The 56,995-nt window shown below is 44.8% G+C and carries 54 protein-coding genes (2 of these 54 cut by a window edge); 38 read left to right on the top strand and 16 right to left on the bottom strand.

The window, feature by feature from the left end; genetic code table 11:
- Positions 1-130: the 3' end of a HopJ type III effector protein gene (locus tag AC6I7V_RS15870; RefSeq protein ID WP_255232497.1), read on the top strand. The gene continues 215 nt to the left of window position 1, outside the view; 130 of the gene's 345 nt are visible here — the last part of the coding sequence; the start codon falls outside the window, past its left edge; it ends in the stop codon at positions 128-130.
- A gap of 78 nt (positions 131-208) precedes the next feature.
- Here AC6I7V_RS15870 and AC6I7V_RS15865 read toward each other — a convergent pair whose 3' ends face one another.
- The gene (locus tag AC6I7V_RS15865; protein ID WP_255232498.1) at positions 209-517 is read right to left on the bottom strand and encodes a DUF1289 domain-containing protein; all 309 of its coding nucleotides are present in this window, start codon (positions 515-517) and stop codon (positions 209-211) included.
- Between the two features lie 136 nt (positions 518-653).
- On the opposite strand from AC6I7V_RS15865, the gene yegD reads away from it, so the two are divergent.
- The 4 genes from yegD to AC6I7V_RS15845 all read left to right on the top strand — a co-directional run bounded on the left by yegD (position 654) and on the right by AC6I7V_RS15845 (position 5,352).
- The gene (yegD, locus tag AC6I7V_RS15860; protein ID WP_498012235.1) at positions 654-2,006 is read left to right on the top strand and encodes a molecular chaperone; all 1,353 of its coding nucleotides are present in this window, start codon (positions 654-656) and stop codon (positions 2,004-2,006) included.
- 503 nt (positions 2,007-2,509) lie between these two features.
- Entirely contained in the window at positions 2,510-3,586 is a 1,077-nt protein-coding gene (locus AC6I7V_RS15855; RefSeq protein WP_498012234.1) for a porin, read from the top strand.
- 259 nt (positions 3,587-3,845) lie between these two features.
- A complete protein-coding gene (locus AC6I7V_RS15850; RefSeq protein WP_498012233.1) occupies positions 3,846-4,478 on the top strand; it encodes a fumarylacetoacetate hydrolase family protein in 633 nt (210 codons plus the stop codon).
- Between the two features lie 244 nt (positions 4,479-4,722).
- Complete coding sequence (locus tag AC6I7V_RS15845) at positions 4,723-5,352, top strand: LysE family translocator (RefSeq protein WP_255232502.1); 630 nt, start codon at positions 4,723-4,725, stop codon at positions 5,350-5,352.
- A gap of 108 nt (positions 5,353-5,460) precedes the next feature.
- On the opposite strand, the gene AC6I7V_RS15840 is transcribed toward AC6I7V_RS15845, so the two are convergent.
- Positions 5,461-7,167: a phospho-sugar mutase gene (locus AC6I7V_RS15840; protein WP_255232777.1), complete on the bottom strand. Its 1,707-nt coding sequence runs from the start codon at positions 7,165-7,167 to the stop codon at positions 5,461-5,463.
- A 436-nt stretch (positions 7,168-7,603) separates the two neighbouring features.
- On the opposite strand from AC6I7V_RS15840, the gene coxB reads away from it, so the two are divergent.
- Genes coxB through AC6I7V_RS15820 form a run of 4 tightly spaced genes read left to right on the top strand, consistent with a single transcriptional unit; the run spans position 7,604 to position 11,959 of the window.
- Positions 7,604-8,779: a cytochrome c oxidase subunit II gene (gene coxB / locus AC6I7V_RS15835; protein WP_476756274.1), complete on the top strand. Its 1,176-nt coding sequence runs from the start codon at positions 7,604-7,606 to the stop codon at positions 8,777-8,779.
- Positions 8,776-10,422 (top strand): cytochrome c oxidase subunit I, encoded by a 1,647-nt coding sequence (gene ctaD, locus AC6I7V_RS15830; protein WP_150868644.1) that lies wholly within the window; start codon positions 8,776-8,778, stop codon positions 10,420-10,422. The genes coxB and ctaD overlap by 4 nt, the downstream gene beginning before the upstream one ends.
- Before the next feature lie 7 nt (positions 10,423-10,429).
- Positions 10,430-11,035 (top strand): cytochrome c oxidase assembly protein, encoded by a 606-nt coding sequence (locus tag AC6I7V_RS15825; protein WP_261883932.1) that lies wholly within the window; start codon positions 10,430-10,432, stop codon positions 11,033-11,035.
- A gap of 39 nt (positions 11,036-11,074) precedes the next feature.
- The gene (locus tag AC6I7V_RS15820; protein WP_498012232.1) at positions 11,075-11,959 is read left to right on the top strand and encodes a cytochrome c oxidase subunit 3; all 885 of its coding nucleotides are present in this window, start codon (positions 11,075-11,077) and stop codon (positions 11,957-11,959) included.
- Positions 11,960-11,985: 26 nt separating this feature from the next.
- On the opposite strand, the gene AC6I7V_RS15815 is transcribed toward AC6I7V_RS15820, so the two are convergent.
- Complete coding sequence (locus AC6I7V_RS15815; RefSeq protein ID WP_498012231.1) at positions 11,986-12,216, bottom strand: DUF2909 domain-containing protein; 231 nt, start codon at positions 12,214-12,216, stop codon at positions 11,986-11,988.
- Between AC6I7V_RS15815 and AC6I7V_RS15810 the strand changes: the two genes are divergently transcribed.
- The 8 genes from AC6I7V_RS15810 to AC6I7V_RS15775 all read left to right on the top strand — a co-directional run bounded on the left by AC6I7V_RS15810 (position 12,215) and on the right by AC6I7V_RS15775 (position 17,797).
- The gene (locus AC6I7V_RS15810) at positions 12,215-13,078 is read left to right on the top strand and encodes an SURF1 family protein (RefSeq protein WP_498012230.1); all 864 of its coding nucleotides are present in this window, start codon (positions 12,215-12,217) and stop codon (positions 13,076-13,078) included. The two genes, AC6I7V_RS15815 and AC6I7V_RS15810, sit on opposite strands and share 2 nt — an antisense overlap.
- Positions 13,068-13,640, top strand: coding sequence for a redox-active disulfide-containing membrane protein (locus tag AC6I7V_RS15805; RefSeq protein WP_498012229.1), 573 nt, complete (start codon positions 13,068-13,070; stop codon positions 13,638-13,640). Before AC6I7V_RS15810 ends, AC6I7V_RS15805 begins: the two co-directional genes overlap by 11 nt.
- Before the next feature lie 52 nt (positions 13,641-13,692).
- A complete protein-coding gene (locus AC6I7V_RS15800; protein ID WP_498012228.1) occupies positions 13,693-14,742 on the top strand; it encodes a COX15/CtaA family protein in 1,050 nt (349 codons plus the stop codon).
- On the top strand, positions 14,735-15,658 hold the full coding sequence (gene cyoE / locus AC6I7V_RS15795; protein WP_255232510.1) for a heme o synthase: 924 nt from the start codon (positions 14,735-14,737) through the stop codon (positions 15,656-15,658). Before AC6I7V_RS15800 ends, cyoE begins: the two co-directional genes overlap by 8 nt.
- Before the next feature lie 249 nt (positions 15,659-15,907).
- Positions 15,908-16,258 carry a helix-turn-helix domain-containing protein gene (locus AC6I7V_RS15790; RefSeq protein WP_255232511.1) on the top strand — a complete coding sequence of 117 codons (351 nt, stop codon included), beginning with the start codon at positions 15,908-15,910 and terminating at the stop codon, positions 16,256-16,258.
- Between the two features lie 134 nt (positions 16,259-16,392).
- The gene (locus AC6I7V_RS15785) at positions 16,393-16,608 is read left to right on the top strand and encodes a DUF3820 family protein (protein ID WP_372064675.1); all 216 of its coding nucleotides are present in this window, start codon (positions 16,393-16,395) and stop codon (positions 16,606-16,608) included.
- Positions 16,609-16,649: 41 nt separating this feature from the next.
- A complete protein-coding gene (locus tag AC6I7V_RS15780; RefSeq protein ID WP_255232513.1) occupies positions 16,650-16,883 on the top strand; it encodes a hypothetical protein in 234 nt (77 codons plus the stop codon).
- Between the two features lie 176 nt (positions 16,884-17,059).
- Positions 17,060-17,797 (top strand): SDR family NAD(P)-dependent oxidoreductase, encoded by a 738-nt coding sequence (locus AC6I7V_RS15775; protein ID WP_498012227.1) that lies wholly within the window; start codon positions 17,060-17,062, stop codon positions 17,795-17,797.
- A gap of 774 nt (positions 17,798-18,571) precedes the next feature.
- On the opposite strand, the gene AC6I7V_RS15770 is transcribed toward AC6I7V_RS15775, so the two are convergent.
- Together AC6I7V_RS15770 and AC6I7V_RS15765 are read right to left on the bottom strand one after the other, a co-directional pair.
- Positions 18,572-19,072: a hypothetical protein gene (locus AC6I7V_RS15770; protein WP_498012226.1), complete on the bottom strand. Its 501-nt coding sequence runs from the start codon at positions 19,070-19,072 to the stop codon at positions 18,572-18,574.
- Positions 19,069-19,404 (bottom strand): DUF805 domain-containing protein, encoded by a 336-nt coding sequence (locus AC6I7V_RS15765; RefSeq protein WP_498012225.1) that lies wholly within the window; start codon positions 19,402-19,404, stop codon positions 19,069-19,071. The genes AC6I7V_RS15770 and AC6I7V_RS15765 overlap by 4 nt, the downstream gene beginning before the upstream one ends.
- 187 nt (positions 19,405-19,591) lie before the next feature.
- Between AC6I7V_RS15765 and AC6I7V_RS15760 the strand changes: the two genes are divergently transcribed.
- Both AC6I7V_RS15760 and aroG read left to right on the top strand, forming a co-directional pair.
- A complete protein-coding gene (locus tag AC6I7V_RS15760; protein WP_498012224.1) occupies positions 19,592-20,629 on the top strand; it encodes a helix-turn-helix domain-containing protein in 1,038 nt (345 codons plus the stop codon).
- 461 nt (positions 20,630-21,090) lie between these two features.
- Positions 21,091-22,143 carry a 3-deoxy-7-phosphoheptulonate synthase AroG gene (gene aroG / locus AC6I7V_RS15755; protein ID WP_255232518.1) on the top strand — a complete coding sequence of 351 codons (1,053 nt, stop codon included), beginning with the start codon at positions 21,091-21,093 and terminating at the stop codon, positions 22,141-22,143.
- Between the two features lie 190 nt (positions 22,144-22,333).
- Here aroG and AC6I7V_RS15750 read toward each other — a convergent pair whose 3' ends face one another.
- Entirely contained in the window at positions 22,334-23,449 is a 1,116-nt protein-coding gene (locus AC6I7V_RS15750; protein ID WP_255232519.1) for a mechanosensitive ion channel family protein, read from the bottom strand.
- Between the two features lie 267 nt (positions 23,450-23,716).
- Between AC6I7V_RS15750 and AC6I7V_RS15745 the strand changes: the two genes are divergently transcribed.
- Positions 23,717-24,376, top strand: a complete 660-nt coding sequence (locus AC6I7V_RS15745; protein WP_498012223.1) for a potassium channel family protein — start codon at positions 23,717-23,719, stop codon at positions 24,374-24,376.
- An 8-nt stretch (positions 24,377-24,384) separates the two neighbouring features.
- Entirely contained in the window at positions 24,385-25,752 is a 1,368-nt protein-coding gene (locus AC6I7V_RS15740) for a TrkH family potassium uptake protein (protein WP_261883918.1), read from the top strand.
- A 64-nt stretch (positions 25,753-25,816) separates the two neighbouring features.
- On the opposite strand, the gene msrB is transcribed toward AC6I7V_RS15740, so the two are convergent.
- A complete protein-coding gene (msrB, locus tag AC6I7V_RS15735) occupies positions 25,817-26,959 on the bottom strand; it encodes a peptide-methionine (R)-S-oxide reductase MsrB (RefSeq protein WP_255232522.1) in 1,143 nt (380 codons plus the stop codon).
- 219 nt (positions 26,960-27,178) lie between these two features.
- Between msrB and AC6I7V_RS15730 the strand changes: the two genes are divergently transcribed.
- The gene (locus AC6I7V_RS15730) at positions 27,179-27,577 is read left to right on the top strand and encodes an OsmC family protein (RefSeq protein ID WP_498012222.1); all 399 of its coding nucleotides are present in this window, start codon (positions 27,179-27,181) and stop codon (positions 27,575-27,577) included.
- Between the two features lie 89 nt (positions 27,578-27,666).
- Here the strand turns inward: AC6I7V_RS15730 and AC6I7V_RS15725 are convergent, their stop codons facing one another.
- The 4 genes from AC6I7V_RS15725 to phnW all read right to left on the bottom strand — a co-directional run bounded on the left by AC6I7V_RS15725 (position 27,667) and on the right by phnW (position 32,546).
- Positions 27,667-28,737, bottom strand: a complete 1,071-nt coding sequence (locus AC6I7V_RS15725) for an OmpA family protein (RefSeq protein WP_498012221.1) — start codon at positions 28,735-28,737, stop codon at positions 27,667-27,669.
- Positions 28,738-29,142: 405 nt separating this feature from the next.
- Positions 29,143-29,961, bottom strand: coding sequence for a phosphonoacetaldehyde hydrolase (gene phnX / locus AC6I7V_RS15720; protein ID WP_498012220.1), 819 nt, complete (start codon positions 29,959-29,961; stop codon positions 29,143-29,145).
- 75 nt (positions 29,962-30,036) lie between these two features.
- The gene (locus tag AC6I7V_RS15715; protein WP_498012219.1) at positions 30,037-31,443 is read right to left on the bottom strand and encodes an aspartate aminotransferase family protein; all 1,407 of its coding nucleotides are present in this window, start codon (positions 31,441-31,443) and stop codon (positions 30,037-30,039) included.
- A complete protein-coding gene (phnW, locus tag AC6I7V_RS15710) occupies positions 31,440-32,546 on the bottom strand; it encodes a 2-aminoethylphosphonate--pyruvate transaminase (protein WP_498012218.1) in 1,107 nt (368 codons plus the stop codon). Before phnW ends, AC6I7V_RS15715 begins: the two co-directional genes overlap by 4 nt.
- 299 nt (positions 32,547-32,845) lie before the next feature.
- Between phnW and AC6I7V_RS15705 the strand changes: the two genes are divergently transcribed.
- On the top strand, positions 32,846-33,856 hold the full coding sequence (locus AC6I7V_RS15705; protein ID WP_498012217.1) for a putative 2-aminoethylphosphonate ABC transporter substrate-binding protein: 1,011 nt from the start codon (positions 32,846-32,848) through the stop codon (positions 33,854-33,856).
- A gap of 141 nt (positions 33,857-33,997) precedes the next feature.
- Complete coding sequence (locus tag AC6I7V_RS15700; protein WP_498012216.1) at positions 33,998-35,419, top strand: FAD-dependent oxidoreductase; 1,422 nt, start codon at positions 33,998-34,000, stop codon at positions 35,417-35,419.
- 121 nt (positions 35,420-35,540) lie between these two features.
- Here the strand turns inward: AC6I7V_RS15700 and AC6I7V_RS15695 are convergent, their stop codons facing one another.
- Positions 35,541-37,724 carry a TonB-dependent receptor domain-containing protein gene (locus AC6I7V_RS15695; RefSeq protein ID WP_498012215.1) on the bottom strand — a complete coding sequence of 728 codons (2,184 nt, stop codon included), beginning with the start codon at positions 37,722-37,724 and terminating at the stop codon, positions 35,541-35,543.
- Positions 37,725-38,113: 389 nt separating this feature from the next.
- Here AC6I7V_RS15695 and AC6I7V_RS15690 point away from each other — a divergent pair, with 389 nt between their 5' ends.
- The 10 genes from AC6I7V_RS15690 (at position 38,114) to gntR (ending at position 49,181) form a co-directional block, all read left to right on the top strand.
- Complete coding sequence (locus AC6I7V_RS15690) at positions 38,114-39,223, top strand: putative 2-aminoethylphosphonate ABC transporter ATP-binding protein (protein WP_255232530.1); 1,110 nt, start codon at positions 38,114-38,116, stop codon at positions 39,221-39,223.
- A 20-nt stretch (positions 39,224-39,243) separates the two neighbouring features.
- On the top strand, positions 39,244-40,953 hold the full coding sequence (locus AC6I7V_RS15685; RefSeq protein ID WP_498012214.1) for a putative 2-aminoethylphosphonate ABC transporter permease subunit: 1,710 nt from the start codon (positions 39,244-39,246) through the stop codon (positions 40,951-40,953).
- Positions 40,954-41,031: 78 nt separating this feature from the next.
- A complete protein-coding gene (phnR, locus tag AC6I7V_RS15680) occupies positions 41,032-41,736 on the top strand; it encodes a phosphonate utilization transcriptional regulator PhnR (RefSeq protein ID WP_032550290.1) in 705 nt (234 codons plus the stop codon).
- A 104-nt stretch (positions 41,737-41,840) separates the two neighbouring features.
- Positions 41,841-42,743, top strand: coding sequence for an EamA family transporter (locus AC6I7V_RS15675; protein WP_498012213.1), 903 nt, complete (start codon positions 41,841-41,843; stop codon positions 42,741-42,743).
- A gap of 202 nt (positions 42,744-42,945) precedes the next feature.
- Entirely contained in the window at positions 42,946-43,962 is a 1,017-nt protein-coding gene (locus AC6I7V_RS15670) for a TRAP transporter substrate-binding protein (RefSeq protein WP_255232533.1), read from the top strand.
- 84 nt (positions 43,963-44,046) lie between these two features.
- Positions 44,047-44,604 carry a TRAP transporter small permease subunit gene (locus AC6I7V_RS15665; RefSeq protein ID WP_498012212.1) on the top strand — a complete coding sequence of 186 codons (558 nt, stop codon included), beginning with the start codon at positions 44,047-44,049 and terminating at the stop codon, positions 44,602-44,604.
- Entirely contained in the window at positions 44,597-45,919 is a 1,323-nt protein-coding gene (locus AC6I7V_RS15660) for a TRAP transporter large permease (RefSeq protein WP_498012211.1), read from the top strand. The genes AC6I7V_RS15665 and AC6I7V_RS15660 overlap by 8 nt, the downstream gene beginning before the upstream one ends.
- A gap of 85 nt (positions 45,920-46,004) precedes the next feature.
- Positions 46,005-46,511 carry a gluconokinase gene (locus AC6I7V_RS15655; RefSeq protein ID WP_498012210.1) on the top strand — a complete coding sequence of 169 codons (507 nt, stop codon included), beginning with the start codon at positions 46,005-46,007 and terminating at the stop codon, positions 46,509-46,511.
- Positions 46,511-48,034: an NADP-dependent phosphogluconate dehydrogenase gene (gene gnd, locus AC6I7V_RS15650; protein ID WP_498012209.1), complete on the top strand. Its 1,524-nt coding sequence runs from the start codon at positions 46,511-46,513 to the stop codon at positions 48,032-48,034. The genes AC6I7V_RS15655 and gnd overlap by 1 nt, the downstream gene beginning before the upstream one ends.
- A 145-nt stretch (positions 48,035-48,179) precedes the next feature.
- Complete coding sequence (gene gntR, locus AC6I7V_RS15645; RefSeq protein WP_255232538.1) at positions 48,180-49,181, top strand: gluconate operon transcriptional repressor GntR; 1,002 nt, start codon at positions 48,180-48,182, stop codon at positions 49,179-49,181.
- A 91-nt stretch (positions 49,182-49,272) separates the two neighbouring features.
- On the opposite strand, the gene AC6I7V_RS15640 is transcribed toward gntR, so the two are convergent.
- Both AC6I7V_RS15640 and AC6I7V_RS15635 read right to left on the bottom strand, forming a co-directional pair.
- Entirely contained in the window at positions 49,273-50,058 is a 786-nt protein-coding gene (locus tag AC6I7V_RS15640) for a siderophore-interacting protein (RefSeq protein ID WP_498012208.1), read from the bottom strand.
- Between the two features lie 241 nt (positions 50,059-50,299).
- Positions 50,300-51,670, bottom strand: coding sequence for an L-serine ammonia-lyase (locus tag AC6I7V_RS15635; protein ID WP_255232540.1), 1,371 nt, complete (start codon positions 51,668-51,670; stop codon positions 50,300-50,302).
- 307 nt (positions 51,671-51,977) lie between these two features.
- Here AC6I7V_RS15635 and AC6I7V_RS15630 point away from each other — a divergent pair, with 307 nt between their 5' ends.
- The gene (locus AC6I7V_RS15630) at positions 51,978-52,850 is read left to right on the top strand and encodes a YdcF family protein (protein ID WP_498012207.1); all 873 of its coding nucleotides are present in this window, start codon (positions 51,978-51,980) and stop codon (positions 52,848-52,850) included.
- A gap of 11 nt (positions 52,851-52,861) precedes the next feature.
- Here AC6I7V_RS15630 and AC6I7V_RS15625 read toward each other — a convergent pair whose 3' ends face one another.
- Positions 52,862-53,116: a putative hemolysin gene (locus tag AC6I7V_RS15625; protein ID WP_255232542.1), complete on the bottom strand. Its 255-nt coding sequence runs from the start codon at positions 53,114-53,116 to the stop codon at positions 52,862-52,864.
- A gap of 249 nt (positions 53,117-53,365) precedes the next feature.
- Here AC6I7V_RS15625 and AC6I7V_RS15620 point away from each other — a divergent pair, with 249 nt between their 5' ends.
- The 3 genes from AC6I7V_RS15620 to AC6I7V_RS15610 all read left to right on the top strand — a co-directional run bounded on the left by AC6I7V_RS15620 (position 53,366) and on the right by AC6I7V_RS15610 (position 56,501).
- Positions 53,366-53,884 carry an NUDIX hydrolase gene (locus tag AC6I7V_RS15620; protein ID WP_498012206.1) on the top strand — a complete coding sequence of 173 codons (519 nt, stop codon included), beginning with the start codon at positions 53,366-53,368 and terminating at the stop codon, positions 53,882-53,884.
- Between the two features lie 323 nt (positions 53,885-54,207).
- Positions 54,208-54,714, top strand: a complete 507-nt coding sequence (locus tag AC6I7V_RS15615) for a DUF2059 domain-containing protein (protein ID WP_498012205.1) — start codon at positions 54,208-54,210, stop codon at positions 54,712-54,714.
- Between the two features lie 413 nt (positions 54,715-55,127).
- Entirely contained in the window at positions 55,128-56,501 is a 1,374-nt protein-coding gene (locus AC6I7V_RS15610; RefSeq protein ID WP_498012204.1) for a carbohydrate porin, read from the top strand.
- A 102-nt stretch (positions 56,502-56,603) separates the two neighbouring features.
- On the opposite strand, the gene AC6I7V_RS15605 is transcribed toward AC6I7V_RS15610, so the two are convergent.
- A protein-coding gene (locus AC6I7V_RS15605) for a LacI family DNA-binding transcriptional regulator (RefSeq protein WP_261883898.1) crosses the window boundary here: on the bottom strand, positions 56,604-56,995 show its end. The gene runs 595 nt beyond the window's last position; the window shows 392 of its 987 coding nt (coding positions 596-987); its start codon lies off the right edge, out of view; the stop codon is at positions 56,604-56,606.

Below are 56,995 nucleotides of genomic sequence, written 5' to 3'. Positions count from 1 at the left end.
CTTTGGTCAGTACTACCGTCATGATGTTCTTGAGTTTCCAGAAAACGATGATCACCAAAACATTCGTAATTTTATTAAACATGGTTGGCAGGGTATTCGTTTTTCCGCACCAGCATTGGCTAAAAAATAGTAATTTACTATTCGATTGAGACAAAAAACAAGAGGGCGCATTGGGCCCTCTTGTCATATAGATAAGTCATGCTTGATGTCACTCGATAGGTAATGCAGAGAGACATTTGCGACACATACATAAGCCTTGCTTGGCCACACTGCTTGTATCTCTCTTCTCTAGTTCAAAACACCAACATGTCTCTTTACCCGCGCTGATATCGCATTGCGCTGTTTCGTTACACTGAGGACATTGGTGTGTTGCCCCTTCAGCCGAAAGGTTCTGCATCACTTGCTCTCTTTGTTCATCGGAAAGGTTTTTCCAGCCGATGATCTCATTTATGGTGCGATGGCAGCCGCCGCAAATACCGCCATTATTCTTACAAGCTGCGATACAAGGTGTTTTCATTTTTTAATTCCTGAGCCATTTGCGTGGCAATGTAACATACTGAGCATAGAAGTTAAGAATAGTTCTGTTTAACCTAGCGATCGAAAGGCATTTCAGGTAGCATCTCGCCCCTTTTCTAGCTTGGGGGATATGATTGATGTTCATCGGATTTGACTATGGAACGGCAAACTGCTCAGTTGCTGCAATGATCGAGGGGGCACCTCGCCTATTGCCTCTTGAAGGTGACAACCATTATATTCCCTCGACGGTTTTCGCCCCAACACGCGAGAGTGTCTCTGAACATTTGTTCCGTCACCTAAACATCAAACCAAGTGATGCGATTGGCGAGCAGGTACTGCGTCGTGCGATTGCGGCTAACCGCGAGGAGAGTATTGACTTGGTGCCGGAAGATGTGGCGTTTGGGCAGGCGGCGCTGGACTTGTATCTTGAAGACCCTCGAGATGTCTACTACGTAAAGTCCCCCAAGTCGTTTTTGGGCGCGAGCGGTTTACATGACGTTCAAGTAAGTTTCTTTGAGGATTTGGTGTGCGCCATGATGGCGAACATTAAACAACAAGCTGAACGCTCTACGCAGTGTGCGATTGAACAAGCGGTTATCGGCCGTCCAATCAACTTTCATGGCCGTGGTGGTGAAGAGGCGAACCAACAAGCTGAGCGCATTCTAACTCGAGCGGCTACGCGTGCGGGTTTCTCAGATATCGCCTTTCAGTTTGAACCCGTGGCGGCAGGGCTTGAATACGAAAGTACGCTCACTCAGAACCAAACCGTTCTTGTGGTCGATATTGGTGGCGGTACTACCGACTGTTCATTGCTTGAAATGGGGCCGACATGGGCTGGAAACGCGGATCGAAGTGGAAGTTTGTTGGCTCATAGCGGTCAACGAGTAGGGGGGAATGATTTAGATATCTATCTTGCCTTTAAACGTTTGATGCACCCTTTTGGGATGACGGGTAAAAGTATCTCAGGGATCGATATGCCATTAACGCAGTTCTGGAACCCAATTGCTATCAACAATGTTGAGGCTCAGAAGAACTTCTATTCTCGAGAAAATCTTTCTGCTTTGAAATTGTTGCGCAAAGAGGCGGCTGAGCCAGCAAAGCTTGATAGATTAATGCGCGTATATCACGACACCTTAGGCTACAGCATTGTAAGACGTGCCGAAGAAGCAAAGATTGCCCTTGCGGACAGTAGTGAGTATCGAACTGCAATTCAGGTCGCGTCTGAATTGGTTGAAGTGGATATCTCAGTTCAACAAATGGTTGAAGCAATTGATGCACCAAAAGCCAAGATGATTGAATTGGTTAAGGAAGCGATACAACAAGGACAGAAAAGGCCAGACGTTATCTACATGACAGGTGGTTCTGCACGCTCTCCGATTCTTCGTCAAGCCGTAGAACAAGCCGTGCCGAATGTACCCATTGTAAGTGGTAACTACTTTGGTTCTGTGACTGCAGGGTTAGCGCGTTGGGCAGAGACCTGCTTTAAATAATCGATAGACAGTAAGTTGGATTAAGAGCGAGAAAGCAACCTTTACCAGAGGTTGCTTTTTTTATCCACGTTGTATTGCTGCTGGTTGATATTCAAACATGGTAGTCACTTTTGATTGATATAGTGAGCCAATAAATTACGTGCCGCTAAAAAATTCGGCATGTTACATAATGTTACTAAGTATTTCTGGGTGGAAAGTGAGGTTGACAGTGAAAAATTCAATGTGACTTTCTATTTGCCTTTAGTGAATTTAAAGTCATACATGTATTTTTATAACTATATATATTTTCTAGCTTTCTGGGTGGTTATTCTTTCTTAATGTGTTGTTTTTAATGAATTTTTTGTTTTCTATAGTTCTCTTTTTTTTATTTTATATATTTTAATGCAACTTTTTTGTCATTCATCGCTTACGGTTGCCTCACTTGTTAAATGAAGGTAACAACTTCGGTTTTATCTAGAGGTTGTTAGTGAGTAAACACCCTTAAGTTACAAATGGACATGACAATGAATAAGAAACTTTTAGCGCTTGCTGTTTCTGGCGCTGTATTTGGTACACAGGCAGTTGCAGTAGAACTTTACAACGAAGATGGCACAACATTTGATATTGGTGGCCACGTTTCTGTAAACGTAAATGGTTCTGAGAAAGAAGATGCTTCTGTAGGTTCAAACTCTCCACGTATCAACTTTAACGCTACTCAAGATCTTGGCAATGGCTTCACAGTAGACGCTAAAGGTGAGTGGGCAATTAACATGCTTGAAGGCGCGGACGACACATTTACTACTCGTCTTGGTTATGTTGGTCTAACACATGACGAGTTCGGGCGCGTAGTTGTTGGTACACAATGGGCACCATACTACGACGTAGCTAACGTAACAGATATGCCAATCGCATACGCGAATGACTTCTTGTACGACAACCACGGTGCTTTAGGTACGGGTCGTGCGGACAAAATGGTGAGCTACCGTAACGCATTTCAATTTGGCGATGCTGGCGAGTTTAGCTTCGGTCTAGGTTGGCAAGGTGACAACACTGTAACTACAGACGTTTATGATGATACTGATCCATCAGACATCGTTCATTCTCGTGTAAAAGTTAATTACGGCGACCGTGTACAAGCAACTCTAGGTTACTCAATTGCAGGTGTTAAGCTAGGCTACGCATTCAACACTGGTGATTACACCGATTCTGGCAAATCAAACACAGCTGAATCTCACCTAGTTTCTGCTGCATACGGTACATACGGTACTGGTCTTTACCTTGCGGGTATCTACGCGTTGAACGAGAATATGAACGCTGGTCTAGCAAAAGGTACTATTTTAGAAGAGAGCACAGCATACGAGCTATTGGCTGCTTACGGTCTTTCAAACAGCCTAAACCTAAGTGTGAACTACGAAGTGGTTGAAGGTGAGTTGATGAAAGGCGCGGCGACTGAGACTGCTCGTGAAGAGCTAGCACTGCAAGCTGAATACAACTTCACTAGCAACGTTGTTGGTTACGTCGCTTATCAGTTCGACCTAAACAGCGAATCTGCACATACGTCTAACGATGCATGGACTATCGGTGCTCGTTACTACCTATAAGCCAAACCATAATTTAGCATAGTGTTTACTCCCAAGAGTATTTCCCCTCTTAGGATACTGTCCTAAACACTGGCTAGGCCCCTTTTAACCGAAAGGTTTGAAGGGGCTGCTTTATTTTGTATTCCAAAAACTTCTCTTCTATCCATCCTATCTAGACTGCGCTAAAGATCAGATATTTGAAACAAGGTGTTAGGTTGTCAAAGATTCTCAATCATTGATCAGTTAAACTCTTTGCTCGATTAATGGTCAAGGAAAGACAATGAGCAACACTCACGTAGAACCGCAGTGGCAGGACTCCAAAATTACCGCAGCACCAAGCAAAGTTCTTTGCGTAGGTCGTAACTATGTTGATCACATTGAAGAGTTGAACAACGCCATTCCCGAACATATGGTGGTCTTCAATAAGCCAAGTACCTGTGTGACCTCGACCTTAACCTCTTTCCATCAAGAAGCGCTTCACTATGAAGCGGAGATCTGTTTTATTGTCGAGCAAGGGCGATATATTGCTGTCGGTTTAGGTTTGGACTTGACTAAGCGAGAGTTGCAGAGCTACCTCAAAGGGAAGGGTTTGCCTTGGGAGCGAGCTAAAGCATTCGATGGTTCTGCTGTGCTCAGCCGTTTTGTCTCGACAGACGGACTGAATTTATCGGACCTTCACTTAGAACTCTTTATTAACTGCGTTCGAGTTCAGAAAGGGCACGTTTCACAGATGCTTTATCCACCGCAAACTATCCTTGAGGAGCTGAGTTCGTACACCACGCTGCTTGATGGTGATGTGGTTATGACCGGCACGCCAAAAGGTGTGGGTGAGGTTCATCAGGGTGACCTATTTTTGGGGCGCTTGAAATGTGGTGAGCAGACTTTGGTCGAGATAGAGTGGGTGGCTAAGTAACGAAAATGGTTCAGCAACAAAGCAGCTAAGTAAGATATCGAATGAATCAGTGACTCTGAATTTAGGGTTGCCGAAAACGAATGTCTTTCCAGTTACCGGAGCTAGACTAGAGGGTTAGGTTGATTAATTGCTTTGTAGTGGTTTTTTATTCGTCAAATTAGCAAGGTTTCAGTAAATTGCATCTAGTGTAAAGTGTCTGGTTGGTATAAAATTCGCCGTCTTTTTTATATCAACGCACAATTTAATGATCGATTTAGCCATACTTCCTGTTTACTTAACTGCCGTTGTTGCACTGCTTCTTCTTCCTGGTCCTGACATGTTACTGATCGCCAGCTCTAGTATGAGCTATGGGCGTAAAGTAGGCTTGTTTGCGAGTTTAGGTAACGCGACTTCAGGGATCATTCTTACTGTTTTAGCGGCGATGGGCGTATCGGCGTTGATAGCAATGAGCCCGCTTGCTCTAAAAGCATTGCATCTGTTAGGCGGAGCTTATCTGCTCAAAATGGGATGGGACTGTCTTCGCTCTGATCAAGGTGATGCTCCTGCGCTGAGTGATAATTCGGCAGCTAAAGCGTACTACCAAAGAGCGTTGATCAGTAATTTGCTCAATCCAAAAGCATTGGTGTTTTTTGTGATGTTTCTCCCTCAGTTCGTTTCAACTAACATTGAAGCGACATCGGGTGAACAAATGCTGGTGTTAGGCTTGCTGCTTAACTTATTAGGCTTAACCTTTAATTTCTTGCTGGTTGCGTTGGCAGGAACTTTGGGTAAACCATTGCTGGAAAATACGAAGTTTAGAACGTATCAGCAAAAAGTGATGGGTGGTGTGTTTGTGATCTTGTCACTGTGGATGCTGTCCTCATTTTTTGGTTAAGCGAAACCCAACTCAATGGAATAAAAATGGACGCTCAAGCGTCCATTTTTGTATCGAAATAGCAGTGACCGAGAGTCGCATTTCTCTTTAAACGCGGGCTTCAAAGCACTATTGGTTGAGTTCGCTCTGATGCTGTTCGATAAGCTGGCTCATATATGCCTCACCACGTTGAATCGCTTCAGAGTAGCTTTCACCCTGCTCATAAGCAGTGACCGTTTCATAGTACACCTTCACTTTAGGTTCTGTGCCTGAAGGTCGAACAATAATACGGGAACCATCTTCAAGGTGATAAATAAGGACATCACTTGCAGGGAGGTTGATCGCTTCCGTAGCGCCACCAACCGTAACACGTAAAGATGATTGAAGATCTTCAATAACTCTTATCGCAATCCCATTGATGGAGGTTGGCTGCTGGCTTCTCAATTTAGAGCCAATCGAAGGGGCGGTTGGGTCAAGCGCAATGCTGCGCTGAGCATTAGTATAAAGGCCGTGTTGCATGTAGATCTCAGCCAGCAGATCCCACACGGTTTTGCCTTGTGATTTGAGCTCCTCAACGAGTTGAGCAAATACTACCAGAGCGGACAAGCCATCCTTATCGCGGACTAAAGTCCCCATGGTGTAGCCAAGTGCCTCTTCATAGGCAAACAGAAATTCATTGTTTTCATCTTCTAACTGCATACCGACGTTAGTCAGCCATTTGAAGCCTGTTAAGGTTTGGAAGTATTTTGCTCCGTTCGAGTTTGCGACTTTTTCTAGCAGGGTTGAAGAGACGATACTGTTCCCAATCAGTTGCGTTTTCGTGTGTGCTTTGGCTGACAAATAGTGTGCGAAGAGTACACCAACTTGGTCGCCTGTCAGCATCTTGTAGCCACCGTCAGGAAGCTTAACCGCCACGGCAAATCTGTCTGCATCTGGGTCGTTAGCGCAAGCGATGTCTGCGTCGACACTTTCTGCTAATTGGACAACCAGATCCATAGCCCCTTTCTCTTCTGGGTTAGGGAAGTTAACTGTTGGGAAATGCCCATCCGGTTCACGTTGTTCAGCAACACTGAAGACCCTATGGAACCCATTGTCGTGGAGCAGGTCTTCTGCCATTTGTGCACCGACGCCGTGCATCGCGGTGTAGGCGATAACTGTTTCTAGATCGGAACCTTGTTTGTTGACGAAAGACGCTTGATTTACAGCTTGTCGATAAGCTTGGTAGTACTCTTCTGTTAGCCAAACCAGCCTCTCTTCTTTCTCTGCATCACTCAAGCTCATTAGCGGGATGGGTTTGGTTGCTGCGATATCGATCTCTGCAGCAATACCACTGTCGTGCGGTGGGATGATTTGTGCACCATTCTCCCAGTACACTTTGAAGCCATTGTACTCCGGTGGATTGTGACTTGCGGTAACAACGATACCCGCTGCCGCCCCAAAACGTTCAATACCAAAGGCGACGATAGGCGTTGCTGCTACTTTACTCGTCAGGTAAACCTTAAAGCCAAGCGCGCACAAAACAGATGCAGTATCGGCAGCAAACTGCTTTGAATCCAGTCGTCCATCATAACCAATAACAACGCCACGCTGCAGCGCTTGCGGGACATGGTCAGCTAAGTAGTGGCCTAAACCTGTTGCTGTTTCTTGAATCACCAAACGATTCATTCTGTTAGGGCCGCAACCCACTTTGCCGCGTAACCCCGCTGTACCAAACTCCAGTCTTTGACTGAATCGATCATCAATTTCATCGTGATTCTTCTCGTCAATCAGTTGTTGAAGTTCTTCGCGAGTTCTTGGCTCTGGGTCTCGCGCCAACCAGTTCATGGCATCTTGCATATTCATTAACCTTCTCGTTTTAAATCGGCGTTGCAATCAATCTAATTGATATTCATTCGCATTACCTTGAAGGCAATCGTAAAACTTGTGCAAACAGTGATAAAGGTTCGATTATTTGTTAAGGCACAAATTAAATAATTGAGCATTTTGTAACTCATATGACCTTGAATATTTGAGTATCGATAACTAGCCTTTTACATAAATATAACAAAAAGTAACAGCTTCGCTGTTTTTGAACCTTTTATCGAGTTTTCTCGGGGCTGTTAACGGGTCGTAGAAAGGTGTTAGCAACCAGCTTGTAAAGGTTGTTTGTCGGTTTTTTCCAAGTCTTTCATTTTTTAGGCGGCGGTTGCCGTTTGATAGCTCGCACATATCCAATACGGATGGATAGAGGAGAGATCTTTTGAAACGATTATTTCTGAGGTATGTACTGCTAATGGTCAGTGGTGCGTCACTGCTAATGGTCCCGCTTGCTCAAGCAACGAGCGAGTACAACATGACGCAAGGGGTAACGGAGATCAGTGGCAAAGTCTACGAGCTGCACATGCTGATCTTCTACATATGTTGTGCGATCGCTTTTGTTGTGTTTGGTGTCATGTTTTATTCGATATTGAGGCATAGGAAATCGAAGGGAGCCGTTGCCGCGCATTTTCACGAGAGCACCAAAGTCGAAATCATCTGGACCATCATTCCTATCATTATCCTTATCGCAATGGCGATCCCTGCCACTAAAACCTTGATTGCGATGGAAGATACCTCTCAATCGGATCTCACAGTCAAGATTACGGGTTCGCAGTGGAAGTGGCACTACAGCTATTTCGGGGAAGATGTCGAGTATTTCAGCTTACTGGCGACCAGTGACAAAGAGATAGAAGGTATTGAAACGAAAGGTGCGCACTATTTGCTCGAGGTAGACAAACCACTCGTGCTGCCGATCAATCGTAAAGTCCGATTCTTAATGACCTCGGACGATGTGATTCACTCCTGGTGGGTGCCAGCATTTGCAGTGAAAAAAGACACCATTCCGGGCTTTATCAACGAAGCTTGGACAAAAATAGATGAGCCCGGTGTTTATCGTGGTCAATGTGCCGAGTTATGTGGTCGTGCTCACGGCTTTATGCCGATTGTAGTTCAAGCCATGGAAGAAGATGAATTCGATGTGTGGCTGGCTGATCAGAAAGCGCTTGCGATTGCTGAGGCTCAAGCTGCGAAGGAAGCATTAGATGCGTCACTTTCTTTAGAAGAATTGAATGCGATTGGTGAGAAAGTTTATGCATCTCGCTGCGCTGTTTGTCACCAAGCAAATGGCGAGGGGATTCCGGGTGCGTTCCCTGCGATTAAGGGCAGTTCAGTGGCACTTGGAGATGTATCGGAACACATCGATGTTATCGTCTATGGCCGTTCTGGAACCGCGATGCAGGCTTTTGACAACCAACTCACAGAAAAAGAGATCGCCGCTGTGATTACCTACCAAAGAAATGCATGGGGTAACGATACGGGTGATGTTGTTCAAGCATCAGACATCAACACTTACAAGCAGCAAGTTGAAGGTGGGGGTGAGGATGCAGCCACCAACTCGAATGCAACGCCGAATAGCAAGGAGGCGATATGAGTTCACCAATTAACAAGCCGGTGAAGTCTGCTCCGGCTGAAGATTTAGCGGCCAGTCATACTGCTGATGACCTAATCGACGTGCCTGAGCATGACCATCACGAAGCGCCTAAGGGCTGGGCTCGCTGGCTCTATTCTACTAACCACAAAGACATAGGCACACTCTATCTATGGTTCAGTTTTGCGATGTTCCTGACGGGGGGCGCGATGGCCATGGTCATCCGGGCCGAACTGTTTCAGCCTGGGCTGCAGCTGGTCGAGCCTGATTTTTTCAATCAGATGACAACCGTACATGGGTTGATCATGGTGTTTGGTGCTGTTATGCCCGCATTTACTGGTCTTGCTAACTGGATGATCCCGATGATGATCGGTGCGCCAGATATGGCTCTGCCTCGTATGAACAATCTCAGTTTTTGGATCCTTCCTTTTGCTTTCCTCATTTTAATTGGATCATTGTTTACTGAAGGTGGTGGCCCAAGCTTTGGTTGGACTTTCTATGCGCCTCTATCGACAACTTATGGGCCTGATAGTACGGCGCTGTTTGTTTTCTCCGTCCATATCATGGGTATCAGCTCGATCATGGGCGCTATCAACGTCATTGTTACCATCGTCAATATGCGAGCGCCGGGTATGACATGGTTCAAGCTGCCAATGTTCGTTTGGACATGGTTGATTACTGCGTTTTTGTTAATAGCGGTGATGCCGGTACTTGCAGGCGCAGTAACTATGGTGCTAACCGATAAGTACTTCGGGACGAGCTTCTTTGATGCGGCTGGTGGGGGAGACCCTGTGATGTTCCAACACATCTTCTGGTTCTTTGGGCACCCAGAGGTGTACATCATGATCTTGCCATCGTTTGGTATCGTTTCAGCGATTATTCCGGCTTTCAGTGGTAAGCGTTTATTTGGCTACCACTCAATGGTTTATGCAACGTGCAGTATTGCAATCTTGTCTTTCTTGGTATGGGCGCACCATATGTTCACTACCGGGATGCCAGTCTTCGCCGAGCTGTTCTTTATGTATTGCACTATGCTGATTGCGGTGCCCACAGGTGTGAAGGTCTTTAACTGGGTAGCGACCATGTGGCGAGGGGCGCTGACCTTTGAAACCCCGATGCTGTTTGCTATCGCTTTTATAGTGCTCTTCACCATCGGTGGCTTCTCTGGATTGATGCTGGCGATTGTTCCGGCAGACTTCCAATATCACGATACCTACTTTGTGGTCGCGCACTTTCATTATGTTCTGGTGACTGGCGCGGTGTTCTCCATCATGGCGGCAGCGTACTATTGGCTGCCCAAATGGACGGGCAACATGTATGACCACAAATTGAGTTTGTGGCACTTCTGGACGTCGGTTATTTCCGTGAATGTTCTGTTCTTCCCAATGCATTTCCTTGGTTTAGCAGGGATGCCACGTCGTATTCCTGACTATGCGATTCAGTTTGCTGATGTGAATCAGGTGGTATCGATTGGTGGTTTTGCTTTCGGTTTATCGCAATTGATTTTCCTATGGCTGGTCATCAAATGCATCAAAGGTGGAGAACCAGCAGAGAGCAAACCTTGGGAGAGAGCGGAAGGGTTAGAGTGGACTGTCCCAAGTCCGGCACCGCATCATACCTTTACACACCCACCGAAAGTGGATTGAGGTGAGTATGAACAAACAATCGCGAAACGAACATACACAAGCTCAAAATAACACTACCAAGCGGTCAACCAAGAAACTGACGGCCTATTTGGTATTGAGTGTGATTGGTATGTTTGGCTTTGGGTTTGCTTTGGTGCCTCTGTACGACGTGATGTGTGAAGCTTTGGGTATCAATGGCAAGACTAATACTGTGTCTGCAGTTCAGCCTCAAGGTATGCAGCCCGATTACAGTCGCACTGTAAGGGTAGAGTTTATGTCGCACATAAAGCCGGATATGCCGTGGCAATTTGAGCCAGAGAAGCGAGTGCTTGATGTTCACCCTGGCGAAGTCATTCAGACTAACTACATCGCCACCAATATGTCTGGGCTGAATTTGGTTGGTCAAGCGGTGCCGTCGGTGTCTCCGGGCAATGGTGCAACTTATTTTAATAAAATGGAGTGTTTTTGCTTTAATCAGCAACCGCTGAACGCTAAGCAGAGTACCGAGATGGGGCTGATATTCTATATCGAGCCTAATATCCCAGATTCTATTCACACACTCACACTCTCTTATACCTTATTTAACATTACTAATGGGACGTCATCAGAGCAGGATGTAGTCGCGAAAAACTGAGCCGTCGCAAGAACCTGTATCAACAAAAGGAGTTGAGCAATGAGTTCTAAAAAGGAAATCTACTTTGTTCCGCATCAGAGTCACTGGCCGTTAGTTGGCGCTGTCGCTCTGTTTCTTGTTGCGTTGGGCTCAGGCTTAACGGTGCAAAATATGGGAACTGACGCAGTGGGTGGAGTATTTGGCAAAGTGATTTTGGTACTTGGCTTTGCGGTGCTGCTATACATGTTGGCAGGGTGGTTCAGTAATGTGATTACCGAGTCGTTAAGCGGCCTCTATTCCGAGCAAATTTCCCGTTCTTTCCGACAAGGTATGAGCTGGTTTATTTTTTCTGAAGTTATGTTTTTCGGTGCCTTCTTTGGCGCACTTTTCTATGCACGAATGATCTCTGTCCCTTGGCTAGGTGGTGCTGGGAATAATGAAATGACACATGAGGTGTTGTGGCCGATGTTCCAATCGATGTGGCCACTAACTACAACGCCAGATGGTGTCACTACGCAAGCGATGTCTTGGCAGGGGTTACCACTGAAAAATACCGTCATCTTATTGCTCTCGTCCGTGACACTGCACATGGCGCATCTCAGCCTTGAAAAGAACCAACGTATGGCGCTAACGGTTTGGTTGGAAATTACGATAGTGCTCGCAGGCTTCTTTCTTTTCTTTCAAGCAGAAGAATATATCCACGCCTACCAAGAGATGAATTTGACTTTGCAATCAGGCATCTACGGTAACACTTTCTTTTTACTAACTGGTTTTCATGGATTGCATGTCTGTTTAGGAACCATCTTTTTGATCGTGTTATTAGGGCGTGTAGCCAAAGATCATTTTACGCCTAAAGACCACTTTGCCTTCCAAGCGGGAAGTTGGTATTGGCACTTTGTAGATGTGGTTTGGTTAGGTCTATTTATCTTCGTTTACGTGTTGTGATTGCTCTAAAAATGGCATTGGAGCAATTAGTAAGGGCGCGGATTAGGCGTAATAAAGCCAGTCGCCATCGCGAGTAGTAATAGGACCACCACAATGGCAGAAAAAAACACACGTCGCCCAAGGAAATGACTCAGCTGTTTGCCATTGTGTTTGCTCGATGAAAACTGAAATAACGCTTTCATCAGGTTGAAAGCAATAACAAACAGAAGGGCGACCAGAAGGACTTTAAACAAGATTACGGATGTCGATGAAACCATGGTGTTAACCCCTAACGAAGCAAATCATCAAAACAATCAACGTCGAAATATCGGCGTGTGGGTGGTTGCTCTTTTAACTTTGGTTTCTGTCAGCTTATTAATCAAGTTGGGGTTATGGCAAAGAGAGCGTGGGTTGGAGAAGCAGCAGCTGGAACAACACTTGGCAATGAGAGCAACTCAGCCAAGTAAGCCACTGGTTTCTGTGTTAATGGACTGGGAAGGTTGGGCAAGTAGTATTGAGCGTGATGCTGCTTCTACAACGGCTTTAAGCAGTAAAGCTGAAGGCAGTGAATACTTAAAAATGCTGAATGGTACCAAAGTAACGGTGAACTTTGCTGAAGATCACGGGTTGATGTTCTTACTGGATAATCAAACGCATCAAGGCAGTGTTGGATACATCTTGTATCAGTTAATGCCTGTCGTTGGGTTCGCTGAGCCAAAGCACATGTTAGTAGATTTAGGGTTTGTCAAAGCTGGCAAAAAGCGTAGTGAGCTTCCGGTGATTGAACTGCCTTCGATGCCTCAACAAGTTTCAGGTCGTTTGTATGTTCGTTCTACTAACCCACTAAGTTCTGATTTGGCTTTAGAAGAGACCAAGCCGAAGCGTATTCAAAACTTGAATATCACAGCGATATCCGATTATACCGCTACAGATATTCTGCCTGTTTTGTTTCAACCGTTTCAGGAGGAAACTTGGCCTTATGAACTGCTTTGGCGGCCAACAGCGATGAAGTCGGAAAAACACTTTGGTTATTCAGTGCAGTGGTTTGCTATGGCGGTTGTATTGTCGGGATTGATGTTGCTCATAGGTTACCGTTTTTTTAGCAAGCGCGACAAAAGGGAGAATCACGATGAACAGTGATGAGCAAATGGCATTTGAGAAAAGACGTCGCAAAGGACGATGGCTACTTGTCGGGCTTGTGATTATTTTTGCTTTGCCAGCCATTATTGCGAAAACCGTTTTAGACCAACACTGGTACAACGAAGGGGCAACCAACACTGGTTTACTTATTGAACCTAGAGTGACGCTCAGTGATTTCTCTATAGATTTTGAAGATCCAAATCAGGGCTGGCTGATTGGCTATGTCGCCCCTCAAAATTGCAACCAACTATGCGAGCAGCAGCTTCATTACATTAAACAGAGCTATTTAGCCTTGGGTAAAAATCGTGAACGTGTGACGCCAGTGATCTTCGCTATGAGTTATGAAGGCAACAATACGGTTGACCAAGAGGCTTTCACACAAGTGATTAGCAATCAACAGCTTACTAATAGGCTTGGTGAAGCTTCTATTGTTGTCATCGACCCTCTGGGGCAGCTCGTCATGGTGTATGAGAGTGTTGCTCAGTCAGAAGAGCTAGTACCTCAGTCAAAAGGCCTAATTCATGATTTGAGAAAGCTACTGAAGCTGTCTCGGGTCGGGTGAGTTTCTATAAGAGTAGCGAGTTGTTTCACAACGGACAGGGAGATCGGTATTGATGATGAATTCAACCCCTAGATCATTGCTGTTACTGGTTAAAGTGAGCCTGATTCTAACGCTCATCGTGATTGTGTTGGGCGCATATACCCGTTTGTCTGATGCAGGACTAGGTTGCCCAGATTGGCCGGGTTGTTATGGCAAGCTTGTCGTTCCATCGGGTGAGTCGGCGGTCGCGAATGCTAATTTGTCCTACCCAGAACGAGCTTTAGAAGCGGATAAAGCATGGATTGAGATGGTACATCGTTACTTTGCCGGAACGCTTGGGCTGTTTATTTTTGCAATCGTTGCTTGGAGTGTCTCTAAGCGCTTAACCCCGATAGGATTGCCGTTGCTTATTGCCGCTACCGTTATCTTTCAAGCTCTGCTTGGGATGTGGACGGTGACACTAAAGCTAATGCCAGTCGTCGTAATGGCGCATTTGATGGGAGGCTTCACGCTTTTATCTTTGCTCAGCTTGTTGTATTGCCGTTTAAACAACATAGGGCAGGGGTTCGCACCATTTAAATCATTGTGGTTGAGGTTTTGGGCGAGCATCAGCCTTGTGGTTGTGGTCGGACAGATCTTACTAGGAGGCTGGACTTCATCAAACTACGCAGCATTAGTGTGTACGCAACTGCCAATTTGTGAAGGTAACTGGCTGGCTTATTTAGACTTTGATAAGGCGTTTGACCTTTGGCAAAGCGGGCACGACAACTACGAGTTTGGTGTATTGGAATACCCAGCTCGCTTGACCATACATGTCATGCACCGATTTGGCGCTATGGCCGCGGTATTAGTGGTGTTAATTACGGTTTATCAGCTCTGGTCTCAAGCGGGGCATGGACAAAGAAAGCTCGGCGTTATTTTAGCATTTGTACTGTTATGTCAGGTGGGGCTCGGTATCAGTAACGTCTGGTTCCATTTACCTATCTCAGTGGCAGTAATGCACAATCTGGTCGCGGCGCTATTGCTGGTTACATTGGTCGTGACCAACTTTTTGGTTTGGCAGCGCCAGACAAGAGACTTTTTATTGAAGGGAAGCGCATTAGGCGGAGGCAAGCATGGCTAGTAGAACGGATACTCATAATCAATTTGTACCATCGTCTAACACAGCTACACGAGAAAAAGCAGCATGGAGAGTCTATCTTACTTTGACTAAGCCTAAGGTTGTCGCATTGATGCTACTTACGGCGTTAGTTGGGATGTGCCTTGCTGTACCCAACGGCCTACCGTTTCAACAAACTGTGGTCGGGATGCTCGGCATCGGGTTAATGGCTGGGTCCGCTGCGGCATTCAATCATTTGATCGACCGAAGAATTGATGGGCAGATGAGCCGGACAAGTCGAAGACCACTACCTTCAGGAGAGCTAAGCAGTGCTCGTGTATTTATGTTTGCAGCGTCGATCGGTGTTATTGGCTTTGTTGCTTTAGCTGTGTGGGTGAACGCACTCACAGCATGGTTAACCTTTGCAAGCTTGTTAGGTTACGCGGTGGTTTACACTATGTATCTCAAGCGCGCGACGCCTCAAAATATTGTTATCGCTGGTATTGCTGGAGCTATGCCACCTTTGCTCGGTTGGACGGCTGTCACTAACGAGCTGCACTCTCATGCTTGGCTGTTGGTGATGATTATCTTTATTTGGACACCGCCTCACTTTTGGGCGTTGGCGATTCACCGTAGAGATGAGTACGCTAAGGTAAATATCCCGATGTTGCCGGTTACTCATGGCATTGAGTACACCAAGACATCAATCCTTCTCTACACGCTTTTACTTAGCGTGGTGTGTATTCTCCCTGTGTTGGTGGGCATGAGTAGTTGGATATACCTCAGTGCATCTTTAGTGCTCAATGGCGGTTTTGTTTACCACGCTTGGGTTCTGAAGTATCGCAGCAATGCCGCGAGCGCGATGCAAACCTTCAAATTCTCTATCTATCACCTAATGGTGTTGTTTGCCGCGTTACTGCTTGACCACTATTTGTTGTAAGTGCCAATGGTTAAACAACATTGCTTCAACGCTTAATGTTTACCAATAACACTGATACATCCGGTGTGAATACACAGTGGGTGTCTACGTAACCTTTGAATTGAGGTTATGGTTCTATTACCTACCCAAATTAGTACAAAATTGGGTTCATAACACAACCAAACCTTTGGTTTTCACTAACCTTACGTTGACATTATTTTTATAGAAAATCGCACAATTAATAGGTCTGAATTATACAAAGGGAACCTAATGGAATTTACCGACCTAGATAGAGACGCGCTTTATCAAACTTGGATGTCACAGAAGTCGCGTATGCGTCTTACCCAAATGGAGTTTTCAAAAAAGCTGGGCATGAATCAACTCGCTTTCTCACGAGTCCTAAGAGGTGAAACCCCACTAACGATGTCTTTTGTAAGCCAGTTTTGTCGTTTGTTGCACCTTGAACCTAAGAATATTTTGCCATCACTCAAAGAGGGCAGTGACGGGCCTAAAATCATCTACTTACAAAGCCGAATGAGTGTTGATGGTGAGATCCAAAACGCTTACATAGAAGGGAATCAAGTCGTTGTAGAATATGCACATACCGTAAAGCCAAGTTAACTTAGACACGGATTGTAAATTCGTGACAAGCGTAATCGATATTAATTGACTCCCTTGGTGGCACCATTTGCTACTGAGTGGAACGTTTAGGTGTTACTCTGCAGAATAAGAATCAACCCTAAACAAGAGAAAGCATGTTAGACAAAGAGAACCTGGTGAAACTGGCGCGGGTACAGATGCCATTTGGGAAGTACGCAGGACGTGTACTCATTGATTTACCTGAAGAGTATTTGTTGTGGTTCGACAAAAAAGGCTTCCCGAATGGGGAGCTTGGAGACCTGTTGAAGCTCTGTCTGGCACTCAAAATTGAGGGGCTAGACAGTGTTGTTAAGCCCTTAAAGCGCATGTAACCTGTTGCGCAAACTCATCATTGATATATGAAAGATTGACTATGAATCTAGATATTGAAGCGCTAAAACACCATCAACTGGTTGAAGATGGCCCACTAGAAGGGTGTTACCTTCATCAACCGGCTAAAGGTAGCCAACAAGATGACAAAGCCGTTTTGTCAGAGCGCCGAGCCTTAGAAAAAATGGGATTTAAGGTAGTGCAGGTTCAAGCAAAAGGCAGAACAACAACGTTTGCCGAGGCAATGCAACAACTTGCGAAGAAGACTGGGCGTTAATCGAAATCACTATTACGGAGCGACTTGTGCTTCGTATCTCTATGCGATGTCTCTTAACAATGCAATGTGGGTCGCCACAAAGAAGCGACGTCGCTATTACTTGAACTTCTGGTTTTAATTCGCATAAATGTTTGCGGCACAGCGTCAACGCACCTAAATAGGAAAGGAGTCCTAAAATGAAAATTGCACTGGTCACCGGAGGCTCAAAAGGTATCGGTTTGTATTCAGTCATTCGACTGGTGGAGCAGGGATACAAAGTTATCACGTGTTCGCGCTCTAAGGATGTTTGGCTTGATGTCGTGCAAAAGCATCCGGAGCTAGATTCAGTTGATTACCAGTCGGTTGATATTGCAGATGAGCAACAATTAAATGATTTATTTGCCTACATTGAAGCTCAATACGGAAAGTTAGATGTAGCAGTCAATAACGCTTCACCAGCTCTTGTCTCTAGGGGTTTCCTACCTCAAGTCGATGTTCAACTTCTCAAAGAAACACTTCATGTGGACTTTTTATGCCAAGCTTTGTGTTTAAGGTCTGAACTGAAACTAATGGAAGCAGGAGCATCCATCGTAAATGTAAGTTCTGTCAACGGTCTTAGACCAACACCTAATGCGTCAATGTACAGTGCTGCGAAACATGCACTTGAAGGGTTAACGAGATCTGTAGCCCTAGAGAGCATCAAGTCTGGAATTCGAATCAATGCGGTTGCTCCCGGTGTGACGTGGACTCCCCGATGGGAAGAAAAGCAACTCGAAAACGCTAACATCCGTGCGGATGTTTCTGAATTAGTACCAATCAATCGATTTGGGGACGTTGAAGAAATCGTCAATGCCATTGAGTTTCTATTATCAGATAAAGCCAGTTACATCGTCGGTCACACCTTGGTCGTTGATGGCGGGTTATCGCTGGCATGATGGCCTACGAGCGTTTAGGGCTTAAGATAAGTCGGTTAATCTTCCAACGTCTCGCTGACGGGGCATGAAACACGAAAATGCGCCATTCCTTCTCAGCGCGAAAATTCACTCACAATCTGTGATTGTACGTTTGCCTTACCTGTAGTTATCCGAGGGAGTGTCGGAGTAAGCTGTTAAAAAACTATGCGTTATTTTGCAATCTAATGTCCAATACCTCTCATTAACGTATTGATTGCTAATTGAACTGTGATTGGAAAGGCTGCATTCCCACCCCAGATAATGTTATCTGTTGGCTATATAAAATATGAAGAAGTCTTTAAGTGTAAGCTTTGTGGTAAGTCATCACAGCGTCCTGAGCGCCCACTATCATATATTAACATGTGAGTTGTAAGCGTCTTATTCATACAAGTGTTTAAGGTTTCAAGATACTTTATCTAATCTCTGATAAGCACTCTAGAGATCATTAATCTAGCGCGTTTATGTCCAAAATTAAGCCAAAGAAATTAGACTCATGTGTGAATTATGCCGTACTTCCCGAATCCAGCTGTATTGTTTTTTTTCGACAAATAAAGCTTCCCGAGCGGGGAGCTTGGAGGCCAGTTGAAGCTCTGACTGGCACTAAAATTGAGGGGCTAGACAATGTTGTTAAGCCCTAAAACACCATCAACTGGTCGAAGATGGGCCATTAAGGGTGTTACCTTCATCAACCAACTAAAGGCAGCCAGCAAGATGACAAAGCCGTTTGTCAGAGCGCTAAATCTGCCCCCATTTCTTTTAGTGACTCGAGCTAGATGAGTGACAATCAAGGTTTTGGCTGTCTCCTAGAAACCAAGAAATCCACCTTCGCTTGGAGTTTAAAACGAACCCCTCTTCTGAGCTGATTCCATTGACAATGAATCCATCGATGTCTTCACTATACGCTTTAGTGGTGAAATGCCACTCTTCACTACTTATTCGCTTTCCCTGAAGAAGAGCGTTATTAAGGCGTTGGCTCATAACAACGATGTTTAGACCTTCAGTTTCACTGATACCAAAATTTGACTCAGAGATACGACCCACAGCAATTGGTACCTTTAAAGTACAAGCCTTTCCATCCTGACGAGTAAATGAGTAGATTGCGTCTCCAACTCGACCCTTAAGCCAAAGGAGTTGTCCTTGAGTCATTTTATCGACCGACAGAGTCCCCAAACCGCCTGTGGGAGATAGAGTTTCGGCCCAGCTATATGTAGAAACAAAAACCGATAAAAGAATAGGTAGAATGATTCCGTTCTTCATGCCAAATTCTCCCCGTCGACGAAAGTATTGGTCGTTTGAGTTAATAAATATATTAACCAAAACGGTCCTATTATCGGTATGAAAAAGACCAGAACCCAATAACCGGGTTTGTTGATGTCGTGCAGCCTGCGAATAATGACTGAAAGCATAGGGATGAAGCTTATAACGCTATAAATCGTGTCGAACCATGTTGTCATATTCAAAGCTATATCTGCCGCAATGCATCCTATCGATACCAATGTGTGTATTAAAAGAAACATCCAACATTCTTTGCGCGACGAACAACCAGAAAAGTCTAAACTTCGCTTCCAAGCTAAAAAGTAGTAATTCATAAATATCACCTCAATGTTTGATTGACGATGATATTTTGCCTCGGAACAAGTGGTGTATTCGTCTCAAAACAGGTTTTAGGTCGTTCTTAAACCTATTTTGGTCTATGTTGCATTTTCAATTACATTTCATCGAGTTATCCTTGATCTTACTAAAGGTGAGAACTCATTTATCAATCTAGGACTTGCTATGCTTGCTATCCCCGTACCGTTTGTTGTTTCCATGTTACTTGGATTACTCGCGATATCACTCTATAGCCAGCTTTCTCAGCAGGCCAAAGTCGCTAGCATTTTTTTAGGACTATGCGCTTTGACAACCTCAATGGTTGGTTTACGTTGGACGTTTGGACTCGGCATTTTCGCCGTCGCGCAACCTATTCTGGCCTCTATAATTCCTGTTGCAGCGTGGTATGCGTTCGCACATGCCAATCGTGATTTAGGTATTTTGCCTATTAAGCATTTTGTCGCGCCATTGTTCGTTGTTATTAGCGCTGTATCCCAATCTTGGTTGGTACTTCCACTAGATGCTCTACTTACTCTAATTTACGCTTTCTATGGAGTTGCACTAATTCGCTTTTCGTTAAAAGAAACAGCACTGATTAATGTCTCGCTAGGGAACTGGGAAGGAGTAAAGAAAGCAGAGAATATTGCGGGATGGATGCTGATATTTTCAGCGTGTGTGGACACGCTTATGTCGTTGGATTTTACTTTTAATCAAGGTGGATTTTCACTGTATATCCTTACTGCGGCACATTTGATTCTTCTACCCGTGTTATCGATAGCTGTGGTTGTCGTGGGTATTAATACACCCGTTCCAGAAGAGTCAAAATCTAAACAAATCAGCTCTAATGACGAGACAAATAGTTCTCAAGTAATGACCAGTGAGAGGGCGCAAGAGATCACTTCTCTACTAGACTCCAAAATCCGAGAAGACAAACTTTACTTAGACCCGGATCTAACCCTTTCAAAACTAACACGAAAGTTAGGTATACCAGCAAAACAAATCTCAATTGCCGTTAATCAGGTACATGAAAAGAACATTTCTAAGATCATAAATGAGTATCGCATAGAGCATGCCAAGCTCTCCTTGGATACATCACAAGATACTATTACACAAATATTTATGAACTCAGGTTTTCAGACCAAATCTAACTTTAATCGCGAGTTTTCAAGAGTCGTGGGAATGACTCCAAGCGAATACCGTAAACGTACAGCTTCAACGCTCTAGTAAGGTTCGCTAATTTGGAACGTTCCAAAAGTGAGCTAAAGGCGTGAGACGTATTCTGTGTACTGCGCCTCACGTCTCAAATGAGGTACTTAAAGACCTATTGGAGCTCTGTTTGTCATTGAAAATTAAGGGGCGGGGCTGTGTTGTAAGCTTCGGAACAGAATGTAAAGCGTAAAACAGCAGGCAAAATGTCAGCTGTTTTTTTATTTGAAACGCGAAAAAATAAAGCCAATATGACCCTAACTGTTTGTAAATTTGATGATTTTATTTGATGTAAATTTTATTTTACGAAGTGTTTTTTATGTAAAACACAAAAAAAATTGCGTTTATTTTAAATTAGTGATTGAAACTCTCGTTTTTCCTAGATAAGTTACAGGGAACAAGACGATAAGCGCTGAAGTGAAAATTGTACAAACAATAAGCACTCTCAGCTCAAGGATAGAAATAGGAAGAAGTAAGCAATGTTTCAAACAGATGATGTACGAATTAATAGAGTAAAAGAGTTATTACCCCCTGTTGCAGTACTAGAGAAGTTCCCTGCGACAGAAGTTGCTTCTTCTACAACTTTTGAAAGCCGTAAAGCGATTCACAATATTTTGGAAGACAAAGATGACCGCCTGCTGGTGATCGTCGGTCCGTGTTCTATTCACGATCCAGAAGCTGCACTTGAGTATGGTAAGCGTTTGAAAGTGCTGCGTGATGAACTAGGCGATCGTCTAGAAATCGTAATGCGTGTTTACTTTGAGAAGCCACGTACTACTGTAGGTTGGAAAGGTCTAATCAACGACCCGTACATGGATGATACATTCAAGCTAAACGATGGCTTACGTATGGGGCGCAAACTACTGCTCGATCTAACCGACATGGGTATGCCAACGGCTAGTGAGTTCTTAGATATGATCACCCCACAATACGTTGCGGATTTGATCAGCTGGGGTGCTATTGGCGCTCGTACTACGGAATCTCAGGTACACCGTGAGCTGGCTTCAGGTCTTTCTTGCCCAGTGGGTTTTAAGAATGGTACGGATGGCAACATTAAAATTGCAACGGATGCAATTCGCTCGGCGAGCTCGTCTCACCACTTCTTGTCAGTAACTAAGTACGGCCACTCTGCGATCGTAGAAACGGCTGGTAACCCAGACTGTCATATTATTTTGCGTGGCGGTAAAGAGCCAAACTACAGTGCAGAGCACGTTGCTAAGATCAAACAAGAGCTTGAAGCATCAGGCTTGCCACAAAAAGTAATGATTGATTTTAGCCACGCAAACAGTTCTAAACAGTTTAAACGTCAATTGAACGTTTCAGACGACGTGAGTGCACAAATCGCTGGTGGTGATAAAGCTGTCTTCGGTGTAATGATTGAGTCACACTTAGTTGAAGGGCGTCAAGATCTTGTTGATGGTAAGGTTGAGACTTACGGTCAATCAATCACTGATGCATGTATCGGTTGGGAAGACACTGAAACGGTTCTACGTCAGTTGGCGGATGCTGTCGAAAGTCGTCGCAACCAGTAATTTAGCGTAACTGATGAATAAAAACCTTGTTGTTCTGCAGCAAGGTTTTTTTGTTTCGAAGAGAAGAGTTCGAGCGACTCTTTTCTTATGGAGAGCGAATCACTAAAACGTATCTGACATTTAGCGTTCAGAAGTTGTAAAGAGATTCAGATAGTGTTGAGCCATACATCATGTATGGCTCTCGTGATTTTTAAAGGCTGCCCTCTGGTGTGATTGAGGCCGCTTGCTCTGGTAGTAACGAATTACCTTGCTGAAGATGAATGGTTTGTGTTGGGAACGCGACATCAGCTTGATGAGCGTGCACTATCTCAAGCACTTTCAGTAACACATCCTGTTTTACCTCATGGAAACGAATCCAGTTGACCGTTTTTGTGAAGGTATAAATAAAGAAATTAAGGGATGAAGCACCAAACTTATCGAAGTTAACGATCAGCGTCTGATTCGAATCAATATCTGGATGGTTCTCTAGCATTGTTTTCACTTCATCTACAATCGACTGCATTTTATCCGCATCTTCATAACGCAGTCCGATCGTTTCATTGATACGACGATTGAGCATTCGCGATGGGTTTTCTACCACAATATTACTGAATACTGAGTTTGGAACATAGATTGGTCGTTTACTGAAGGTTCTGATGATGGTCATACGCCAACCAATACGCTCTACTGTTCCTTCGATTTTACGGTCTGGAGAGCGAATCCAATCACCCACTTTGAATGGGCGGTCGAAGTAGATCATCATGCCACCAAAGAAGTTTGAAAGTAGATCTTTGGCAGCCAAACCGACGATTAAGCCACCCACACCACCAAAAGTAAGCAGACCAGAAAGGCTTAGACCAAAGCTCTGCATGATGGTGAGTGCTCCCATCACCATAAAGAAAAGCCGGAATACTTTGGCTACAGCCTGAACGGTTGTCTCGTCACGTTTATTCTGAGCGAGGATGTAATCCTCACTGTTAGTGATCATTCGGAGCGTGAACCAAACGAAGGTACAGATAAGTAATATGTGCTTGAGGGTTCTAAGCCAGTTGATCTCACCACCGAACTCTCCTTGGAGAATCAGCCCAAGAGAAACCGTGCCCGGCCAGCACCAAAGCAAGGTACTGACTGGTGTTTTCAATGCATCAAGCAATAAATCATCCCAGTAGAAAGAGGTTTTCTTGGTTAATACTTCCAATCGACCGTGAAGGATTCGCCAGGCAGCCCATGCAAAAAAGCTAGCAATAGTGATAAATAAGACACTGCTACTCCATTCATGATGGTTTGCATTTACGTAGGTCTGAACTTGTTGAATTAATTCGTTCATGTTTTGAATTCACTCGATGATAACGCTGACGTCATAGCAAGTGTTGTCCCTAAAAGATATGAAATAACTACGTTTGGGGAGCTTTATGCAATTGTGTGCTATGACAGAAAAATAATGGGCCTGAAATTAGCAGAAATTGAATTTGTTCTCTACCTTTAAAATCAAGAGATTAGGAAACTTCTAAGCGGAATGATGAATATTTTTAGTTATTCACGAGACTATTGAAGAGTTGTTACTTAGCCTCAGGCTGTGAGGATAGAGGAAATTATGACAGATAGACAGTTTGCTGTGATTGGATTGGGTCGTTTTGGACTCTCGGTATGCAAAGAACTTCAAAGTTCTGGGGCGCAGGTGTTAGCGGTGGATATTAACGAAGAGCGGGTTAAAGAAGCAGCCTGCTTTGTATCTCAAGGCATTGTCGCGAACTGCACCAGTGAACAGACCGTTAAGGAGCTACGATTAGATGAGTACGATATGGTCATGGTTTCAATCGGTTCTGATGTGAATGCGAGCATTCTTACCACATTGGTTGTCAAAGAGGCCGGTTCTAAAGCGGTATGGGTGAAGGCGAACGATAAGTTTCACGCTAAAATTCTATCCAAGATCGGAGCGGATCATATCATTCTTCCCGAGCGCGATATGGGTATCCGAGTCGCGAGAAAGATGCTTGATAGACGCGTGTTAGAGTTTATCGACTTAGGCAGTGAACTTGCACTGACTGAAATTGTGATAGGGCATAATCTTCTTGGGCGACCCCTTTCTGATCTTAAACTGTGTCAGCAGAGTGATGTGCATGTACTGGGCTTCAAACGTGGTCCCAACTTGGTTAAAGCGCCAGAGTTGGACATCAGTTTGGAGATTGGTGATGTAGTGATTATTGCTGGTCCTAAAGAGTTATTGGCGAATCGAATTAAATCACTCTCATAAGGCGACCTATGTACTCAGTTCAAAGAAAGGGGCTATTCTACACCTTAAAGCCAGACAACAAGCCAAAGAAAGGATCTGAACCAAAGATCATCCTCACCAGTTTTCTTGGAGTTCTTGTTCCTTCTGCGATTCTTCTCACTTTGCCCGTATTTTCGGTTACGGGTCTTTCTTTCACTGATGCCCTATTTACTGCGACCTCTGCCATAAGCGTAACCGGTTTGGGGGTTGTGGATACTGGGACCCACTTTACCTTGGCGGGTAAAGTCCTATTAATGTTTCTAATGCAGGTAGGTGGCCTTGGGCAAATGACCTTATCTGCGGTACTCCTATATATGTTTGGAGTGCGGCTGAGTTTGAAGCAGCAAGCGCTCGCGAAAGAGGCATTAGGGCAAGACAGGCGAGTTAACCTGAGAGACTTGGTTAAAAAGATCATTGCGTTTGCGTTAATCGCTGAATTTATCGGTTTTACTCTGCTCTGTTTTCGGTGGGTTCCTGAATACGGGTGGGAGACTGGGAGTTTTTACGCTTTGTTTCATGCAATCTCGGCTTTTAATAACGCCGGCTTTGCGCTCTTTTCAGATAGCATGATGACGTTCGTTGATGATCCGTTGGTAATTTTCACTCTGGCAGGGTTGTTTATTTTTGGAGGGTTGGGATTTACTGTGGTCGGTGATTTAGCGACAAATTGGCGTCGCGGTTTCAATCACTTGCACCTACATACCAAAATCATGTTAACAGCAACGCCGACACTGCTTTTAGTTGGAACTCTATTGTTCTGGTTGTTAGAGCGAAACAACAGTGAAACGATGCAAGGACTCACTACAAATGGTCAATGGTTAGCCGCGTTTTTTCAATCAGCTAGTGCTCGTACTGCAGGGTTTAATAGTGTTGATCTTACACATTATACGCATCCCGCTTTGCTCGTTATGATCGTTTTAATGCTAATCGGTGCCGGTTCAACCTCAACAGGGGGAGGGATTAAGGTCTCAACATTCGCAGTGGCTTTTGTGGCTACGTGGAGTTTTTTACGCCAGAAAAAGCATGTCGTAATGTTTAAACGAACCGTGTCGTGGCAAGCGGTCACAAAATCTCTAGCCATCATAGTGGTCAGTGGAGCCATGTTAACAACCGCGATGTTTTTGTTGATGCTGACGGAGAAAGCCCCATTTGACCGTGTCGTGTTTGAAGTGATTTCAGCCTTTGCGACTGTTGGTCTAACCGCAGGGCTAACAGCGAACTTATCAGAACCGGGTAAATACATCATGGTGGTCGTCATGATTATTGGCAGAATAGGGCCTTTAACTCTGGCTTACATGTTGGCGAGACCAGAACCTTCGTTGGTAAAATATCCAGAAGATACAGTATTGACGGGCTAGTTAGATAGAAATGATAAAGCCAGCTTGATGGTAACCTAAGCTGGCTTTGGTCTGACTTTCGCGTTTAGCCTTCAAACAACTCTAGATAATCCTCGTATCCCTCTTCAACCAGTTTCTCGACTGGAATGAATCGCATAGCTGCAGAATTCATACAGTAACGCAACCCTGTTGGTTTTGGACCATCTTTAAACACATGACCAAGGTGGGAATCACCAAAACGGCTGCGCACTTCAGTACGTGGATAAATCAGTTTGTAATCGGTTGTTGTCACAATGTAGTTATCATTGATCGGTTGTGTAAAACTAGGCCAACCTGTCCCTGACTTATATTTGTCTTTCGATGAGAAAAGCGGCTCACCAGTCACGATATCAACGTAGATACCTGCTTCTTTGTTATCCCAATATTCGTTATCGAAAGGGCGCTCCGTTGCATCTTTTTGAGTCACGTTGTATTGAAGTGAAGTCAGCTTCTGTTTGATCTCGGATTGTGAAGGCTTAGTGTAAACTTTCACGTTTGCAGCTTGCTTTTTACCATCTAAGAGTTGACGAATTGTCTGCGGACTTTCTTGGCGATCATCACCAAAGATTTTGTCTAAGTACTGATCACGACCAGAGGCATAGCGATAGTAGTTGTAACGAACCTTGCTCTTCTTATAGTAATCTTGATGATAATCTTCCGCCGGCCAGAACTTCTTAAACTCAATTAACTCAGTTTTTAGAGGAGCACCAAAGAGGTTTGCTTCTTCTATTTCATTCATGAAGTTTTGGGCGATCTCTTTCTGCTTAGCGTTATGATAGAACACGGCTGGACGGTATTGGGGACCTCGGTCTACAAACGAGCCTTTGTCGTCGGTTGGGTCGATATGACGAAAAAACTGATCGAGCACTTGCTCGTAGTTAACCACACTCGGGTCATAAACGACTTTGATAACCTCGATGTGTTTAGTCTTTCCTGACGCGACTTGCTTGTATGTTGGGTTTTCTAGCTTACCACCTGAATAACCCGAGACAACATCGATCACGCCATCAAGCTTTTCAAGATCAGACTCAGTACACCAAAAGCACCCCCCAGCTAAAGTCGCCACTTCGGTTTTACCTGAGTGTGCCGATTTATCCATTGTATTGGCTGTGCCTGTTTGGCTAACAAGTAACGAAATCAGTGGCAGTGCGACCACGAGTGAAACCAATATTTTAGATAATTTCTTCATAGATACCTCATCTTGACGTTTGTTCATTCGTTGCTGAATGTACGTATAGAGACAGGACTTTGATGAAAAAAATTACATTATTGATTAAAAAAATACTTCGAAGGTTAAGTTGGTCATGTTGGTACAGCGCAACTTGCTCTTCGAAACGACCAGTAGTAGGGTGACGCCTATATAGTTTTATAACCATGATGAGTGCTTGTCGCTCGCTTAAGGAAAAACATGAACGCAGAAGTTAAATGGGTAGAAGGCTTTAAGTTTTTAGGTCAATCTCAATCAGGGCATTCGATTGTTATGGATGGAAGCGGGGGTGCAACGGCGCCTAGCCCAATGGAAATGGTATTAATGGCGGCTGGGGGGTGTAGCTCTGTTGACGTAGTCGATGGCCTTAAAGAAGCAGGACAAGCGATTACAGGCTGCAACGCAAAGCTTTCGACAGAGCGTCGTGAAACCGCGCCAAAGATCTTTACTGCAATCAACATTCACTTTGAAGTGTCTGGTGACAACTTAGATGAAGAGCTTGTTGCTAAAGTATGTGCAGATTCATTAGAAAAATACTGCTCAGTTTGTTTGATGTTGGGTGCGGGCGTTGAAATGACCCACAGCTGGGAAATCGTCTAACAATAAAAAGAAAGGCCATGTATCTGAGATACATGGCCTTCGATTTAAAGAGTGATTACGTCAGTGACGTTAAGCTGTATAGCGAAAAACTATTGAGCTGCTTCTTCAACAATTACTTCTTCAACCTGAACTTCTTCAGTGTATTCAAAGGCAGGGATAGTCGCTTCTACACGTCGGTTCATGGCACGACCTTCCGCAGTGTCGTTTGATGCTACAGGGTTTTCTTCACCTTCACCTGTCGCTGTGATACGGCTAGCGTCAATGCCTTGCTCTTCGAAGTACGCGGCAACTGATGCGGCACGTTTCTTCGATACCATCATGTTGTACTCTGCTGCGCCTGTTGAGTCAGTGTGACCAACAATTTCGACATTAGATTCTGGGTGAGCTTGCAGTACTGCAATTAGAGGACCAAGCGCCGCTTTACCGTCTGCTGATAGCTCAGTGCTGTTAGTCGCGAACATCTCTTGAGAGAAGCTCTCTGTTTGCTCTTTTGTTACAACAACAGTTGTCTTCTCTTCTACTACCACTTCTTCAACGATTGGCTCAGAAGGCGCTTGCGTTACAGCGGCAGCCACAACAGGTAGACCTGCTGCAGTGGTATTGCCTGTGCCAAAGTTATAGCTTAGGCCCACGGTTAACAGGTTAGCGTTGACGTCTTGGATATATTTGTCATCGAAGCCATCGAAGTATTGATATTCGAGGCGAATTGCAAGGTCGTTAACGAACTCTTTCTCAATACCGATACCTGCTGAAAGGACGAAATCAGTTTCACCACCGTGTGAGATGTAAGCTGGACCAACTTTCGCAAAGATATCAAACGATTGTTCAACTGGGATGCGGTAGGTTGGCGACAGCGCAATGGCGATCATCGGGTCACTAAATTCTACGGCTGTAGAGCCAGGTCCTGCGAAGCTTGTTTTAAAATCGCCGATCATGTTGGAGTCTAGTTCAACACCCCATTTCTCAGAAAATTTGTAACCAGAGTAGATACCCCAGCCAACAACACTATCATCACATTGTGCGCCTGAGACACATGCATTGTTTAGCCAACCAGAACCAATCTTAGCGCCCACATATGTCGTGTTCGCCAATACTGACGGTGCTGCCGCAAGACCAGAGGTTGCGATAAGTGCACACATAATTTTTGACAGTCTTTTCATAATATTATCCTTGTGATTGATTTTTATTCTTACCTGAATCTGCCATTAAATCGTCATCGACTGTTTGTGACACACTGCTTGCAGACGAAAACTGGAGGCGCTGATCCAGTTGGAATCTATCTATATGAGCGGTAAATCTATTGTTAATCTTATTGCACATGAGAGTCAACAAAATTGTTAAAAATTATGCATTTAACTAATTTGTAATTGTTAAGGTATCGATAATAAATAGTTCGTTACTCATAAAGATATAGCTCAAGGTTTTGATTTTACAAATTTTATTCTCAAAAAGAGTTCAAAAGCTTGCGCCACTTCATGCTTATAAAATGAACATTCCCGAAGCCAAAAAATTGACTTCGGGAATGTGTTGGCGAATATGCAACGGATGGTTTTCGCAAGACAGAACTAAGGGCGCTCTCCACGTAAGATTCGAGCTTCAATATGTTCGATAACGTTCGGAAGATCGGCAATCGTGTCAATGAGATAATGTGGTCTAGACTTGCCGAGTTTTAGTTTTGCTTTACTACGAGCAGCATCAAGCGTTGCTTCATCTGCTTGTTGGTACTCTTCAAAGGTTAGGCCTGCTTCATTTCCGGATAAAAGAAGGCCAATAGTCCACATGCCTGCATTGTGGCCCTCGTCTATCCCCGGGGCGGCATCATCGACTTTGATACACGCGGCAACATTGGTCACACCAAGGTCAATCACATTTTTGAGTGCCATGAATGGTGCAGGGCGCCCACCTTGTGGAAGGTCATCAGTGGCAACCACACAGTCCGGATGATAGCCATAATCGGCTGCTACTGGGATAAGGACGTCCATCACTTGGCGCGGGTAACCAGAACATGAGCCAATTTTCACGCCTCGCGATTTCAAGTTATTAACCACTTCGATGGCATTTAAGATCGGCTCGGCGTGGTCGGCAACTTTCGCTTTCTGTAACGGCATGAATGCCGCATATATAGCATCAATATCTTCTGAGCTCATCTCTCTACCGAACTGTTCATTCCAGCGAGCCTTCACAGAAGGTAATTGACCCACAGCTTGAATGTGGTCCCATTTACCGAGTCCCATAGGTTCACGAGCTTCCTCAAGCGAAATATGAAAATCAAAGCCTTGTTTGAACGCTTCTACAAAAATGCTGGTTGGAGCGAATGAGCCGAAGTCTACGATAGTGCCAGCCCAGTCAAAAATTACTGCTTGGATTACGGATGGTTTGGTCATGATAGTCTGTCCTTAATGAGCCTTGTTATTAACGTTTAAGGCTATTGCTAAGATGATGATTAATGTTCAATGAGGTTAAATTGGGTATCCGAAGTCTCGGCATACTTGATCGATAGCCGCTTCAAAGATATCGAGAGCGGCATTGAGGTCGCTGCGTCCGATGATCAATGGAGGACTAAGTTGTGCGACGTTGCCTTGTGAAACTTTAAAGCTCAGACCTTGGTTTAAACATTGATAGAGCAGCGCTTCAGCTTCGTCATATGCACGAGTCTTGGTGAGTGGATCAGTAACAAGTTCGACTCCCCACAAAAGGCCAATTCCGCGTACATCACCGATCATGGGGTAACGTGCTTTCATATTAAGCAGTCGCTGTTTTACGAATTCACTGTCGTCTTTCACTTTTTGTAAAAGGTTGTGCTGTTCGATGACCTGCATGGTTGCCAGTGCAGCAGCGCACCCGATTGGGCTTTTTTCGTGAGTGTAATGTCCAAGCGAGACTTGAGCTGCTGTGTTGTACTTGTCTTTGGTTACCATTGCTGCAATAGGAACCAAACCGCCGCCAAAGCCTTTGCCAATACAGAGAATATCTGGCTCGATGTCATAAGCTTGGTGGGTGAACCATTCGCCACTGCGTCCCATACCGTTAGGAATATCATCAATGATCAGTAGCACGTTGTGCTTATCGCAGATCTCTCTGATTCGTTTCCAATAAGCTCTGCTTGGCACTTGTACATCGGTATTTCGAACCGCTTCAGCAATGAATGCGCCAATGCCTCCCTCTTTCTCAATCACATACTCAAGGTAGTCGGCATAATGGACATCTGAGTTTTGGTCGCCATCACGCATTGGGAAAGCTCCGCGGTACGACACCGCTGGTGGAATGCGCTCGACGCCAGCCATAAGCGGCCCCATACCTTCACGGAAGCATGCTTCTCCACCAACAGAGATGGCGTCAAGAGAGGCTCCATGAAAAGAGTCCCATAATGAAACAACTTTAAAGTTGTTGGTTACGTGCCTTGCTAGCTTCAGTGCCATTCCGATCACAGAGGTGCCACCGGGTGCGAACAACACTCGATTAAGATCGCCACCACAGATTTGCGTTAGCTTTTCTGCGCACTCGATGGCGGTCTCGTTGGTAAAGCGTCGTGGCGAAAATGGTAGTGACGCCATTTGTTCGGTTACTTTCTTGACGACTTCAGGGTGACCGTATCCCAGTATATGGACATTGTTCCCATGAAAGTCCATATACTTTTTACCTGTTACATCTTCTATGTAGATACCTTCTGCATGTTGCAAGGTGTCTAAGCACGGCGTAGACATAGCTTGGTGAAGAAACACCTCTGAATCTCTCTTCAAAAGCGCTTGAGTGGCTTTATCGTTTAGAGATGCGTTCCACTCCCGTCGCGCTGGCGTGGTATTGACATCTCCTTCACTGCGAAAGTGAGTGTGTGAGAGGGACTCTTTTGATTCACACTGCATCATGCGTACACTTCCCAATACATTGCTTTGCTGATCGCGCCGATTAGACGCTCAATGTCAGCGGGGTAAACCTCACCAATGTTGCCAATGCGGAAACAGTCAGCGTTGGACACCTTACCCGGATAGATAACGAAGCCTTGCTCTTTAAGGCGCTCATAGAACTCTTTGAATTGGTAATCGCTATGAGTAGGAGAATAGAAAGAGGTGATGATCGGAGAGTGGAGATCATCGCTGAGTAACGGTTCGAATCCCAGAGAGCGCATTCCTGCCACCAGTGTCTTCTGGTTGGTTGAATAGCGTTGGAATCGCGCGGCAATACCGCCTTCTTGTTCAAGCTCGATGAGCGCTTGATAAAAAGCGCGCACGGTGTGTGTTGGTGAAGTAAATCGCCACTTTCCATGGTTCACTTCCATGCAGTGCCATTGGTCATATAGGTCTAAGCTCAACGAACGAGCCTGTCCTTTACACTTCTCAAGCTCGTCTTGTTTAGCGATCACAAAACCAAACCCTGGCACACCTTGAATACACTTATTCGCTGAGCTGATCATAAAGTCGATACCCAGGTCAGCGATATCCATTGGGATACCACCGAAGCTCGACATGGCGTCGAGAATTACGACTTTGCCATGTTGCTTAGCCAGTTGAGCAATCTCTTTAACTGGGTTCAACATCCCTGTTGTGGTCTCGCAATGGACAATTGCAACATGGGTAATTGTCGGATCCAATGCCAATGCCGTTTCTATTTCGTTCAAGTCAGGTTGTGATGTTTCGCCTGGTGAAACGACATGGCATGGAATATGTAAATACTGCGCTATTTGTGCGATGCGAGCGCCATAAGCACCGTTATCGACTACCAGTAATTTGCCTCCTGTGCCGATTACACTGCCAATCGTCGCTTCAACAGAAGCAGTGCCACTGCCTTGCATTAATACACTTGTATAGCCTGTTTGTGGCGTTGCAAGCTGAACCAGCTTGTGGCGGATGACCTGTACGATCTCTTTGTTGTATTCATCGTCCCATGTACACCAATCTTTTAGCATCGCTTGGCGAACTGATTCAGAAGTGGAAAGAGGACCTGGGGTTAAGAGCAAGTATTCGTTTTTCATCTTTATTTCCATTTGGACTATACCAATATTTGCAATTACTCTAGCAATCGAATCTGATGGAGGTAAAGAGCAAAAACGCCAGATTCACAAAAGCTTCATATTCAAAATTCATGGTGAGCGCTTCATGAACAGAGATCTTAAAAATGCCATTTTTTGTTCATTTAATCGTCATAAAACTCGAATAGGTTAATATTTGTCATCTGGTACATACCAAATTGGTTTGTGCTCACTAATGGAAATGAGAGAGAGTAAGTCGATTTGGCTGCATCCACTCTTGCTAGACAGTTCAACTGGAGAACATGATGAAAAACCGTTTTATGAAAGGATCACTTGCTGCACTTGTGTCACTGCTGGCTACCAACGCATTTGCGGCCGAGGAAGTGACGGTTTATACAGCGTTTGAAACAGATATTTTGGCGAAGTACAAGAATGCATTTGAGAGCGAAAACCCAGACGTTCGCATCAAATGGGTACGTGACTCAACGGGTATTATGACGGCTAAGCTATTGGCTGAGAAAAACAACCCAAGAGCAGAAGTTGTATGGGGGCTTGCGGGTTCATCAATGGCACTGTTGAAAGAAGAGGGCATTCTTCAACCCTATACGCCTCAAGGTGTTGATGCACTTCGCTCAAATCTGAATGATCCTCAATCTTCTCAAGCTTGGTACGGTAACGACGCATTTTTCAACGCGGTTTGTTTTAATGAAGCTGTTGCAAAACAGTTGAACTTGCCTGCTCCTCAATCTTGGGAAGATCTCATCAAGCCTATCTACAAAGGTCACATTGCAATGCCAAACCCTGCATCTTCTGGTACGGGTTACATGCAAGTTTCAGCATGGCTACAGAACATGGGCGAAGACCAAGCCTGGAATTATATGCAAAAGTTGGATAAGAACATTGCACACTACACGCATTCTGGCTCTAAGCCATGTGTGCAGGCGGGTATGGGCGAAGTCGCTATCGGTATTTCTATGGCAAGCCGTGGCGCTAAGTTGAAAACGCAAGGTGCTCCATTGGCCGTAATCACCCCTGCAGGCATCGGCTGGGAATCTGAAGCGGTTGGTCTTGTTAAATCATCAGAAGCGGCAAAACGCGTTGTTGACTGGTCGATTTCTAAAGCAGCAAATGAACTCTACATTGAGATGTATCCAGTCGTTGGTCATAAAGACGTAACGGCGACAGTGAAAAACTTCCCAAATGTTGAAAAGAATATGGCGAAGATGGACTTTGCTCGTATGGGTAGTGAGCGTGCAGACGTATTGAAAACTTGGTCTGATAAGTTTGACGCAAAGTCTGAACCTAAATCTTAGTCTTACCCCTCTCAATCAAAGGAAGGCTTAGGTCTTCCTTTTTTGATCAATCAGAGCAGCCCTTTAATGCTCGCTCTCTAATAACTCTCAATATTAATCACACCGTGCATTTTGGTGTCGATTTCGCTAGGTAACTCTTTTATGTCAAAACACTACTCATACTGGTTCAAACAGGCGCTGCAGCAGGAGTTTGGTCAAGACTTTCCACCGACTGATGCAGGGAAAACATTGACCCAAGATCTTGAAACAGACATTGCTATCGTTGGTGGAGGCTACACAGGCTTATGGACCGCCATTTTGATCAAACAGCAGCAGCCACAAAAGCGTGTCGTGGTTATTGATAAAGGTTTGTGCGGCAGTGGCGCGTCGGGTGCCAATGGTGGGTGTATGCTCACTTGGTCGACTAAGTACCCAACACTCAAACGACTTTATGGAGAGCAACACGCGACATGGCTGGTGGAGCAATCAGAAAAGGTCATTTTTGAGATTGAAGCGTTTTGCCAAGAGCATGATATTGACGCCCACCTCTATCGCAGTGGCACTTATTACACAGCGACCAACCAAGCTCAAAAAGGCGGTATGGCGCCCGTCGTCAATGAGCTAAAAAAGCAAGGAATTAATAGCTGGCAGGAGTGTGGCGATAATCTAAGTCGTCAAGCTGGATCTGAGCGTCACATTGAAGGTTACTACTCTGAAGCGGCTGGTAGTGTTCAACCCGCGCTATTAGCACGAGGTCTTCGCCGCGTTGCTATTAAATTAGGTGTTGAAGTGTACGAAAATTCCCCGATGCTTGAATTGAAGTACGGGGAGCCAGCTAAGGTCGTCACACCTGCGGCAACCATTACGGCCAAAAAAGTGGTGCTGGCGTTAAATGCATGGATGCTTGATCACTTCAAAGCCTTCAAAAGAAGCATTGTGGTTGTCTCTTCGGACATGGTTATTACTGATTCAATCCCAGAAAAGCTTGCAGTGTATGGCCCAGAGCAAGGTGCAGCAGTGGTTGATTCGAGAATCTTTGTTCACTATTACCGAGATACTCGAGATGGCCGGCTGATGCTTGGTAAAGGAGGCAACAAGTTCTCGTTTGCCAATCAGGTTGATAACATGTTCAACCAGAAGACGCAGTATCTGCCACTGCTGAAAGAGTCATTTAATAACCTATTTCCAAAGCTTGAGCAGCAAGACTTTGCTTACAGTTGGTCTGGCGGGTCTGATCGTTCCGTTACCGGATTACCTTTCTTCGGCAACATTGAAAATCAATCGAACATCTTTTATGGGCTCGGTTACTCAGGTAACGGTGTTGCTCAAACTCGTATGGGAGGTAAGATTCTTTCGTCGATGGTTTTGGGATTGGACAATGAATGGACAAGAAGCGGCATGACAAAAGGCCCGCTCGGTCATTTTCCACCAGAGCCATTTCGTTGGCTTGGAGCGATGATGGTGCGTGATGCGGTGCGTCGCAAAGAGAACGCTGAAGATGCAGGCCAAAAGCCGATGTGGGTAGACAAGCAACTTTCCAAGTTGGCTGGTGCTGCTGGCAAAGCGGATAAAATTTCGGGTTAATAAACACCAAAATTGACCCAGCTAAAGGTAACCAAACGCTCTGTTGGTTACCTTTGGCTAGCACCAGATATTGGCCGACATTCAGTAAATGAGCGTCGTCTCAAATGAACTAAATGCTTGCTTAGAACTGGTAAGCGGCACTTAACTTGATTTCTCGACCCGGCGAAGGTATCCCTTTAGATAGATAAGCTTCGTAGTAGCGATCCGTCAAGTTAGTCACAATTGCACCGAACGAGAGCCCTTTGACTTGTTGAACTTCCCAAGTCGCATAAATGTCTTGAAGTGTATATTGCTGGCTCGCTGGGTAGCTGTAGGTTTTGGTCTCGCCCGTTTTCGTTTGAGCGTCGTACCAACGAACCTTCCAACCAGTCGTTAAGCCTTCACTCCATTCATAGCCTAAACCAAGGTTTATGTTGAGTGGCGGTGTACTTGGGAAATCTTCATCACTGCCTGTCGAATCAGATAAACTTCCTTTGTATTTCCCACGAACGTAAGCCACTGAAAAGTCGCTAAAGAAATCAGCAATTCGATATTGGCTGATGAGTTCGAAGCCGTGATTACGGTAGCCATCTAGGTTAGTAAACCAACTTTGATTTTCATCCGTTTCCCTATCTAAATTAGCGCCCACTCGGTTGTGTACGTGATCACTCACATCATTGTAGAAAATCGTGAATTCAGTGCCGATAGAATCATTATCGTTTAATAGCCCGTCAGTGATGTTGATTACACTGGCTTGGTAAGCATGGATTCGTGATACCGCAAGGTTGCGAGATGTCGATGGTGCTTTTGCACGAGCAAATTGTACCGAATACAAGTTGTCTATTGTTGGCGCTTTTAGAGCATAAGCGTATGAGAAATTTAAACGCGTGCTATCTGTTGCTTCGTAGTCAAGGTCGATACGAGGGCTGAAACCTTCATGTGTTGTTTCACTGTAGTCGTGCCCTGCAGCTGGATCGTTGTAATCTGGTGCCGCATTACCTTTACCTTCACTGACGATATACTCATATCTTAAAGACGGAGTGATGGTAAAGTTAGGTGTCGCTTGGAAGTGGTCTGCAATATAGACCGCATAGGTTTTTTGCGTACCAGAAGGTTCATAATACGGTGTGTACCAACCATAGTTTTTTCCTGGTTTATGGTCATTTGACGCATTGAAAACCAATGAATCACGTTCCGTTTTTTGATACTGGAGACCCGTGACTAAAGTGTGGTTACCAAGAATCGCGGTGTTATAGATATCGACAAAATCTCGCTTGTAGCTAAGCCAAGATTCGTGCCCGTAACTTGCAACGGATACCCACATCTTCTCAAAGGCAATATCTGGACGTACCCAATGACGATCATTCTCAGACCTTGCAGCCTTAATGTTGAAATCAATGTAAGGGCTAGATGGTGAGTAATGATATGAAGCTGTCGTCGTGTTGTCGGTGTATTCGTTGTAGACTGTATATGCGTATTTTGCCGCCTCTAGTGAACCATATTTTTCTATGGCTCTTTGATTAATCGTTGGCATCTCGCCGCGTCGGTTAGCCCACGGTTTACGCCCTTCGTCTTTATAGCGAGTGTGGCTTAGTTCAAATTGATGGTTGTTGTTTTCGTACCCGAACTTTAACAACATGTTTTCTTGCTCATACCCAGAATAATCCAAGCCACTATCTGAGCCACCGACATGGATATCGTCAGAGTCTGTCACCGAGCCATTAGCGATATAGTAAAACCCAGTGTCGCTTTTACCATAGACGCTCAGGTTGTATGCCATCGAGTCGCCGTTGGTGTTGTATCTCTGATTGGCACGGAAGCCGAAGTTTTCTCCCGGTGTTAGCAAGTCATCAACCGTTTTGGTTTTGATGTGAATAGTGCCACCAAACTTACCGTTGAGTGCTCGATAGTCATGTGCACCTTTAATAATTTCCGCTTCGCCAATCAAAAATGGGTCGAAGAAAAATGTGCCGTAGCGGTATTGTTGAAAACCGATCGGTGCGCCATCAACGAATACGGCTATATCGCTTGGGTCAGAAAAACCACGGATATTGATACGCTCACCACCGGAACGTGCACCTCCGTCGAGGTGTGCACCGGGCACAGAGTCGACAAGAGACGCAAAGTTAGAATATTGCTGTTCTTCTACTTCTTGCCAGTCGATGGTGGTTTGTCCTGGTTCCGATACGGTAATGGGTTTGGCATATTGAACACCAATCACTTCAACAGACTCATCTGTGGCTTCAGACGAAACTGCGTTAAACGATTGAAAGACAGCAATTGAGAGCAGGCTTAACTTAAAAATGGGGCTAGAGTAAATACTCATAACAATGACTTATAGTAGTTTCTTGGAGTAAGGATTATATGAATATTTATCAATTACACAAACATTAATGATATTAATTATCATTAATGTTTGGTTTGTATTGCTGTCAATAGGTAAAAATGTGGAAGTATTGGCTAGCTATGTGATTTCTATTTAGTTAATCCATCTGAATTGTTCTAAGGCGTTGAGTCTGTATGTACACAGTAGAAGTAACCTTTGGTATCTGTCACGGGAAGTGTTTTTCGTAAACCTCCAATGCTTTTCGAACACGAAACCGAACCGTTATACAAACGCAATATAACTGTCATTTAGCTTCTATAAATTTGTCACTCAACTGAAATATTCAGAGTTTAGATTTGGTATATACCATTTAAAGAGTGCTGCAGAAAATGAGCAATTCAACCTATCTGAATATAGAAAACGTTGTAAAACAGTTTGGTCAATTTACGGCGTTGAAAAATATCTCCTTGTCGATCGAAAAAGGGGAGTTTGTCTGCTTCTTGGGACCGTCTGGTTGTGGAAAAACGACCCTTTTACGTGCCATTGCGGGCTTAGATCTTCCAACCTCTGGGCGTATTGAGCAGAACCAAGTTGATACGACCTTTCTTCCACCTGAGAAACGTGATTTCGGCATTGTATTTCAGTCTTATGCGCTTTTTCCTAATCTGACCGTTGAAGAGAACATTGCGATTGGCTTAAAAAATCAAGGTATGTCGAACAAAGAGGCGTTGGAAGCGGTTGAGAGCTGGCTAGAGACCATTGGTTTGCCTGGATCTGGGCAGAAATACCCAAACCAATTATCTGGTGGCCAGCAACAGCGTGTGGCGCTTGCTCGTGCGTTAGCGCTCTCTCCGGGGCTTCTGCTGCTTGATGAGCCACTTTCGGCGTTGGATGCCAAAGTAAGAACACACCTACGAGACGAGATTTGCCAGTTACAAAGAAAACTCGGTATTACCACTATCATGGTGACGCACGACCAAGATGAAGCGTTAACTATGGCTGATCGCATTGTGGTGATGAATCATGGTGTTATTGAGCAAGTTGGCGCGCCACAAGAGATCTACCAAAAGCCCGCGACTCGATTTGTCGCTGAGTTTGTTGGCTGCATGAATTTCATTGAAACTTCAGTGATTGCAGATTCTAAGATGCGTATTGCAGAGTCCATTCTAACCTTGCCAAAGTTAGATAATCTGGATACCAAGGTTGGTGAGCGATTTGATATTGCCGTACGACCAGAGCAGCTCCACTTTGTCGATCGTTTTAGTGAATCTCTTCCTGTTCGTATTGTGTCGAGCGAATTTCTGGGCGCATTTTATCGCGTTGAGTGTGAACTTCAGCATGACCCAAGAGCGAAGCAGATTGTGGTTGATGTGCCAGTCAAAACCTTTAGTGACATGAAGCTGCGTCGTGGAGACATTCGTTATGTGGCGCTCGATCAGGATGGGCTGCGCGCGTATCCAAGCAATGAGCGTCTTATATCTAAAGATGAGGCAGCGTAACTGTCATGGAATCGACACAAATGATGCAATCTAAACAACGAATTCAGCAGAGCGTAACACCGCTTCTTGCGCGGGTAAGTAAAGACAATGTTATCTTATTTAGCTTACTCGCGTTTTTGTCCGTGGTGATGGTGCTTTTCATCTTGATGCCATTATGGGCGATGCTTAAAAAAAGTGTTCAGAATGGCGAAGGGGAGTTTGTTGGCCTGCAAAACTTCGCGACGTATTTCTCTTCAGCAAGCCTTTGGCAATCGGTGGGTAACACATTTACTCTTGGGGTGTTGGTGACGGTTGTCGTAGGTGTACTCGCATTTGGTTATGCTTATGCTCTAACGCGATCTTGTATGCCGATGAAAGGGTTGTTCCAAGTCCTTGGTTCTGCGCCGATTTTAGCGCCTTCATTGCTCCCTGCGATAAGCCTAATCTTTCTGTTCGGTAATCAGGGTATCGCAAAAGAAATGCTTGGTGGGCACTCAGTCTATGGCTTGATAGGAATCTCATTAGGTTTGATTTTTTGGACCTTCCCTCACGCATTAATGATTTTGACTACCTCATTGCGCACGTCAGATGCTCGCTTGTACGAAGCCGCACGAGCGCTTAATACTTCGCCTCTCAAAACTTTTTTTGTGGTGACTCTGCCCGCAGCCAAATACGGTTTGATCAGTACATTGATCGTCGTCTTTACACTCGTGGTGTGTGATTTCGGTGTGCCGAAAGTCATTGGTGGCAGCTACAACGTTCTTTCTACTGACATCTTTAAGCAGGTGGTTGGCCAGCAAAACTTCTCCATGGGTGCGGTGACCAGTATCTTGTTACTCCTGCCTGCGGCTTTGGCATTCGGCGTGGATCGCTGGGTTCAAAAGAAACAGAAAAGCTTGTTCGATACACGTTCAGTAGCCTATCAGCCACAACCTAGTATGGTTCGAGACAGTGTCTGCTTTGTCTATTGTCTGACGATTTCTGCTGCTGTCGTGGTTGTTTTAGGGATGGCGATCTACGGCTCTATGGTGACTTTTTGGCCTTGGAACAAAGCACTGACGCTTAACAACTACAACTTCGCTGAAATGAGTACTTATGGTTGGACGCCGTTTTTCAACTCCCTAACATTGGGCGCTTGGGCGGCGATTATTGGTACCGTACTGATTTTCCTTGGTGCATACGGCATAGAGAAAGGCCGCGCATTTGCACCAATCCGCCAAGTCATGCAGATGCTGAGCGTAGTTCCAATGGCGGTTCCAGGCATGGTTCTAGGCTTAGGTTATATCTTTTACTTTAATGACCTGAACAATCCGCTGAATTTCCTGTATGGCACGATGACATTCCTTGTGATCAATACCGTAGTGCACTATTACACGGTCGGTCATATGACAGCTCTTACGGCATTAAAACAGCTCCCCACAGAAATTGAAGCGACAGCTGCCTCGGTCAACCTTCCTCAATACAAGCTGTTCTTTAAAGTAACTGTGCCGGTATGCTTGCCCGCTATATTAGACATCGCGACTTACTTGTTTATTAATGCACTAACTACGACTTCTGCGGTAGTATTCTTATATTCAACGGATACCATTCCAGCCTCAGTTTCGGTTCTCAACATGGATGATGCTGGACAGACTGGAGCGGCTGCGGCGATGGCGGTGATGATTATGCTATCGGCAGCGAGTGCTAAAGTGGTGCACTTGGTTATCAATAAGCTGTTTGAAAAGCGCACACAGGCGTGGCGTAAGCGATAATTCGCGGGCTTGGCGAATAAGAATTTATATGCGGGGCCATGGAGCGGCTACCAGATAGAATAATTAAAAGGAAAATGGGTGCAGTACGTAAAAATTAAAGATGTCATTGTTGAGCAGATTGAGTCTGGGATGCTTTCTCCAAGACAGAAACTGCCTGCAGAGCGTAAGTTGGCGGAGTCTTTCGATACGACTCGCGTTACCTTGCGTGAAGCCTTGTCTTCATTAGAAGCGGAAGGACGCATTTATCGAGAAGATCGCAGAGGTTGGTTTATTTCACCGGAGCCACTGCGTTACGATCCGACTCAAACACTTAACTTTACCAACATGGCGTTGTCACAAAATCGTCAGCCTAAGACGGAATTGATTGCAGCTAAAGGCATATTGGCGACGAAAGAGGCGACTCGACTGTTAAAGTTGGCTCCTTTCTCTGATGTTTACCGAGTTGACCGAGTTCGTTATCTCGAAGACAGGCCAGTGGTGTATGTGACCAACTATATTCGCCCTGAGTTGTTCCCAAACTTGTTAGAGCATGATCTCTCTAAATCACTTACCGATATTTATCGAGAGCACTTTGGTGTTGTCTACCAGACGATCCGTTATCGAGTGAGTACGACTTCACTGCTGGGAGAGACGGCTCAGGCACTCCGAGCGACGTCGGGATCACCGGCGATGGTGGTTGAGAGGATCAATTATAACCAAGATGGTGAGTTAATTGACTGCGACATTGAATATTGGCGACATGATGCCATCAGTATCGAATCCGTAGCTCATCTAGAACGCTAGACGGTGAGCTGATAGAAGGTATCGGTACACGTCGGTTAATTAAGCTAACCCCCTAATCAGGTCTCTACATTAGAGGCCTTTTTATCCTCAAAATTGGAACGAACATGGAACTGTCCGCCATTGTCTTAGTGATAATTTCAGCTCTACTTCATGCAGGCTGGAATGTGCTGGGCAAATCAAACCAAAGCTCTGGATCGGCTTTTTTCTTGGCATCGAGCTTTGCTGCTGCCAGCTTGCTCACCCCTTACCTGATTTGGTACATCAACACGGTCGGCTTCTCTAATATCGGTCTACCGTTTTGGCAATTGTTACTGCTGAGTGGAATCTGCCAGGTGATCTACCTAGTGGGGTTGGGGGTTGCTTATAAGCAAGCTGATATCGGTGTGATATATCCAATGGCTCGTGCTCTGCCTGTATTGATGGTGGGATTTGGCACTTTGCTGTTGGGATATTCGTTGACGTACAACCAGTGGTTTGGATTTACGCTGATTACCTTGGGCTGTCTAGTTGTACCCCTTGAGAGTTTTAACGATCTAAGACCACGAGCCTATTTCAATCTTGGGGTACTTTGGGCACTGATCGCAGCGATTGGCACAACGGGCTATTCAATCATCGATAAAGAAGCCTTGTTACTGCTCGGTAACTTAGCATCCAATAATATTACGAATAGAGATGCATCGGTCTTTTACCTAGGTATGCAGTTCTGGGCGATAGCTTTGCCGCTCAGTATGTGGTTATTGCTTTCTAATCAGCGTATTGAATTTGCAAACGCATGGCGCATTCGCAAAAAAGCCGCAACGGCTGGAGTCATGATGGCCGCGACTTATGGGTTGGTTCTGTTCGCAATGACCATGACTGAAAATGTCAGCTTGGTTGTGGCTTTAAGGCAGGTAAGTATCATCTTTGGTGTTGTGATGGGGATCTATTTTTTAAAGGAAAAGTGGCACATAACTCGTGGTGTAGGTGTTCTATTTATTCTGTCAGGATTAGTTATCTCATTGTTTTAGAATGATTATTACATAGTCAGTTATTCTTGAAGTGTCACGTTTTACACGTAATTTCCTTATTGATAGCAAACGTTTTACTGATGTTAAAGATGTGATCTCTCTCATAGACAGTTCGGTAAAGTTACCGGTAACATCGCACTCAACGTTACCGGTAACATAAAATAACAAACCGGATTAAGTGAAACCCATAAGGATACCCCGAATGAAAGCTATGACTAAAACGCTGATTGCTGCCTCCCTAACAGGTCTATTCGCGACTTCTGCAATGGCTGCAGACTTCAAACTGAAAATCCAATCTTCAGATCCATCTGGTGACTTGAACTTCAAAGTTCAACAGAACTGGGCTGAGCGTGTTGAGACAATGTCTAATGGTCGTATCGATATCGATCTTCTACCAGTAGGTGCTGTGGTTAAACACACAGAGACACTAGGCGCGATCAAAATGGGTATCCTTGATGGTCAAGTAACGGCAACAGGTTACTTCTCTGGTAAAGATCCAGCATTTGGTCTTATCGGTAACATGGTTGGTGCTTGGTCTGATACAACACAACTGCTGCAATACATGAACTACGGTGGTGGTAACGAGCTAATGACTGAACTTTACGCTCCTTACGGCGTTAAGTTTGTTGGTGCTTCAACTACGGGTGTGGAATCGTTTATCTCGAAAGTACCAGTAGACGGTGTTGATGATCTTAAAGGTCTTAAACTGCGTGCTCCTGAAGGTCTAGTACAGCAAGTATTTGCAGCAGCAGGTGCGACACCCGTTAACTTACCAGGTTCTGAGGTATTTACTGGTTTGAGCAAAGGCGTTATTGATGCGGCTGACTACACGGTATTCTCTACCAACCAAAAAGCGGGCATGAATGACATTGCGACACACCCAGTTCAACCGGGCTTCCACTCACTTCCTCTGATCGATATCTCTATCTCTCAGAAGAAGTGGGACAAGATGCCTGCGGACCTACAAACAATTCTACAAACGTCTGTTCGTGACTTCTCTTACGACATGACAACTCAGCTGAAAATGGCTGACCAAGCAGCAGTGAAAGAAGCGCAAGCAAACCCAGAAATCACGATTCATAACTGGTCTGATGAAGAGCGCAAGAAGTTCCGTGAAATCGCAAAAGGTCAATGGAAAGTATTTGCTGAACGCTCTCCAAATGCACAGAAAGTCTACGACTCTGTAACTGGCTTCCTAGAGGCAAACGGCCTACTTTAATTCACAACGATTATCTAGGCTAAATAGCTATTTTAGCTTCTCTTTTGGAGGGCAATTGCCCTCCGTTTTTTTGAGTAATACGTTATGACAGATAAAACGCCTCATGCGCCCCAAGAGCAAGAAGAGCAACCAAGAAACATTCTCGACCGCGCGATCATCAAGGTCAGCAATGTTCTAAGTGGTTTGTTCATCTTCACTGTACTTATCTCTTTCTACGAAGTGGTGATGCGTTACGCGTTTGATGCCCCAACGACTTGGGTGCACGAAACCGCTTCTTTCGTTGGTGGCTCGCTATTTATCGTGGGCGGTATTTATGCCTTTGCTGCTAACAAGCACGTTCGAGTTGTTCTAATTTACGATTCAGTTTCTTCTCAAACTCGAAAATACCTCAACCTAGTGCACCACTTAGTGGGCTTAGCGTTTGCTGGTATGTTGGCTTACGCCTCTTATTTCATGGTTCAAGAGTCTTGGTTTACACCCTGGGGTGATCTTCGTCTTGAAACATCAGGCTCGGTACTGAATGCACCGTACCCAGCGCTTCTTAAAGGCATCATCTTTGTTTGTCTTTGTGTTCTTGTTGTCCAGTTTGTATTGCACCTAATCCAAGAGATTGTAGGGCTAGGGAAGAAAGGCGATGTTTGATCTATCCTCTATTGGCATCGCATGGGGCAGTGTCCTTATGCTGGTTATGATGATCGGCTTGCTACTTACGGGTATGCAGCTGGCATTCGTAACAGGCTTCGTAGCCATATTTTTCACGCTGTTTTGGTTTGGCCCAGACGCACTGCCTCTAATTGCTAGCCGTACTTATAGTTTTGCGTCAGGTTACGTTTTCCTCGCGGTTCCGATGTTTGTATTGATGGCCGCGCTGCTTGACCGTTCAGGCATTGCACGCGACTTATTTGATGCAATGAAGTCGGTAGGCCGAAGAGTTCGTGGTGGTGTTGCCGTCCAGACCCTCTTGGTTGCGGTACTGCTTGCTTCAATGTCAGGTGTTATCGGTGGTGAGACAGTGCTGTTGGGTATTTTGGCATTGCCACAAATGCTACGCCTTGGTTATGACCGCAAGTTAGCTATCGGTACAACTTGTGCGGGTGGTGCGCTAGGTACCATGCTGCCTCCATCTATCGTACTTATCATCTACGGTATGACGGCGAGTGTCTCGATTGGTGATCTGTTTAAAGCGTCATTCCTTCCGGCGTTTATCCTAGCGGGCTGCTACATCGGTTATGTTCTCATTCGTTGTAAGTTAAATCCTTCTTTGGCTCCAATTCCAAGTGATGAAGAGATCGAAGAAGACATGGCAAATCAACCGAGCTACTTCAAGGCGCTGTTCTTCCCACTATTATCAGTAGCAACTGTTCTGGGCAGTATCTATACAGGTATCGCATCGGTAACAGAAGCGTCTGCCTTGGGCGTTGTGGGTATCATGATTTCCGCAGCGATTCGTGGTGAGCTGAACTTCAATATGCTCAAAGCGAGTGCCATCGCAACCATGCGTACCTGCGGCATGATCATGTGGATCGGTATCGGTGCAAGCGCGCTGGTTGGTATCTACAACCTAATGGGCGGTATCGACTTTGTTGAAGAAGTGATTCTAAGCCTAAGTGGTGGTAGCCCACTCGCAACACTGCTAATCATGATGGTTATCCTACTGGTTCTAGGTATGTTCCTTGACTGGGTTGGTGTGGCGCTTCTAACGATGCCAATTTTTGTACCAATCATCACAAGTCTTGGTTACGACCCAGTATGGTTCGGTGTGGTGTTCTGTCTAAATATGCAGGTGTCATTCCTATCACCTCCGTTTGGTCCAGCAGCCTTCTACTTGAAATCAGTGGCACCAAAAGACATCAGTTTAGGCGAGATCTTCAGTTCACTACTGCCATTCATCGGCCTACAGGTTCTGGTTTTAGGGATGGTGATTGCATTCCCTGAGCTCGCGATGTGGTGGAAATAATCCACCTCTTTTAAAGACCTAAAGAACCCCCAGATTATATAGACAGCCTCCAGTGTGAGTTGGAGGCTAAGGATAGTATTGCCCAATGAAAGCGAAAAAAATCTTAGTAATGGGCGTTTCAGGCTGCGGTAAAAGCTTGATTGGTAGCGAAATTGCCAACGCTCTAAATCTGCCTTTTCATGATGGTGATGATTACCACCCACAATCAAATGTGGACAAGATGGCAGAAGGCATTCCTCTAAACGACGATGACCGTCAAGGTTGGTTGGAAACTCTAAACAAGGTTTACGTTGAGAATGAAGCAGCAGTGATTGCCTGTTCAGCGCTAAAACCAGCGTACCGCGACATTCTACGAAACAACAATCAAGAGTTAGTGATCGTTTACTTACAAGGCTCATTTGACACTATTTGGAATCGTCATAAGTCGCGTGAAAACCACTACTTTAATGGCGAAGCGATGTTAAAGAGCCAGTTTGAGGCGTTGGTTGAGCCACAACAAAATGAGGCGTTGTTTATCGATATTTCGCAAGATGTCCAGGGCGTTGTCGCTGATGCGCTAAAAGCAATTAAGCAGCTTGAGGAGAGGAACTAATGAGCACTTCAGAACTTTCTCAGTCAAGTAAGTCTCAATCTAACATTGCGATGATTGGCCTTGGTGTTATGGGCAAAAGCCTGGCGTTGAACCTACTTGATCAAGGCTTTGACGTGACTGGCTTTGATATCAGCGAAGCACATCGTGAGCGTGCTGAATCAGAAGCAAAAGCACTCGCGCAAAAAGCTGATAAAGGTAGCTTCTTTAAAGCTGCTGACCTGGACCAAGTTCTTGATTCTCTGGTTAAGCCACGCGTTATTGCCTTGTCTGTCCCTGCTGGCAGGATTGTTGAGGCAGTGATTGACGATCTGCTAGCAGTTGGCCTCGAGCAAAACGATATTGTTATTGATACGGGTAACAGCCTTTGGACCGATACAGAAGCGCGTGAGTTGAAGTATCGTGGCAAATTACGATTCTTCTCAACGGCGGTATCCGGTGGCGAAGTAGGGGCGCGTACAGGCCCTGCACTGATGGCTAGCGGTGATAGAGAGGCTTGGAATTACGTTCAACCAATGTGGGAAGCTATCTCAGCCAAGGTTGACGACAATGGCTTGCCTGTTGGTCAATTCGATAAGGGCGAACCTTGCGCGGCCTATCTAGGCCCTGCCGGTGCTGGTCACTATGTGAAAATGGTGCATAACGGCATTGAGTATGCGGACATGCAGCTCATTTGTGAGGTCTACCACTTTATGTCTGATGTGTTGGCTATGTCAGCGCAAGAGATTGGTGAAGTCTTTGCTAAGTGGAACCAAGGTGTACTCAACAGCTATCTGATGGAGATCAGTGCTGATATTTTACAGACGTTAGATCCAACAACACAGAAGCCGTTTGTTGAAGTGGTGCTTGATAAAGCCGGGCAGAAAGGCACGGGGCTTTGGACTGCAGTAAATAGTCTTCAAGAAGGGGCGCCAGCGCCAACCATTGCTCAAGCGGTATTCGCTCGCGCTCAAAGTAGCCAGAAAGCGGTACGAGTACAAGGTGTGAAGGTGTTGCGAACGCACGTCCAACCAAACTGCGGCAAGGCCAAACAAGAGACCATCGATGAGCTACATGATGCTCTGTATTGCGCTAAGCTCTCGGTGTATGCGCAAGGCTTTGATTTAATGAAAGCAACCTCAGTCAAAGAGGGCTGGAATCTCGATTTTGCTCATATTGCCAAGATTTGGCGTGCAGGCTGTATTATTCGAGCTGCGTTCTTACAGGATATCACTAAGGCATACCAAAGCGATGCAGATCTGAGCAACTTGCTGTTTGCAAACCGTTTTGTTGAAGAGGTTCATGAGCGTTCTTGTGGCTGGCGCGCAGTCGTTGCAAATTCGGCATTAACAGGCGTTCCAATGCCAGCAATTACTTCTGCGTTGGGCTATTTCGATTCACTTCGCTGTGAAGTGCTACCGGCCAATCTGCTTCAAGCACAGCGTGACTACTTTGGATCTCACACCTATTCGCGCATTGATAGAGATGAGCAAAATAAGTTTCATATAACTTGGAGTGATACGCCTCGCTTAGAAATCGAAGCTTAGCCCTAATCATTTAAACGTCCTCATTATGGGGACGTTTTTGTTTGTGGGACTGTATCAATATTTCGTTAGATAAGGCTTCAAATCTTAAGTCAGTTGGATACACTGTTACCAGTAACATAATCAATAACAATAATAACTACTTACTATGTCAAATAAGAAAAAACGTCCTACGTTACAAGATGTTGCCAATTTAGTTGGCGTCACCAAGATGACCGTAAGTCGCTGTTTAAGAGACCCTTCACAGGTTTCTGAAGCACTACGAGACAAAATCAATTCCGCGGTAGAAGAGCTGGGTTACATCCCAAATCGCGCCCCAGATATCCTTTCAAATGCAAAAAGTAATGCCATCGGCGTACTGGTTCCATCTTTGACCAACCAAGTTTTCGCTGAGGTGATTAGAGGGATTGAACAGGTGACCGCCCCTGCGGGCTATCAAACCATGATTGCTCACTACGGCTATAGCGAAGAACTTGAAGAGCAGAGTATCGCATCGCTATTGTCTTACAATGTAGATGCGATCATTCTCTCTGAAAATGTTCATACAGATCGAGCTCGTAAGATGCTGCAAACTGCGTCAATTCCCGTTATCGAGATTATGGACTCTGTGTCACCGCGCATCGAGCAAGCCGTCGGTTTTGATAACTTTGATGCCGCGAGAGAGATGACCAAAGTGATGATCACCCGAGGCCGTCAAAACATTGCGTATCTTGCGGCTCGAATGGATGAACGTACTCGTTTAAAGATGGCGGGTTATGAGCATGCAATGGAAGAGCACGCACTCACGCCGTTGACTATTCAAACCGAAGAGGCATCTTCATTTACACTGGGCGCAAAGCTGCTCGGTGAGCTGCTAGAAACGCACCCTGAGGCAAACGGTATCTTCTGTACCAATGATGACTTGGCCATCGGTGCCTTTTACGAATGTGTCCGTCGTGGTATTCAGGTGCCTGAGCAGATGGCGATAGCGGGTTTCCACGGCCACGATATTACGATGACCATGACACCGCGCTTGGCTACGGTAATAACCCCGAGGGAGCAGATAGGGAAGGTCGCAGCTGAGCAAATTGTTTCGCGTTTAAAAGGCAGAACCGATTGGACGGCTAAGTTGGATCTGGGCTATGCGATTGAGCTTGGTGAAAGTATCTAGCTGCTTATTCTAATCATTAAAAAAAACGCCCTTACCGTTCTCGGTTAAGGGTGTTTTTCATATTCAGGCTACCAGTTGCTAAAATCGGATTTTAAGCTTCGGCTTGCGCTTTCGCGTCTTCTTGCTTTAACACTTTATGGCCATCTTCACTCACACCACGTTTCCAATAGCTGCTGATGTAGATGTTCTCTTTAGCCACTTCTTTCTCGTTACGAAAGTATTGACGCAGCGCGCGCATGTTCTCAAATTCACACGCTGTCCATACTGCAGCAGTACCTTCAAGCCAAGTGAGCTCTTGAACTTTATCGGACAGTGATGACGCTTGTTCCGATTCTATCAACCAGATGACCTCAAGCTGACTTGGTGCGTCCAATGGTTGCTTGTCCTGCTCTGAGGCGATTTGAATAACAGCGTAACCTTTTGCGTCACGCGGTAGGCTTTTTACTTTTGCAGAAAGAGCAGGCAGTGATGTCATATCAGCGGCCAAGAAAAACCAATCAGCGTCCTTATTTAAGCCTTGAATAATGCCCGGACCACCAATAGTGATGGTTTCACCCTCTTCAACGTTCATCGCCCAGCGAGCGGCAAAGCCACACTGTAGGTCAACGGTGTTGTGGCGAACAAAGTCGACTTCAATTGAAGGCACGTCAGGGTTGAATTCGCGAATTGTGTAAGTTCGCATGGTTGGGCGTTTGCCCTGCTCAAGAGTTGTCAAATCTGTTCCCCCCAGCTCATTGAACATCAACTTGATGTAACCACCTTCACAATCATTAGGAAAGCGACTTAGCCCGTCGCCGCTTAAGGTGATGCGCTGCATGTTGGGTGTGATGGTTTGGGTACTTGTAACAGTAACTTGGATAGGACTTGGCTTACTCATAATGGACTCTCTTTCTCTATAAGCTAACTATCATAGTAGCCTTCACCAAATGACTCAATAGAAATGGTTATCATTTACATGAATTTACATCATGCACTTTTAGCATAACCTTGTATTTTCATTAAGGCTTATGTTCGGTAGACCAAGCACAAAAAAACCAGCGCGGAGGCTGGCTTTGTATTAACTTCCGTTATGAGGCGTGGCTTCATTTCAAATGAATGAGGCTGACCATCAACGCTATTTATTCACAAGGTGGCGCCATATGGATCACAGCAAGACCGCCCAAAGACGTTTCACGATACTTCTTGTTCATATCTTTACCCGTTTGGTACATGGTTTCGATTACCTTGTCCAAAGAGATTAAACACTTGCTGGTGCGCTTCAATGCCATTCGAGACGCGTTGATGGCTTTCATGGCACCCATTGCATTACGTTCAATACATGGCACTTGTACTAAGCCACCAATTGGGTCACAGGTCATACCTAGTGAATGCTCCATCGCGATTTCAGCCGCAATACAGATTTGCTCGTTGCTACCACCACGCAGTGCAGTAAGACCTGCCGCCGCCATTGAAGAGGAGACACCGACTTCGCCTTGACAGCCTACTTCAGCACCAGAGATGGACGCGTTGGTTTTGTACAAGATGCCAATCGCACCGGATACTGCAAGGAAGTCTTTGAGCTGTTTAGTATCGAGCTCTTTGATGAAACGATGGTAGTACATCAGAACCGCTGGAATAACACCAGCAGCGCCGTTTGTTGGTGAGGTAACGACTTGTCCGCCTGCAGCATTCTCTTCGCTGACCGCGAAAGCAAATAGGTTAATCCAATCCATGATCTCCATCGGATCGTTTTCAATCGCGGCATTGGCTTCCAGTTTTTTCAATAGAGCAGGGGCGCGTCGAGTCACCTCAAGGCCACCGTCAAGAATACCCTCCGTTTCAAAACCACGCTCCATACAGAGTGACATCACTTTCCAAATCTGCTCTGTGCGCTGATTGATCGCTTCCATGTCTTGGAATGAGGTCTCATTACGCAGTACCAAACCGCCTAAGCTAAGACCGTTCTGTTCGGCTAGGGCAAGCAGTTCATCAGCAGAGCTAAACGGAAATTCGACATGAGTTTCTTGCTCTTTCTTACCGTTTTGGAGCTCGTCTTCTGTGGCAATGAAGCCACCACCAATCGAGTAGTAGGTTTCCATATCGATCAGCGCACCGTCTGCGTTGAATGCAGAGATGGTCATGCCATTTTCATGTAGGGGTAAGTTGGTGTTGTGAAACAGCATATCTGTCTCAACGTCGAAATGAACATTATGGTGACCGCTAAGGGCTAGGCTCTTGTCTTCAATGGCTTTTTGCATTGCTTGATTGGCACTGCTGATCTTAATCGTATCTGGCTTATTACCCAGCAGTCCCAAAATCGTAGCGCGATCGGTGTGGTGCCCCTTACCCGTTAGAGAAAGAGAGCCATAAAGGTCAATTTGCACTCTCGCCACTTCTTCCAGTTTAGAGGCGATTTTTTGAGTAAACTGAAACCCTGCGATCATTGGTCCATTGGTGTGCGAGCTGGATGGGCCAACACCAATTTTGTAGATATCAAAAATAGACAGCATAATAACTTCCTGTGAAGGGTTCGCTTGGTGCGAACTCTGGTGTAACTGTTTTTACATACCTCGCTTCTCTTGAGCATAGTGTATGAATGACATTGTTCTGTTTTATACTCATGGGCATTGAATACGTATGGATGCGATACTCAGAAAAATGTTCTTAATGCGACCACACGATTTACTACCTATAAAGTTGTCATCAATAGTGAGCGTTATTGCGAGCAACTCATGAGAATTTAAAAATACTTTTGTTAACAACTATTGTATACATAATTCACTCTATCTAATTGCGAAAACGAGACTTGTACATTAAATGAGCATTAAAAACCTTGTAGTTATTCTGGGTAAACGGCTAAATAAGAATGAATTGACTGCAGAAGGGCGGAGTAGAGTTGAAGCTGCCATCGATTATTTGGCAAGTCGCTCAAATGACAAAGTGGCGGTCGCGTTTTGTGGTGGTGTCACACCGGGACAAACTCTGTCTGAAGCCGAAGTGATGTATGAGTACTTCTTGCAACTCGAGAGTCAGCTTGAATCACCTTTGAGCATCCAAGCTCGGTTATTAGAGAAAAAATCAACCAATACGATAGAGAACATCCACAATTTGGCGTTGGAGCTTATTGAAAGCGGCTTGTTGGAAAATAGCCAGCAACTGAATGTGGTATTTGTGTCCAATGACTATCACTTGCAGCGGATTTTTGAGATCCAATCGTTAATGGATGAACAAGGGCTACTTAAAGTGCTCGAAGAGCGCTGTGGTCAATTGGGGGTGGCTCTGAAGATTGATCGAAATATTGAACAGCATGTTGTGGTGGCATACCCGCATACGACAGTTCAAGCACAGCTGTTTCTATTAATTGATTGCTTAACGACGTACCGTGTCTATCTTGAAGGTATAGTCGCAGGTCGCTTTGTTGGGCAACAAGAGCAGACCCGCAAAGCACCTGCTCAGTTAGGGCTAGAAGCGATCGACAAAGCTGTACAACTTTCAGCGACTGCTCAGTTTAGCTTGCTGCATTCGCTATTACCTCTGTTGCAAAACTGTATTAGGCAGACTCCAGTAGGGACAGACAAAGAAAAAGTCAGAGAGTACCTCGCGTTGCTGGATACAAATCTGACTTTGCTGAATCGTTACTTGGATCCAGAACAAGACCTGGATACTCGCTGGTGGCGCTCAGGCCACTAGAGATAGAGAGGCTAGCTTTCTGTTTCTTGCTCATGATGTTGGCGGTAATACTCCCACTGTTCAATACGGTCGCCATTTTCAAAGACACAGTAAGTCGTGCGCTGAGCATTTTCTGTTACTCTATCAAGCTCAGCCCCTTGCTGAACACAATACACAGCAGCTGGGTTAGCCATTGAAACACGTTCGGACTCACTGTACTGGTCGTACTCGCTTGCACAACCCCCTAAAACCAAAGTGAACATTGCCATCAAGCCAATTATTTTCATGCTATCTCCTTAGCAAGGTTAGGAAGCTCTTTTAATGAGTATATTTTAGAATCAGGAAAAATCCGTGATTTTTGAAGCAACAGATTGAATTGGTATGATAATTCGACAAGTTTCGATCTATTTTGAGTGTTGGATCAAGCTTGAAATACCAACTATTTCTTTTGGACTGACTCCTATGAATTAGGGCGAAATTCAATCCATACCTGATTGTGATATCATGCCGCCAAATTTTGCAGAGCTATAACGATAATGAGACACCTAAAAACAACGATTCATCCTGACATTGAGCACTTAGACGACCAAACCGTGTACAAGCGTAACGCCGCTCGCGCTATTGTGCTGGATGGTGAGAACATTCTGATGCTATATACAGAGCGTTACCACGACTACACCATTCCTGGGGGCGGCCTAGATGAAGGTGAGGACGTTATCGCGGGCATGGTTCGTGAGCTGCAAGAAGAGACAGGTGCTCAGAATATTCATGGCATTAAGCCATTTGGTATTTTTGAAGAGTTTCGTCCTTGGTATAAAGATGATGCCGACATCATGCATATGATCTCCTACTGCTACACCTGTAAAATTGATAGCGAATTGGGTGATACAGCGTACGAAGATTATGAAGTGAAGAACGGAATGAAGCCGGTTTGGATCAACATCCATGACGCTATCGCTCATAACGAAAAAACCATGGCAGAAAGCCCTAAGAAAGGCATGAGCATTGAGCGTGAGACCTTTCTACTGCATTTGGTTGCTAAAGATATGCTGTAATTCACAAGCTTACTTGGGGTAGCTGTTATAGTGCTGCCCCAAATATCACTACTTTTTAGCTTACGTTCCGACTCCTCTTATTGTCTTCCAACCTATCTCCTGAACTTCTTCAACCTCTGTTCTATTACTCCTCATGTCGCATATTTGTAATGTTTAGCGATATTCGCTCGATCTTATAACGATAAATGATATAAGTTCTCAACATTGCCTTTTATGTCAATGAATTAAGTGATAATCATCCGGTAACCATTGGGTGGTTTTCGTAAAGAAGTTTTGGTTAATACCGTTAGGGTTATACGTTATTGCATATGAGAGAGAACAAAATGAAGAAAGTCGTTATTGCGTTAATGTTGTTGTTACCATTGCCTTTATCAGCAAGTGAGTCTTCTAAGCAAGAAAAAGTGGATGCGTTAATTGAAGTCATGAATATGAACGAGTTGTTAGATTCAATGCACATTCAAGTTCAGAACATGATCAACAACATGCACCAACAGTTAGAAATTAAAGAATCAGAGAGACCACTGTTTGACGAGTATCACAAAAAAGTGGGTGTAGTGATGCAAGAGCAGCTAAGTTGGGAGCAGTTTGAACCAATGATGTTGGACATCTATAACCAACACTTTTCTGAGGAAGAGATCAGCGCAATGCTAGACTTCTATCGCTCTGAAATGGGGCAAAGTATTCTCAACAAGATGCCGGTGGTCATGCAAGAATCCATGGTCACGAGTCAAAAGATGGCACAGCGAATGATGCCGGAAATTCAAGCACTTACTGAAGAGTTTCACAAGAAACTGCAAGAGCACCGCAAGCAAGAACAGCAGACTCAATAATAACTTCAGCGGTGAATTGATCGCCAAGAGAACAAAACTATTGGTGAGTATTACAACTACGTTGGAAATAGCTAGGAGGTCATATGGATTTGGTGCTCTACAGTGCTGCTGACTAGAAAGCACCTCTTTTCTCCTTTGGTCAAATTTCTGTGCCAAGGTTTTTGTGCGCTTGCTATCAATCACATTTTCTTTTCTTATCTTTATCGTGATGCGTATAACAGAATCTGACATTTCCGGTAACGTTCCCGACAATGTCAGATACTATCCGTCTCAAGGTTACAATTCTGATGTTTTTTATTATTAATATGCAACAAACCATCGGAATATCATCCGTTTTCTATTCGTAAATAGCCTGAAAATTTTATTGGGAACGTTTGCAATTATTCTTAATATTATTACGTGGGACAAAGGATATGAAAAAACATAATTTAGCAATGGCTGTAGCAATCAGCTTGATAGCTTTACCAGCGATGGCATCAACAGAGGTCTCTGAATTAGAACAGCGAATCAACGAGTTAGAGAAAAGAATCGAACAAACTGAACAGGTCGCAGTGGCAGCCGATGAGAAGGCGTCGACATTTGAGTTTCACGGCTATGCACGCTCTGGACTGTTAATTAACGATGATTTAAATGGCGCGACAGGTACAGGACCATACATGACAGCAGCAGGAGCTATTGGTGCACCAATAGGCCGCTTAGGGGTTGAAGACGATCATTACTTAGAAGCGAATTTGATTCACAAGCGCTTTGCTGAGGATGGTTCAAGTGCGTTATTTAGAATCATGCTTGCGGATAGCACTGAAACAAATAATGAATGGACGGCCACCGAAAGCCAATTGAACGTACGTCAGGTCTATTCTGAATTGAACAACTTAGCGATCTTCTCTGACTCAGAGGCATTTTCTGAGGCGACGTTCTGGGCGGGTAAGCGATTCGACAGAGATAACTTTGATATTCACTTCTTTGACTCTGATATCGTATTCCTATCGGGTACTGGTGCAGGTGTTTACGACGTTCAATTGAATGAGAGATGGAAGACTAACTTTTCGATTTATGGTCGTGATTTTGGCGAGATAGATAGTCCATCAACTGATGTTGAAAACTACATTGCGACGATGAACAATCGTATTGGGCAGTGGCAATTTATGTTGAGTGCAATGACCTCGGCAGACAACAGTGATCGTACTGATGGCGCCGCTGATCACGGTGAGCACGCAATGCTCGCTTTTCACGCAGAGACCTTCTATGGAATGAGCGAAGGTTTCTCAAAAACTGGCTTCATTGTTGGTAGCGGTTTGGGTGCTGAGCTGAAGGGCATCGGGTCAAATGGTGATCTGTTAGATGATGCGAAAGCCGTACGCCTATTCAGTTATGGTGTCACACGCTTTGCTGATAATTGGCGCGTTGCTCCAGCGTTTATGGCTGAACGCAGTCAAGATCGCTTAGAGAAAAGTGATGAATATACATGGGCATCACTCAACGTAAGATTGGCTCAAGAGTTTAATGAGAACTTTGAAATGGTGTATGAGGGTTCATACCAATTTATGGATCTTGATAATTCTGTCGAACAAGCGAGTGGTGGGTTTTACAAAGCGACCATTGCTCCGACTTTGAAGCTTTCAACCAGTACTGGCTTTTTTGATCGTCCCGAACTACGTTTTGCTGTGAGCTATGTTGACTGGAGTGATGAGCTAAATGGTTATGCGATCAGTCAGGAACCAGATGCATCAACGATGGGTGATGGCGGTGAAGTGTTGTTCGCACTTCAGATGGAAACTTGGTTCTAATAGTAGCGATTAATGATTAAGGTAAAAGTGCCAACCGTAGAGGTTGGCATTTTTTATAAATAAAAAGAATAGCGTTTTTGGGTTCAACCTTTGTTAAATTTACTAGCAAGACTGCCTATCAATACTTTGAAAGGTAAGCACCATCTTACTCATCTCGAATCCTTTATTTGAAATTCTCTCTAACAGCAGTTTTGCGCCATTTTCTCCTGCTTTATCAAAAGCATAATTGAATGTAGACAGGGTAGGAGTACAGACTGACGCGAGTTCATCGTCACCAACACCAAGTACGAAAATATCTTTCCCAGGCTCAAGTTTAGCTTCTTGAATGGCCCTCATGGCACCAATCGCTATACGGTCAGTTGCACAAAATAGTCCGTCTAATTTCGGGAACTTCTTGAGGTGTTCCTTGGCTAGGTCGTAACCTGACTCAATCGTAAAATCGCCTCGGGCATGGAATTTTAACTCAAGGTCATTGTGTTTGAGGGCATCTTTAA

The sequence above is a fragment of the Vibrio sp. KUL70 genome, assembly GCF_059725515.1.
The sequence above is the reverse complement of the archived record's forward strand: the minus strand, read 5'-3'. Positions and strand labels throughout refer to the sequence as shown.

Excerpts from the sequence above, each read along its gene's own strand:
- AC6I7V_RS15865 (WP_255232498.1), bottom strand. The coding sequence starts at position 517 with ATGAAAACACCTTGTATCGCAGCTTGTAAGAATAATGGCGGTATTTGC.
- yegD (WP_498012235.1), top strand. The coding sequence starts at position 654 with ATGTTCATCGGATTTGACTATGGAACGGCAAACTGCTCAGTTGCTGCA.
- AC6I7V_RS15855 (WP_498012234.1), top strand. The coding sequence starts at position 2,510 with ATGAATAAGAAACTTTTAGCGCTTGCTGTTTCTGGCGCTGTATTTGGT.
- AC6I7V_RS15850 (WP_498012233.1), top strand. The coding sequence starts at position 3,846 with ATGAGCAACACTCACGTAGAACCGCAGTGGCAGGACTCCAAAATTACC.
- AC6I7V_RS15845 (WP_255232502.1), top strand. The coding sequence starts at position 4,723 with ATGATCGATTTAGCCATACTTCCTGTTTACTTAACTGCCGTTGTTGCA.
- AC6I7V_RS15840 (WP_255232777.1), bottom strand. The coding sequence starts at position 7,167 with ATGCAAGATGCCATGAACTGGTTGGCGCGAGACCCAGAGCCAAGAACT.
- coxB (WP_476756274.1), top strand. The coding sequence starts at position 7,604 with ATGGTCAGTGGTGCGTCACTGCTAATGGTCCCGCTTGCTCAAGCAACG.
- ctaD (WP_150868644.1), top strand. The coding sequence starts at position 8,776 with ATGAGTTCACCAATTAACAAGCCGGTGAAGTCTGCTCCGGCTGAAGAT.
- AC6I7V_RS15825 (WP_261883932.1), top strand. The coding sequence starts at position 10,430 with ATGAACAAACAATCGCGAAACGAACATACACAAGCTCAAAATAACACT.
- AC6I7V_RS15820 (WP_498012232.1), top strand. The coding sequence starts at position 11,075 with ATGAGTTCTAAAAAGGAAATCTACTTTGTTCCGCATCAGAGTCACTGG.
- AC6I7V_RS15810 (WP_498012230.1), top strand. The coding sequence starts at position 12,215 with ATGGTGTTAACCCCTAACGAAGCAAATCATCAAAACAATCAACGTCGA.
- AC6I7V_RS15815 (WP_498012231.1), bottom strand. The coding sequence starts at position 12,216 with ATGGTTTCATCGACATCCGTAATCTTGTTTAAAGTCCTTCTGGTCGCC.
- AC6I7V_RS15805 (WP_498012229.1), top strand. The coding sequence starts at position 13,068 with ATGAACAGTGATGAGCAAATGGCATTTGAGAAAAGACGTCGCAAAGGA.
- AC6I7V_RS15800 (WP_498012228.1), top strand. The coding sequence starts at position 13,693 with ATGATGAATTCAACCCCTAGATCATTGCTGTTACTGGTTAAAGTGAGC.
- cyoE (WP_255232510.1), top strand. The coding sequence starts at position 14,735 with ATGGCTAGTAGAACGGATACTCATAATCAATTTGTACCATCGTCTAAC.
- AC6I7V_RS15790 (WP_255232511.1), top strand. The coding sequence starts at position 15,908 with ATGGAATTTACCGACCTAGATAGAGACGCGCTTTATCAAACTTGGATG.
- AC6I7V_RS15785 (WP_372064675.1), top strand. The coding sequence starts at position 16,393 with ATGTTAGACAAAGAGAACCTGGTGAAACTGGCGCGGGTACAGATGCCA.
- AC6I7V_RS15780 (WP_255232513.1), top strand. The coding sequence starts at position 16,650 with ATGAATCTAGATATTGAAGCGCTAAAACACCATCAACTGGTTGAAGAT.
- AC6I7V_RS15775 (WP_498012227.1), top strand. The coding sequence starts at position 17,060 with ATGAAAATTGCACTGGTCACCGGAGGCTCAAAAGGTATCGGTTTGTAT.
- AC6I7V_RS15770 (WP_498012226.1), bottom strand. The coding sequence starts at position 19,072 with ATGAAGAACGGAATCATTCTACCTATTCTTTTATCGGTTTTTGTTTCT.
- AC6I7V_RS15765 (WP_498012225.1), bottom strand. The coding sequence starts at position 19,404 with ATGAATTACTACTTTTTAGCTTGGAAGCGAAGTTTAGACTTTTCTGGT.
- AC6I7V_RS15760 (WP_498012224.1), top strand. The coding sequence starts at position 19,592 with ATGCTTGCTATCCCCGTACCGTTTGTTGTTTCCATGTTACTTGGATTA.
- aroG (WP_255232518.1), top strand. The coding sequence starts at position 21,091 with ATGTTTCAAACAGATGATGTACGAATTAATAGAGTAAAAGAGTTATTA.
- AC6I7V_RS15750 (WP_255232519.1), bottom strand. The coding sequence starts at position 23,449 with ATGAACGAATTAATTCAACAAGTTCAGACCTACGTAAATGCAAACCAT.
- AC6I7V_RS15745 (WP_498012223.1), top strand. The coding sequence starts at position 23,717 with ATGACAGATAGACAGTTTGCTGTGATTGGATTGGGTCGTTTTGGACTC.
- AC6I7V_RS15740 (WP_261883918.1), top strand. The coding sequence starts at position 24,385 with ATGTACTCAGTTCAAAGAAAGGGGCTATTCTACACCTTAAAGCCAGAC.
- msrB (WP_255232522.1), bottom strand. The coding sequence starts at position 26,959 with ATGAAGAAATTATCTAAAATATTGGTTTCACTCGTGGTCGCACTGCCA.
- AC6I7V_RS15730 (WP_498012222.1), top strand. The coding sequence starts at position 27,179 with ATGAACGCAGAAGTTAAATGGGTAGAAGGCTTTAAGTTTTTAGGTCAA.
- AC6I7V_RS15725 (WP_498012221.1), bottom strand. The coding sequence starts at position 28,737 with ATGAAAAGACTGTCAAAAATTATGTGTGCACTTATCGCAACCTCTGGT.
- phnX (WP_498012220.1), bottom strand. The coding sequence starts at position 29,961 with ATGACCAAACCATCCGTAATCCAAGCAGTAATTTTTGACTGGGCTGGC.
- AC6I7V_RS15715 (WP_498012219.1), bottom strand. The coding sequence starts at position 31,443 with ATGATGCAGTGTGAATCAAAAGAGTCCCTCTCACACACTCACTTTCGC.
- phnW (WP_498012218.1), bottom strand. The coding sequence starts at position 32,546 with ATGAAAAACGAATACTTGCTCTTAACCCCAGGTCCTCTTTCCACTTCT.
- AC6I7V_RS15705 (WP_498012217.1), top strand. The coding sequence starts at position 32,846 with ATGATGAAAAACCGTTTTATGAAAGGATCACTTGCTGCACTTGTGTCA.
- AC6I7V_RS15700 (WP_498012216.1), top strand. The coding sequence starts at position 33,998 with ATGTCAAAACACTACTCATACTGGTTCAAACAGGCGCTGCAGCAGGAG.
- AC6I7V_RS15695 (WP_498012215.1), bottom strand. The coding sequence starts at position 37,724 with ATGAGTATTTACTCTAGCCCCATTTTTAAGTTAAGCCTGCTCTCAATT.
- AC6I7V_RS15690 (WP_255232530.1), top strand. The coding sequence starts at position 38,114 with ATGAGCAATTCAACCTATCTGAATATAGAAAACGTTGTAAAACAGTTT.
- AC6I7V_RS15685 (WP_498012214.1), top strand. The coding sequence starts at position 39,244 with ATGATGCAATCTAAACAACGAATTCAGCAGAGCGTAACACCGCTTCTT.
- AC6I7V_RS15675 (WP_498012213.1), top strand. The coding sequence starts at position 41,841 with ATGGAACTGTCCGCCATTGTCTTAGTGATAATTTCAGCTCTACTTCAT.
- AC6I7V_RS15670 (WP_255232533.1), top strand. The coding sequence starts at position 42,946 with ATGAAAGCTATGACTAAAACGCTGATTGCTGCCTCCCTAACAGGTCTA.
- AC6I7V_RS15665 (WP_498012212.1), top strand. The coding sequence starts at position 44,047 with ATGACAGATAAAACGCCTCATGCGCCCCAAGAGCAAGAAGAGCAACCA.
- AC6I7V_RS15660 (WP_498012211.1), top strand. The coding sequence starts at position 44,597 with ATGTTTGATCTATCCTCTATTGGCATCGCATGGGGCAGTGTCCTTATG.
- AC6I7V_RS15655 (WP_498012210.1), top strand. The coding sequence starts at position 46,005 with ATGAAAGCGAAAAAAATCTTAGTAATGGGCGTTTCAGGCTGCGGTAAA.
- gnd (WP_498012209.1), top strand. The coding sequence starts at position 46,511 with ATGAGCACTTCAGAACTTTCTCAGTCAAGTAAGTCTCAATCTAACATT.
- gntR (WP_255232538.1), top strand. The coding sequence starts at position 48,180 with ATGTCAAATAAGAAAAAACGTCCTACGTTACAAGATGTTGCCAATTTA.
- AC6I7V_RS15640 (WP_498012208.1), bottom strand. The coding sequence starts at position 50,058 with ATGAGTAAGCCAAGTCCTATCCAAGTTACTGTTACAAGTACCCAAACC.
- AC6I7V_RS15635 (WP_255232540.1), bottom strand. The coding sequence starts at position 51,670 with ATGCTGTCTATTTTTGATATCTACAAAATTGGTGTTGGCCCATCCAGC.
- AC6I7V_RS15630 (WP_498012207.1), top strand. The coding sequence starts at position 51,978 with ATGAGCATTAAAAACCTTGTAGTTATTCTGGGTAAACGGCTAAATAAG.
- AC6I7V_RS15625 (WP_255232542.1), bottom strand. The coding sequence starts at position 53,116 with ATGAAAATAATTGGCTTGATGGCAATGTTCACTTTGGTTTTAGGGGGT.
- AC6I7V_RS15620 (WP_498012206.1), top strand. The coding sequence starts at position 53,366 with ATGAGACACCTAAAAACAACGATTCATCCTGACATTGAGCACTTAGAC.
- AC6I7V_RS15615 (WP_498012205.1), top strand. The coding sequence starts at position 54,208 with ATGAAGAAAGTCGTTATTGCGTTAATGTTGTTGTTACCATTGCCTTTA.
- AC6I7V_RS15610 (WP_498012204.1), top strand. The coding sequence starts at position 55,128 with ATGAAAAAACATAATTTAGCAATGGCTGTAGCAATCAGCTTGATAGCT.